We start from the raw sequence: 57451 nt of genomic DNA, 5'->3' as shown, positions 1-57451 counted from the left end.
CGCCACGCGGCGTGCCGGTCTTTTCGTTGACGAGAGCTAGTCGTTCTGCAGATAACTGAGCAGACGCAGGATCTCGATGTACAGCCACACCAGCGTCACGGTCAGGCCCAGGGCGATGCCCCATGCCGCCTTCTCGGGCGCGCCGGCGCGGACCATCTGGTCGGCGGCATCGAAGTCGATCAGGAAGCTGAACGCCGCGATCGCGATGCACACCAGCGAGAAGATGATGGCCACCGTGCCGCCGCTGCGCAAGCCCAGGCCGGTGCCGCCGTTGACGTGGAACATCGCCAGCACGAAGTTGCCGAGCATCAAGGCCAGCACGCCGAACATCGCGGCGACCAACATGCGGGTGAACTTGGGCGTCACCCGGATGGCCCCGGTCTTGTAGACGACGAGCATGCCGAAGAACACCCCGAAGGTGCCCAGCACCGCCTCACCGATCAGCGCCCCGGCGTTGGCGTTGGACACCGAGAAGTTGGCGAAGACGAACGAGATGGCGCCCAGCACCAGGCCCTCGAGCACGGCGTAGCTCAGCACGATGCCCGGGTTGTCCTGCTTGCGGCCGAAGGTGGCCACCAGGACGAGGACCAGGCCGCCCAACCCGCCGATCAGGGCCAGCGGCATGGCCAGCGCCACGTCGCGGGCGACCAGGAAGTAGGAGACCACGGCGGAGATCGCCAGCACCGCCAGCGTGATGCCGGTCTTGGTGACGACGTCGTCGATGGTCAGCGGACGCGAAGCTTTGGCCTCCTGATACGGGGCCGCGTAGGGAGCCGCGTAGGGGTCGGCCCCGTAGCCCTGCATTGGGGGCGCGGCCGTGCCGAATTGTGCGTATCCGCCCCTCTGCTTAGGCAGCGAACGAAATACCGGGTTGCTTGTCTCCCGCACCGTCGGATCCTCTCTAATTGGCTTCGAGCTGTGCGAACACAATCTCAACGATCGGCGTCGAGCCCTGGTTCCCAGCGGACCTGGGCGTTTTCGGGGTGTATATCGTCTCCGCCGTTGTCGTCGCGTTAAACATAACCCTTACCCGCGGGTACCGTGCCGGTCGCGACGATCTAGATTTCTTCCTCGAGGCTGGACCGGCCAGGACCGGCCCGAGGGAGGCGAGGGCGTTGACCGACGGATCCGATGAGGTGCTGACCGAAGTCGAGGGAAGCGTCGGCTTGATCACGCTCAACCGGCCCAAGGCGATCAACTCGCTGAACCAGCAGATGGTGGACGCGCTGACCGCCACCCTCCGCGGCTGGTCCGACGACGACGCGGTGCGCGCGGTGGTGCTATCGGGCGCCGGTGAACGCGGGCTGTGCGCCGGCGGCGACGTGGTGTCCATCTACCACAGCGCGCGCAAGGACGGGGTCGAGGCGCGACGCTTCTGGCGCGACGAGTATCTGCTCAACGCCCAGATCGCCGAGTTCGCCAAGCCCTACGTCGCGTTGATGGACGGCATCGTGATGGGTGGCGGCGTGGGCGTCAGCGCGCACGCGAACACCCGCGTGGTCACCGATACCTCCAAGATCGCCATGCCCGAGGTCGGCATCGGGTTCATCCCCGACGTCGGCGGCGTCTACCTGCTATCCCGCGCGCCCGGCGGGCTGGGCCTGCACGCCGCGCTGACCGGGGCGCCGTTCTCCGGAGCCGACGCCATCGCCATGGGCTTCGCCGACCACTACGTCCCCCATGGTGACGTCGAGGCGTTCCGCCGTGCGGTGGTTACCGACGGCGTCGAGCGGGCGCTCGACAAATACACCGTCGAGCCACCGCCCAGCGAGCTTGCGGCGCAACGCGCTTGGATCGACGAATGCTTCTCCGGCGACACCGTCGCGGACATCGTCGCCGCGCTTCGCGGACACGGGGCGGGCCCGGGCGCTGGACCTGCTCAAGACGCCGCCAAGCTGATCGCCACCCGCTCCCCGATTGCGCTGTCGGTGACGCTGGAGGCGGTGCGGCGCGCGGCCAACCTCGAAACACTCAAAGACGTTCTGGTGCAGGACTATCGGGTGTCGTCGGCGTCGCTGCGCTCGCACGATCTGGTGGAGGGCATCCGCGCACAGCTGATCGACAAAGATCGCAATCCGAAGTGGTCGCCGGCGGAGCTGCCCGACGTCACCGCGGCCGACGTCGAGGCGTATTTCGCGCCGGTCGACGACGACTTGAGTTTCTAGAAAGGCGGTTTGGATGACAGAGCCAACCTACGAGACCATCCTCGTCGAGCGCGAGGACCGCGTCGGCATCATCACCCTGAACCGGCCGAAGGCCCTCAACGCGCTCAACACCCAGGTGATGAACGAAGTCACCAGCGCGGCAGCCGATTTCGACGCCGATCCCGGCATCGGGGCGATCATCATCACCGGGTCGGCCAAGGCGTTCGCCGCCGGCGCCGACATCAAGGAGATGTCCGAACTGTCGTTCGCCGACGCCTTCGGCGCCGACTTCTTCGCCCCGTGGAGCAAGCTCGCCGCCGTCCGCACCCCCACGATCGCCGCGGTCGCCGGCCACGCGCTGGGCGGTGGCTGCGAGCTCGCCATGATGTGCGACGTGCTGATCGCCGCCGACACAGCGAAATTCGGCCAGCCCGAGATCAAACTCGGTGTGCTGCCCGGCATGGGCGGCTCGCAGCGGCTGACCCGCGCCATCGGCAAGGCCAAGGCGATGGACCTGATTTTGACCGGCCGCACCATCGGCGCCGAGGAAGCCGAACGCAGCGGCCTGGTTTCGCGGGTGGTGCCGGCCGACGACCTGCTGACCGAGGCCAAGGCCGTCGCGACCACCATCTCGCAGATGTCGCGGTCGGCGTCCAGGATGGCCAAAGAGGCCGTCAACCGCGCATTCGAGTCGACCCTGGCCGAGGGACTTCTCTACGAACGCAGGCTGTTTCACTCGACTTTCGCGACGCAGGACCAGTCCGAAGGGATGGCGGCCTTCGTCGAGAAGCGCCCGCCGAACTTCACCCACCGCTAGGACGCTTACATGAGCGAACGGGTTTCCGCGACCAACACCGAGGCAGGTCGCCTCCCGGCCGGCGACGTCGAGGAGTCCGCGGGAGCCGAGCCGGTCGCCGCACCGGCACCGGTACCCGCACCGCGACCCGGCCGCGCCACGCCCACCCTGCCGTGGACGGAAAAGCCTTGGTGGGTACGGCATTACACGTTCACCGGCACCACCGTGGGCCTGCTCTTCATCTGGCTTTCGCTCACGCCGTCGCTGCTGCCGCGCGGCCCCCTGTTCCAGGGGCTGGTCAGCGGGCTCTCCGGCGCCATCGGCTATGGCCTGGGCGTCTTCTCGGTCTGGCTGGTGCGGTTCATGCGCGAGAAGGACCACAGCCCGCCGCCGCCGCGCTGGGCGTGGAAGGTGCTGATCCCGATCGGCGTGGTCGGTCAGGTCCTCATGGCGATCTGGTTCCACGTCTGGCAGGACGACGTGCGCGACCTGATGGGCGTGACGCACTTGCAGTGGTACGACTACCCGCTGGCCGGGGTGCTTTCGCTGGTGGTGTTGTTCGCGGTGGTCGAGCTGGGTCAATTCACCCGTTGGCTGGTCAGAGTCCTGGTGGGCCAGGTGGACCGGTTCGCGCCGTTTCGGCTGTCGGCGACCATCGTGGTCGTCACCCTGGTGGTCCTGACCATCACGCTGCTCAACGGCGTGGTGCTCAAGTTCGCCATGCGCACCATGAACCACACCTTCGCCTCGGCCAACGAGGAGCTCAATCCCGACACCGCTCCCCCGAAAACCCCGCTGCGATCCGGTGGCCCGCAGTCCCTGGTGTCGTGGGAGTCGCTGGGCCGTGAGGGCCGCATCTTCGTCGAGGGCGGCCCGTCCGTCGAGCAGCTCGCCTCCTTCAACGGAGCCCCGGCGACCGAGCCCATCCGCGCCTACGCCGGTTTGGACTCATCGAAGGGCATCACGGCGGCCGCCGAGCTCGCGGCACGGGAGCTGCAGCGCACCGGCGGATTGCGGCGCGCGGTCGTCGCGGTGGGCACCACCACCGGCACCGGCTGGATCAACGAGGCGGAGGCCTCGGCGCTGGAATACATGTACAACGGCAACACGGCGATCGTGAGCATGCAGTATTCGTTCCTGCCGAGCTGGCTGTCGTTCCTGGTGGACAAGGAGAACGCCCGGCACGCCGGACAGGCGCTCTTCGAGGCCATCGACAAGCTGATCCGCCAACTGCCCGAGGGCCAGCGGCCCAAGCTGGTGGTGTTCGGCGAGAGCCTGGGATCGTTCGGCGGCGAGGCGCCGTTCCTGAGCCTGAACAATGTGCTGGCGCGCACCGACGGCGCGCTGTTCAGCGGGCCGACGTTCAAGAACACCATCTGGACCGATCTGACGTCGACGCGCGATGGCGGGTCGCCGGAGTGGTTGCCGATCTACCAGGACGGCAGGTACGTCCGATTCGCCGCTCGCGCAAAGGATTTGACGCGTCCGAACGCGCCGTGGGATCACCCGCGGGTGGTGTACTTGCAGCACGCCTCGGATCCCATCGCGTGGTGGACGCCCGACCTGTTGTTCAGCAAGCCCGACTGGCTGCGCGAACCGCGCGGCTATGACGTGCTGCCGCAGACGCGCTGGATTCCGGTCGTCACCTTCCTGCAGGTGTCGGCCGACATGGCCGTGGCGGTGGACGTCCCCGACGGCCACGGCCACCGCTACGTCGCCGACGTCGCCGACGGCTGGGCCGCCGTGCTGTCACCGCCCGGCTGGACCCCCGACAAGACCGCCAAACTGCGCCCGCTGCTGCACTCCGACGAGACGACCTAGATCCAGCGGCGGGCGGCCGACCCGGTGTCCGCGAACACCGGATCGACCCGGCCCCCCGCCAGTTCGCTCAGCACGCCGGCGCCGGCCAGCGCGTGGTAGCCGCCGATGACGTCGGTGGCCCGGTGCAGGCCGATGTCCAGCAGCGCGGCCGCCGCCAGGCTCGACGTGTAGCCCTCCGAACACAGGATCACCCATTCGACGTCGTCGCCGACGGCCTCGGGCAGCCTGGCCTCGCTGGTGGGATCGCAGCGCCACTCCAGCACGTTGCGTTCGATCACCAGCGCCCCCGGCACCTCGCCCTCGCGGAAGCGCTGGGCCTGCGGCCGGATGTCGACCAGCACCGCGCCGCGGCGCACCGCGTCGGGCACTTCGGTGGCGGGCAGCCGCCGAAACCGGCGCCGGGCGGATCTGAGGACGACGTCGATGCGGCTCATGGCGTGCCTTCCGGCTGGTCGGTCAGTTCGGTACGGTCGCGGCGCAACGTCTTGCGGTCGGTGATCTCGTAGTACGACATCGCGGTCAGGGGCGGCGAGTAGGCGTGCACGCTCAACGTCGGCTGCACCGTCGCGGCACCACCGCCCGGCACCCCCGCGCCCGGCAGCGTGATGGGCGCCGGCACGGGCCGGGGCGCCCAGACCACGTCGTGCACCCAGCCCAACGGGAATCCGGCCTGATCGCCTGCGTCGAGCCGACGACGCCGCAAAGCCCTTCCGTCCCAACGGTATTCGTTCAACGATCCGGAAAGCACCGTCAGGGCCCCCAGCGACCCGCCGTGGTCGTGCAGTTCGGTCGGCTCCCCGGGCACCCAGCTGATCAGCCAGACGTCGAGTTCCTCGTCGCCGTGGACGCGGGTGAACCAGCGCCTCGACTGGGGGATGCCCCCCTCGGGTAGCAGGTGGTCGCAGCGCCCGCTGAGCACGTCATCGGCGGCCCGGTCGGTGGCGTAGAGCAGATCGGGCACGCGCAGCCGGGTCGGGCCGGCGGACGGGGCGGACAGGGTTCGCGGGCGCAGGGCAGCCTCGGTGGCTACGGGCACAGACATCAGGGGACTCCAGGGCGAAAACGGAAAAGGACAAGCGGCGGCGTGTTACGGCCGACAACACTCGCAAAATCCGAAGCGCTCCATCACGGCAGCAAGTGTTGCATAGATTGAGACCGTGCGCTCGTGCGGTGATCGGTCCCGGCGGCGGCGCGCGGTTGTTGCCGCGGCCGCCGCGCTGGCGGTGACGGCGTGCTCGCACGGCGCCCACACCGGGGCCCCCGGATCCTCGTCGGCGCGGCAATCCGGCATCCCCAACGGCCCCGGGTCGCCGCCGCCGGGCTCCGTCGGCCTGTCCCCCGCCGGCGTGACGACCAGGGTCGACGTACCCGCGGACTCGACCGAAGAGCAGTACTACCAGGCCTGTCACGCCGCGAAAGAGTGGATGGACGCCCAGCCCAAGACGGGCGCGTCGCTGTTCGAGCCCTATTTGTCGATGGTTCAGGCGTCCCCCGCGGGCACCGCGGGCAGCTGGAACGCCCCGTGGTCGAAGTTGACCCCGGCCCGCCAGGCCGCCGTGATCGTGGCCGCGCGGGCGGCCGCCAACGACGAATGCGGGTAGCTCCGCCCCACGGGGATTTTCACCCCGGCGCGTAATTGGGATCACGGGTGAAAAAAGTGCCCGCGCCCCCCTGGACGACCCCCGACCGCCCGCCGCCGCGCAAAATGTAGGGGTGCCTGACGAAGTCTCGCGTCGCCCAGAGCCGACCCGGGTGGCACTCGCCCTGGGCAGCGGTGGCGCCCGCGGCTACGCCCACATCGGCGTGATCGAGGCCCTGGCGGCGCGCGGCTACGAGGTGGTCGGCGTGTCCGGCTCGTCGATGGGTGCGCTGGTCGGCGGCCTGCAGGCGGCCGGGCGGCTCGACGAGTTCGCCGACTGGGCGAAGTCGCTGACCCAGCGCACCATCCTGCGGCTGCTGGACCCGTCGATCAGCGCGGCCGGCGTGATGCGGGCCGGCAAGATCTTGGACGCGGTGCGCGACATCCTGGGCCCGGTCGCCATCGAGGACCTGGCCATCCCGTACACCGCGGTGGCGACGGACCTCTTGGCGGGCAAGACCGTGTGGTTTCAGCGCGGCCCCCTCGACGAGGCGATCCGCGCGTCCATCGCCATCCCCGGCGTGATCGCCCCCCACGCGGTCGACGGGCGGCTGCTCGCCGACGGCGGCATCCTGGATCCGCTGCCGATGGCGCCGCTCGCCGCGGTGAACGCCGATCTGACCATCGCGGTGAGCCTGTCCGGCAGCGAGACGATCGGCAACCGCGAGCCCGAGCCGGGCGCCACCGTCGAGTGGTTGACCCGCATGGTGCGCAGCACCTCCGCACTGCTGGACACGGCCGCCGCGCGTTCGCTGCTCGATCGGCCGACGGCGCGGGCGGTGCTGAGCCGACTCGACGGGCCGAGCGGCGAGCCCGACGGCTGGTCGGACACCCCCGACGACGAGCGGCCCGCCACCGACGACGACGCGGAGGAACTATCCGGCGGGGGATTCGACGTGCCGAAGCTGGGCAGCTTCGAGGTGATGAACCGCACCATCGACATCGCCCAGGCCGCGCTGGCGCGTCACACCCTGGCGGTCTACCCGCCCGACCTGCTCATCGAGGTTCCGCGCTCGACCTGCCGGGCCCTGGAATTTCACCGCGCCGTGGAGGTGATCGCCACCGGGCGGGCGCTGGCGAACGAGGCGCTCGACGCGCTGGACGTCGACGACGACCGGGACGTCCCACCCGCGATCGAGCGCTGAGCGGATCTGAATTCCCTTGTGCGCCAGGCCCGCTCACACGTTCAGGAAGCGGGCGAGGGCCGCGGCTTCGCGGCGGCCCTGCTCGCGGCCGGCCACCGCCGACGGGATGCGGCAGTCCGGGTCCAAGGCGTTGGGGCCGAAGGCGGCCAGCGACGGGGCGTCGGCGAACACGGCGAAGGCCGCGCCGGGGAACGCCGAGATTTCGGCGGCCGGCCCCGCGCCGAACGGCGCCGGCGCGTCGACGCCGGAGGGCACCAACACCACCGCCGTGTCGCAGTCGGCGGCGACCACCAGGTTGACCGAGCTGGCGACGCCGCCGTCCATGAAGCGGCGGTCGCCGATCGTCACCGGCGGCCACGCCCCGGGCACCGCGCAGCTGGCCGCCACCGCATCGACCAGATCGACACCGGAGGCGCGGTCGAACACGGTCAACTCTCCGGTGGCCACGTCGATCGCGGTGAGCCGCACGTCGCGGTCCGGCCAGTCGTGCGACGGCAGGCGGTGTGCGATCACGTCCCGGCGTACCGGCGCGGGAACGGTTTTCGTCGCCAGCGCGACGGCCCCGATGCGCTGCATCTGCTGGCGCGTCTTGTCCAGCGACTCCTCATACGGCTCGCCCAGGACCGTCAGGAACAGTTCGGTGATGGCCTCGACGTCGACCCCGGAATCGATCTCGGCCGACGATTCGGCGACCTGCCGGTCGAACAGCTCGCCCAGGGTGTGGCCGCTGCCGAGCTGCGCGGCCACCGCGGAGCCCGCCGAGGTGCCCACCAGCACGTCCGACTCGATCAACAGCCGGGCCACCGCCGGCGACTCGTCGGCGATGCCCCGCAGAACCCCTGTCTCCCAAGCGATTCCCGCTATCCCCCCACCGGCCAGCACCAGGGCGCGTTTAGTTGTCACGGTGTTCAGCTTGCCAGCACGGATCAGGCCAACTGCCGGGTGTTCGGCAGCGCGTGCTGCGACTCCTCCACCGGCGAGCTCAGGTCCTCGCGACGCAGCAGATGCCTGGGCGGATCCGGCAGGATCATGCTGCGGTGGACCTGCAGGCCGGCATCGACATGGAAGAGTTCACCCGCCGGCAGCAGCCGCCAGCGCGGCTCGTCGTCCATCACCTCGGTGGCGAACACCACCGACGACCGCTCACACAGATGCTCCGATCGGGCGTGAATCCGCTTGGTGCACAAGTCGAATTCGGGGTCGCGCGAAGCCGCGTCGTCGGATCGATCCAAAATATAGAGCTGATGGGTTTCCGGATAGCGCAGCGCCCACATGTCGGTGGCCGTGCTCAGCAGCACGTTGACCGCGTAGATCGGGACGTGCTCGGCGAGCCAGCGCATGGCGTCGGTGAGGCCGGCGGTGATGTCGCCGTCGCGCGCCCGGATCGCGGCGGTGATCAACGCGAACACCCGCTCGGAGTCGGTGTCGCCCAGCACCAGGTCGTCGGTGCCGACCTCGCGCAACCGCCCGTCGAGGATGTCCAATCCCTCGAGGACCCCATTGTGCGCGAAGATCCGCCCGTCCTGCAGGAACGGGTGGGTGTTGTGGATGTCGAGCGAGCCGGTGGTCGCGTAGCGGACGTGGGCGATGACGGTCGTGCCGGTCATCCGGTGTGCCTCGGTCGCGAATGCGGCGTCCTGCCAGGCCGCTATCGGCTCCTTGTACAGGTGCGGCCGGCCGTGTTCATCGAAGACGCCCAGGCCGGTGCCGTCCGGATTTCTCCTGCTCTGTTGGGCCAGGCTGTCCGGGGCGTCCAGCAGCCAGAAGGTCGCGGTGCACGCGTGGGTCCCGGCATGCAGGCCAAAGAGTCGGCACATGGCTTCCCACGGTAGCGGTCGCGGCTCAGGCCGTCAGCAGAGCGGACAGGTCTTTCGGCCCGCCGCGTTCACCCGTGCGCTTCGACCACCTGGTATCCGTCTTCGGCGTAGCGCGACCGAATGGTCTTCTTGTCGTACTTGCCGACACTGGTGCGCGGAATCTCGTCGATGAAGGCCCACCGCTCGGGCAGCCACCATCGAACGACCTTGTCGGCGAGGAACTTTCGCAGCTGTTCGGCGCTCACCGAGGCGCCGTCCTTGGCCACGATCACGGCGAGCGGCCGCTCCTCCCAGCGCTCGTCGGGAACCCCGACCACCGCGGCCTCGACCACGTCCGGGTGGCCGATCAAGATGTTCTCCAACTCGACCGAGGAGATCCATTCGCCGCCGGATTTGATGACGTCCTTGGCGCGGTCGGTCAGGGTGACGAAACCCCGTTCGTCGATGCGGCCCACGTCGCCGGTGCGCAGCCAGCCGGAGTCGAACTTCGACTCGTCGCGGCCCAGGTAGTAGGAGCCGGCGATCCACGGTCCGCGCACCTCGACCTCGCCGACGGCGGTTCCGTCGTTCGGCAGCACCTGACCCTCGTCGTCGACGATGCGCATCTCCACCCCGCAGACCGGCTGGCCCTGCGTGCCGCGGAATGCCCAGTGCTGGTCCTCCGGGGTTCCCGGCGGCGGCCACGCCATGGTGGCCAGCGGCGACGTCTCCGTCATGCCCCACAACTGCCGGATCTGCACATCGTGCTTCTCCTCGAAGGTGCGCATCAGCGACACCGGGACGGCCGAGCCGCCGCAGACCACCAACCGCAGCGACGACATGTCGTGGTCGGGGTCGTCCTCGAGGTGATGCAGGACGCCGTTCCAGATGGTCGGCACCGCGCCGGTCACGGTGGGCCGCAGCTCCTCGACCATCCGGACCAGCGACCGGGGGTCGAGGTGGCGGTCGGGCAACACCAAGTCGGCGCCGGCCATCAGCGCGGCATACGGCAGGCCCCAGGCGTTGGCGTGGAACATCGGCACGATCGGCAGCACGCTGTCGGTGGCCCCGACGCCGATGCCGTTGGTGGTGCACGCGCCCATGGTGTGCAGGAAGCTCGAACGATGGCTGTAGACAACGCCTTTCGGGTTGCCGGTGGTGCCGCTGGTGTAGCACATCGCGGCCGCGGAGTTCTCGTCGATGTGCGGCCAGTCGAACTCGGGGGGCTCGCCGTCGAGGACGTCGGCGTAGCGCAACACGGTTTTGCCATGCCCCTGCAGCGGTTCGGTGTCGTCGCCGACCACGATCACCGTGTGCACGGTCTCGAGCTCGGGCAGCACGGGTGCGAGCAGTTTGACCAGCGACGCGTCGACCAGCACCACCTGGTCCTCGGCCTCGTTGGCGACGAAGGCGATCTGCTCCGGGAACAGGCGGATGTTGAGGGTGTGCAGGACCGCGCCCATCGAGGGCAACGCGAGGTACGCGGTGAGGTGCTCGGCGTTGTTCCACATGAACGTGCCCACCCGCTGGTCGCCGGTGACGCCGAGGCGGCGCAATCCATTCGCCAGTTGGGCGGCCTGCTGGCCCAGTTCGCGGTAGGTCGTTCGCCGGTAACCGTCCCCGGTGAAGGTGGTGACGGTGCGTGCGCCGTGCACGGTGCAGCCGTGCCGCATGATCGCGGTGATCGTCAACGGAAAGTCCTGCATGGTGCCGTCCACTGATCCACCGCCCTTACTCTCGGCGCAGCACCACCTGTGCCGTCGGCCGCCTCCCACCCTAAGCCCGAATTCGGCGAGAGTGTGTCAGCGCCTGACCGGACTGGTCATCGAATGGGTGGATCCCCTTCGGCGGGGGCAGCTTTGGGCCCCACCCGGCCCTAGGCCAGGACCGGCTCCCACTCCGCCAGCTCGGGCAGCCAGCCGGCGATCGACAAGTCGCGATCGGTCGCGTCGGTGAGCGGCCGCGGCGCGGGCGAGGCGATGCGCGCCGCGGTCACCACGCCGGAGTAGTCGGCGACGTAGAGATGGGCGCCGTCGGGGCTTTCCACCACGCAGGACGGGTGGTGGGACACCTTGACCTCACCGACGACCTCCTGCCGGTGGATGCTCAGCACCGTGATGCGTTCGTCGCTCACCAGGTAGGCGCGCGCGCCGTCGCGGCTCAGCGTCATCCGCGTGAGCGGGCCGGTGATCTCGGGCACCTTGTGGGTGGCGACGATCGTGGTGGCCCGGGTGTCGACCACGTCGAGCACCGCGCCCGCCACGGGATCGAAGCTCGCCACGTACGCCGTGGCGCCGTCGTCGCTGAGCGCGACGTCGCGCACGGGCAGGCCGACCTCGATCACGCCGACGATCCGCGACCGGCCGCCGACCCGGCGGTTGTCGGAGCGGGTCCGGGTCTCGATCATGGCGAGGCTCCCGCCGGTCGGCCCGTTCATGCCGACGTACAAGCGGCGCCGGTCGGCGCTGACCCGCACGCATTCGGTGGTGGTGCCGGTCTCGGTCGCCAGCTCGATCACCTCGAGCTCACCGGTGGTGGTGTCCAGCACCGTCACGTCGGCACCGCGCACCGCGTTTCTGCTGGCGTACAGGTAGCGACCGTCCGGGCTCACCGCGAGGCCGCTCACGCTGTGCGCGAGCCGGTGGGTGGCGATGCGCCAGTTGGTGACGACGTCGATGACTTCGATGGCGTCGTAGCCGGCGGTCGCCGTGCTGACGTAGGCATAGTTGGCGTCCGCGCTGTTCATCGCGACCGCGAAGGGCTCGGCCAGGCCGGTGACGGTGCTCGAGACACGGCAGGTCTTGGCGTCGATGACCGAGACCATGTCGCGGCCGTAGTTCGTGACCACCAGCCGGCGCCCGTCGGGGCTGATGTCGAGATCGCTGATCGGGCCGTTGTGCAGTGGGACGCGGACCACCGAGGTGGTGTCCAGCTCGAAGGCTCGCCCGTCTCGTTCGTCGTGCGCGGCCGTAGGGCCGTTCACATCGTTCACGCTGATACCGCCTTTGCTGTGGTTGTCGGCTCTAGTGGTCGAGTGTCGAAGCCGCCGAGATGTTCGCGACGATCCGGCCATCGGATCCACCGGCGCTCAGCACCGAAAGGCACTGACGAGACTGGTTTTCGATAGTCTACTGGCCGCATATCGCACCGAAGCAGTTCGAGAGGCTCGGCGTTAGCTACGTCACTGCGCGCACTTACGTTCTGCTCAGACTTCCAATCACGCTGTATCGCAGTGGCTTACCCGTAGCGAAAGTCAGACAAACCCGCTTCCGGCGGATTTCGCTCCCGCCGCTAACAGTCCAGGTGACCGCGCTATCTGGGCATATATAAGGAATTCTCAGGCTTGGGGCCGCGACGAGGGAAAGATCACACTCGCGGTAGACCTAGCTGAACTTCGTCTGCGGCCTTGCCAATCGGACTCCGTCGACGACGATATCGAGTTTTTCGTTGTAGAACGCGATAAGACCGGCGATCTGCCCCACCGCCGGCAGCGGATAGTGGTAGGTCCACGCCAGGTCCTCGTGCACGGTGTCGCCCAGCCGCACCGACCAATAGCCCGACGTTACTCCCTTGTACGGACACAATGTCTGCGTCGCGCTGGTTTCCAGGTGCTCGAAGGACACATCGGTCGGATCGATGTAATACCTTGTCGGCAAACCTGTTTCGAACAGCAGCACGGGAATAGCGGTGTCCGCCAAGGTGATTCCGTCGAGTTCGACCCGCACGTGCCGGTGCGAGCGCAAGGCGTCGACGCGCGCGTACGGATTGCGCGGGTGGCCGTAGATCGGCTCGTCTTCTTCGAACCAGCGCAACGGATTCCATTCGAAGCGCACGGTGCCGGCCACCGCGCTGTCACCGTCGGCGTCGAACACCCGCGCGGCGGACTCGTGCGTCTGGCCGCCACCCACCAGCGAGTACAACCGCGACGGGCCGAATTGCACCTTCTGGGCGTGGTTTTCGTCGCGCAGGAACTCGGTGCGGACGTCGGCGAGCGGGATGTAGTACTGCGGGTAGTAAGGGACTTCCCACACGTATCGGGCGGCGGTGGTGTCGAAGACGAGCGCGTCGCCGAGGTAGCCACGGACCCGCCGCGGGGCGGGTTCGATCCTGCCGCGGGCGGCGGCGGCCTGCGGATAGTCGGCAGAGGCGGTCATCGCTGACCTACTGGTCCTTGGAGGCCAGCCCGGCCGGTGCGTGGCCGATGGCTTTGTGGATGGCGTCGGCCAGCGCCAGGGCGCTCTCCTCGGTAAGTTCCAGCGCCACCCGCGCCGACGGGCCGAGCTGCGGGTTGAGCACGTCGATGTTGACCGTGTGGCCGTAGGGCGCGTGGACGGGATGGTCGACGTACACCGTCGCGCGGTTGGCCCCGAACCATCCCGTCGCACCCTTGCCGCTGCCGTCGATCTCGACGTGTTCGGTGAGATAGGTGCACATGGGAGACCCCTAGCCTTTCAGGTAGGTGGCGAAGAACTGGTCGATGCGCTGCCAGCCGTCCACCGCGGCCTCCGGCCGGTACGCCGGACGGTCGACGGAGAAGAACGAATGGCCCGCGCCCTCATAGGAGTGGAATTCGTGCGGCTTGTCGAGCTTGGTGAGTTCGGCGTCCAGGGTGGCCACCGCGGCGGGCGCCGGAAACCGGTCGTCGAGGCCGAACAGGCCGAGCAGCGGACAGCTGAGATTGCCGGCCAGGCCCAGGATCGGCTTCATGGTCTTGGGCATGCCCTCGGGCGGATCCTCGACGATGAACGCACCGTAGCAGTCCACCGCCGCATCGAACGGCAGCGAGCAGGCCGCCAGGTAGGCGTGCCGCCCGCCCGAGCAGTGCCCGATGACGCCGTACTTGCCGTTAGCCCCCGGCAAGGAGCGCAGGTGCTCCACCGCGCCCGCGACGTCGCCGACCAATCGGTCGTCGGGCACCCCGCCCGCGGCCCGCGCCGCGGCGGCGGCGTCGTCGGGCGCGGCGCCCGGGGCTTCCCGCGAGTAGAGGTTGGGCGCGACGGCGTTGTAGCCGCTGACGGCGAGCCGGCGGACGAACTCCTTGGTCTCGCGGTCATATCCGGGCATGTGGTGGATCCACACGACGCCGCCCCGCGAGCCCTGCGCGAGCGGCACCGCCTGGTAGGCCTCGATCTCGTCGCCGCCATGGCCGATGATGGTGACGGTCTCCGCGCGCATGGCGTCCGCGCTGGGTGCGTTCATCGCGACTCCCTTCCTCCGCCCCGGCGGGCACTCTCCGGTGTGGCCGTGCCGGACGCGGAGCGCGTGCGGCGGTCCTGGGCCGCTCCGCCGAGAACCAACGTAGCCGAACCGCGGTGGGGTTCAGCGCCGCTTGTCGCGCACCTTGTAGGTGGAGGGCCACGACTTTCGGGACTCGTCCCCGGTCAACGGGGTGCCCATCCCGCCGACCTTGACCGCGTAGGCCTCCTTGCCGGGGCCCACTTCGCGATTGGCGTGCTCCTGGGCCAGGAAGTAGAGCTCGTCGATGGTGGCTTCGTCGTAGGCGACGAACGAGGTTTCCCGTGCGACGTCGTCGATCCCGACCAGCATCCGGTCCGGCAGCAGCCGCGACGCCACCGCCGCCAGCCCCAGCAGCCCGAAGGGAATGATCCAGTAGCACAGGAAGGACAGTGGGGTCTTGGTGTCCAGCATGAGGGCGGCGGTCGTCCCGGCGGGGCCCGCGGGACCTTCCAGGATCGACGGGATGGCCGACGACACCGTCATCGCGGCGAACGTCGCGGCCCAGAGCCAGCTGAGGATCTTGACGATCCGGCGGAACAGCTCGGTTTTGATGATGTCGGGCGCGTGTTCGGCGGCCGCGAACTCGGCCACGAAGGGCTTGCCGACCAGCACCCCGATCAGCGTCACCAGGAAGAGGCCGGCGTTGCTCAGCGGCAGTATCCACCGCTCGAGGAACGACTCACCGAGGGTGAAGGCCAGCACGCCGAGGATCAAAAGCACTGCGACGGAGGCGAAGTCGAAGAACTGCCACTTCCTGCCGAGCACGCCGCCGGCGCCCAGGCTGACGGCGGCGATAGCCAGCGCAACCAGCACGGCCGCGGCGAACGGGACGTTACCGACGAGTACCCAATACACGATCCACGGCGCGAGGCCGAACAGCATGCCCATGCTGGGTCAGTGTATGAGTGGCGGTTTGCTGCGCGGTCGGCGGGCCCAAAATCTTGGTCCGCGCGTCACGGCCACTGCGCCGGCGCCGCTCGATCCCATCAAACATTAACTCCCACAACGGTTTCCTCGTTACCCGGTGGACGTCGGGGTCAGCGCCATCGCCAGGAAGTCCAGCCGCCACAGCGACCGGAACAGCGTGCGCGCGAATTCCCGCACGCGCTCCCCGTCTTCGGGCCCGACGTCGTCGCGCTGTGCCACGCGATCCACGATTTCTCCGATGGTGCGACGACCGTCGACGTGCTGGACGAAGGGCAGCTGAGCCGGGTTGAGTTTCAGCGTCGCGCCGGGCAGGTGGATCGTCTCGCCGGACAGTGCGCAGGCCGGGCGCAGCAGCGGGACGTAGTCGAAGCATGCCGCAGCCGAGAAGTCGATCGCATAGTCCGGTTTCGGGCGTTCGGGGCAGCAGGCGAGGAAGAAGTGGGTGGCGTTCGACGGTTGCAAGCGCTCCATCACCGACCACAGCTTGGCGTCGGGGAGCTGGTTCACCAGCGACTGGAACCCGCTCGCCGGCGCGATGAAGTCGTGCGGGTAATAGGGCGAATTGCGCAGCCAGCCCTGAAACGTCAGGCCCGCCGCGGCCACCAGGTCCAGACATTCGTCGACGGTGTAGCTCCGTTGGCGGGCATGCAAAAACGTGTCGACCAGGGCGCCCTCCGTCATCAGGTCGGTCGCGCTTCGCAGGTAGGGGCGCACCGGGTGGTCCGGCGGCAGCACCGCAAGAGCCTGCACGACCAGCTGGACCGACGTCTCGTCCTGGGACAGTCCGAGGTCGCGGAACGCCGATTCGAGCATGTCGACGCCGATCCGGCCATATTTCGCGTAGAGCATGACGCCCAGCGCGCCGTCGGTCCGCAGGCACTCGCCGAGCGCGGTCAGCCCGGCCAACGGGTCGGCCGTGTGGTGCAAGACGCCGCTGGAGACGATCAGGTCGAAGTCGCTCGACAACGCCGAGACCTCTTCGACGGGAAGCAGATGCAGGTCCAGATTGTCCAGGCCGTGCTTGTCTTTCAGCCGCCGATGGTGATCCAGCGCTGACCGGCTGACGTCGATCGCCACGACGTGGGCTGCGCGGTTCATGTAGGCCAGCACGGCCGCCTGGAACGTGCCGCATCCCGCGACGAGAATGTCGAGATCCGGCTTGTAGTCGCGGTTCGGCCACATCATTCGATGGGCCCAGTAGGGGTCGAACCAATCCCAGTGGTTCGTGGTCCACGCCGCGAGATCGGTTACCGGGGGCGGATATTCCCACCGATCGTATTGACGGGAGACGCCGTCGCCCCGCGGATCCTCGGTCACTTCGGCGCTGGCTCCTTCGCGGTGGCAGATCGCGCAACCGTACGACGAAACATACTGCGCTTGCCACATTCGGCGGTGGGGACGGCGGCGCGATTCGTTCCGACCTGCCGATGCGGGCGCGCACAATTAAGATTCGGTTCCTGCACCAGTGAGGGCGAGGAGTGAACGCATGAAGAACACCGCACGGTTGAGCGGCCCGATCGCCATCGGCCTGGCCGCGTTCGTCGTCCTCGCCACCGCACCGACCGCCACGGCCGACGCCGCCGACGACAACTTCCTGCGCGCCCTGACCCAACGGGGGCTCAGCTGGCCAGCCGGCAACGACCAGACGATGATCAACGTCGGGCATGCGGTGTGCGCGGACTGGGCGGGCGGGGACACCATGGCCCAAACCGTCGACGACGTGCAGAAGTCGCTGGGGCTGAGCACCAACGGGGCCGGCACCGTGATCGGGGCGGCGACGGCGTCGTACTGCCCCGAATTCCGCAGCAAAATGTAGGACACCGCGCGCTAGGCCCAGCGATCGACTACCGGTCGCGGCCTTCCTCCTGGGCGTATTGGATCATTCGCTCGCTCAGGCGCACCAACGGGATCTTCGTGTCCGCCGGGCATGCTGTAGGCCAGCTGACGCAACTCGATGGCGAATCCGTACAGATCGTGACTTAGGGACGCAACATTCATCAGAAGACTTCTCACATATGAGGACTGTGTACTAGACCGATAAACGCCCGAGCGTTCTTCCCGATCAGACCGCCCCGGAATGCGCTTGCGCGCTACGCCTACCCCGATTCCGCGTCCTCGCAAACCTTGACCCTGCGCCCGTGCGCCCCCGATTGGCCGGCCCGCGGCCGGGGTGGAGTTTTGGGCCGTCGCTGTCGGGGTAAACGACGGCACGATTCTGACCGCAGCGGCACGGAGTTTGCAGAGCGAATGAACACCCGAGTGTTGCTCGCCGACCGCTATGAGGTGGGCGGCAAACTCGGAAGTGGCGGCATGGCCGAGGTTCGCGAGGGCTGGGACACCCGACTGCGCCGACCGATCGCGATCAAGCTCCTACACCCCGCGGTGTGCGCCCAGAGCGGCATGCGGAATCGCTTTGACGCCGAAGCGTGTGCTGCAGCGGCGCTCAACCATCCGAATATCGTCGCGGTCTACGACAGTGGCGAGCAGGACGGCCAGCCGTTCATCGTGATGGAACGGCTGCCCGGGGAAACCTTGGCTCACGAGCTGGCCCGTGGTCCGCTGGCGCAACTGCGGGTGCGGGTCCTGCTCGACAATGTCCTCGCCGCGCTGAGCGCAGCCCACGGCGCCGCCATCCTGCACCGCGACATCAAGCCGGGAAACATCCTGATTGCCGCCGGCGGCGAGATCGTGAAGGTCGCGGACTTTGGGATTGCCAAGCTTCCGGAGGCGACGAACACGCTGACCGGTCAGATCCTCGGCACCATTGCTTATCTGAGCCCCGAGCGGATCGCCGGTGCGCCTGCGTGTGTAGCCGACGATCTCTATGCGCTCGGCGTCGTCGGTTACGAAGCGCTCGCCGGGCACCGCCCGTTTCCGCAGGAGAACATGGCCGCGCTCGCCGGCGCCATTCTGCACGGGCGGCCGCCGCCACTGGCCGGGCTGAGGCCCGACGTCGATCCCCGGCTGATCATGGTCATCGAACGCGCGATGGCGCACGACCCTGGGCGGCGGTTTGGCAGCGCCGACGAGATGCGCGCCGCGCTGCACGGCCGCCTTGACGTGGCGGCAGGCGTGCGGGCCGCCCCACGAAGGCACCCGGCTACCAAGCCGCTCGAGGTGCCGGTGCCCAACTCGCCGACGAACACTTTCGTCCCAGCGCTGGTTCCGCCGACGAGCCGCAGGCGAAAGTTGCTGGGCGTCCTGGCGGTCTTGGCGGTCCTGATTCTCATCCCACTGGGACTCGCGCTTGATGCGTCGTCCTCCCACGCACCTGTCGAGCCGGCGACCACCGCCACGCCCTCGCCGGTTCCGGTCAGCAATGCCCCACCGCCGACACCGTCCCCGCCGGCACCACAGCCTGTGGCCCCGCCCTGGCACGGTCCAGGTAAGGGACACGGCAAGGGCAATGGCGGTGGTCACGGAGACTGAGCCCAGGCTCAGCATCGACACGAGCAGCGCCGCCCCGCCCGCGTTCCTGGTGTGAGTCGCTGAACGCCCCTGCGCTCCAAGGTGTTTCATCATCACAACGTGCCCGACAAGCCCATGCGATGCGGCTACGTTCCAGTGCGGCGCACCGGGAGCCGGTCCGCCGCCAAACCCGGCCGACCCGGTGCCCCCAGTCGGACTCGAACCGACACTGGGCGGATTTTAAGTCCGCTGCCTCTGCCAATTGGGCTATGGGGGCCCGGCGGCGAATCTAGCGCGTCGCGGCCGCCCGCGCGGCATCGCATCGCCTGGCTAATTAGCCAGATGTACAACATGCGGACCGGATGGGCATCGGCTACGATCCGCGCGCCGCGCGGGAATTCCCTTATCGGCGCCTCGACCCGAGTGACATCACCATGTCCTGCGACAGGGCCTTGTTAAAACTGACGCCCGTATCGTTAAAAACCCGTAAACGGCTGTAACGCCTGCCCTTTGGGTGGGCAACGTGAGGGTGTGGGTTATTAGCCTTACGCACACGCACAGGGGTCTTTACGTGCACACACAGGTCGATCCACGCCGGGGGTCGACTCGTTCCGACATTAGGAGCATTGGATGTCTTTTCTGACAACGCAAACTGAAGAAATGTTAGCCGCGGAGCAGCTGCTCAGCGGAATCAACACCAATCTGGCGGCGCAGAACGCGGGCGCGGCGGCGGCGACCACCGTCATCGCCCCGGCGGCGGCCGACCCGGTATCGGCCCAGCAAGCGATCCTCTTCTCCACCTACGGCACCACCTACCAGTCGATCGCGGCCGAGGCGCAGACGTTGCTGGAGCAGTACGCAAGCACCCTGGGCATCAGCTCCAACAGCTACGGCGACACCGAAACCGTCAACGCGGCCCAGGCCCTGCTGTCGAATTCGGACCTGGTCTCCGCCGCCGCGAGCCCCGCCGCCACCGCCGGCCCGGGCACCAGCGGCCTGGACATCCTCCAGTACCTGCTGGGCGGCACCGGCAACTACACCAACCCGTCCATGCTCGGCGGAATGTTCGGCCTGTCCAGCAACGGCGCCAACATCTTGAACATCGGCGCCGGCAACTGGGCGTCGGCCGGATCCGACCTGCTCGGCATGGCCGGTGGCGGTCTGCTTCCCGCCGCCGCCTCGGACACCGGTGACGCCGCCGCCGCGGCCGGCGCCGCCGACCTGGCAGCGTCGACCGCACCGGCCACCCCCGCCATGGCCGGCATGGGTGCGATGCCGGCGGCGGCGATGGGCCAGGCGACCATGGTCAGCAAGCTCTCGGTGCCGCCGACCTGGGCCGGTTCGGTCACCCCCGTGGCAGGCACCGCCGCCGCGCCGCTGCAGACGGTCGGCTGGACCGCCGCCGCGCCGCAGGCCGGCGCCGGAACGATCGTGCCGGGCATGCCGGGCATGGGCGCGATGGCCCGCAACAGCGCGGGCTTCGGTGCGCCGCGCTACGGCGTCAAGCCCATCGTCATGCCGAAGGCGTCGAGCCTCTAAGGCGGCGGACAACGACGCGCGCATAAGCCAGCAACGCACCAGTTTTCACACCGAAGGGAACGGAATTAGAAATGGTTCTTGATTTTGCGGGTGTACCACCAGAGATCACTTCGTCGCTCATGTACGCGGGCGCCGGCTCCGGGCCGCTGATGGCCGCCGCCACCGCCTACGCCAACCTGTCGGCCGAGATCAGCACGACCGCCAGCCAGTGGGAGTCGATCATCTCGTTGCTCACCACCGAGCAGTGGACGGGCGGCGGCTCGGCGGCCGCGGCGGCCGCGGCCCAGCCCATCGTGTCCTACCTGACCACCACGGCGGCCGCGCTCGAGCAGGCCAGCGCCCAGGCCACCGCGTCGGCGGCCGCATACGAGGCCGCGTTCGCGGCGACGGTGCCCCCGCCGGTGATCGCGGCCAACAGGTCGTTGCTGGCCACCCTGGTCGCAACCAACTTCCTGGGCGTCAACTCCGCCGCGATCGCCGCGACCGAGGCCCAGTACGCCGAGATGTGGGTCCAGGACGCCACCATGATGGCCACCTACCAGGCGGCGTCGGCGGCGGCGGGCACCCTGCAGCCGGTGACACCGCTGACGTCGACCACCGACCCGGCGGCCGCCACGGCCATCGACAACAGCGCGCTGGCCAGTGACGCCACCAGCGGCACAGTCCAGGCATTGGATGCGCCCATCACCTCGGCCGCCGACCCGCTCGCATCGGTCAGCGCCTCGCTCCCCTTCCAGAGCACCGACCTGCTGCAGTCGATCGACGGCTTCCTGGGCACCCCGTCGGTCCTCAACGGCATCAACGGCGCGGTCAACACCGGGGCATGGTTCACCATGAACGCCATCCCGACCGGGGTATCGCTCGGGCATACCCTGTCCTCGGCCGCCCCGGCGGCAGCCGTCAGTGACGTGGCGCCGGCCGGCGCCGCGGGCATCACCGAAGGCGCGATGGTGAGCGCGGTGACGCCGGCGGGCGGTCTGGGCGCGGCGGCCTCGGCGAGCGTCGGCGAGGCATCCGCGGTCGGGGGCCTCTCGGTGCCGGCCAGCTGGTCGGCCGCCGCCCCGCTCGAGGGCTCGGGTTGGACCGTCGCCTCCGAGGCCGCCGAGCCGGTCACCGCGATGCCCGGCATGCCCGGAATGGCGGCCGCAGCAAAGGGCGCCGGCGCCTACGGGGCCGGACCCCGCTATGGCTTCAAGCCGATCGTCATGCCCAAACAGGTTGTCGTCTGAGAGGGGAACGCTGATATGGGAAAAAGGGGGTACATGTCACCCGTTTGAGGCGAGCAATTAACCGGCAGGCCGTAATCTGTTTACAACGCGGCCACCACTGCATTAAGTACAACTGTTAAGACTTCGGCGAACTGAAGCTTGAAGATAGGAGACAGCCGACATGGCAACTCGTTTTATGACCGACCCGCACGAGATGCGGGCGATGGCGGGCCGCTTCGAGGTGCACGCCCAGACCGTTGAGGACGAGGCCCGCAAGATGTGGGCGTCGTCGATGAACATCGCCGGCTCGGGCTGGAGCGGTCAGGCCCAGGCCACCTCGTACGACACCATGGGTCAGGTCAACCAGGCCTTCCGCAACATCGTCAACATGCTCCACGGCGTGCGTGACGGACTGATTCGCGACGCGAACAACTACGAGCAGCAAGAGCAGGCCTCGCAGCAGATCCTCAGCAGCTAGCGGTCGAAACCGCTGCTGTACAACACTTTTAAGGAGCAAAGCCAATGAGCATTAACTACCAGTTCGGCGATGTAGACGCCCACGGTGCCTTGATCCGCGCCCAGGCCGCGTCCTTGGAGGCCGAGCACCAGGCCATCGTTCGCGATGTGCTTGCTGCCGGCGACTTCTGGGGCGGTGCGGGTTCGGTGGCATGCCAGGAGTTCATCACCCAGTTGGGTCGCAACTTCCAGGTCATCTACGAGCAGGCCAACTCCCACGGACAGAAGGTTCAGTCCGCGGGCAGCAACATGGCCAGCACCGACAGCGCCGTCGGGTCCAGCTGGGCCTGACACCTTCGTTCGACGCCGGGGCCGCGCACCGATCTGGTGCGCGGCCCCGGTTTTCGTATGCCGATCACCGAATGCTGCTGTGCGGCACCGACACTGGATGCGCCGTGCCAGACCGCTCGCCGCCGGACGCGGAACGGCAAGGGCCGCAAGCGGATCTGGCGTATCGCCGCGCCGGGTTCGGTTCCCATCGGGTGCGCACGGGGCCCCGGCCGAGGTCATCGATGGTGTGCTCACATTTGAGAACTCTATGAACTCCGTGACAATCCGGTATGTGCCTTGCCAGAATGTAGGAACATGACCGTGATGCCGGGATACTCCAGCGCGCAGCGCCCTCGCCAAGCGATCCTGGGGCAGCTGCCCAGGATCTCCCGCGCCGACGGATCACCCATCAGGGTTTTGCTGGTCGACGACGAGCCGGCGCTGACCAATCTGGTGAAGATGGCGCTGCACTACGAGGGCTGGGTTGTCGACATCGCCCACAACGGGCGCGAGGCCATGGCCAAGTTCGAGCGCGTCAGCCCCGACGTCCTCGTCCTCGACATCATGCTTCCCGACGTGGACGGGTTGCGGATCCTGGAGCGCGTGCGCCAGTCCGACACCTACACCCCCACCCTGTTCCTCACCGCGCGTGACTCGGTGATGGACCGGGTCACCGGTCTGACCGCGGGCGCCGACGACTACATGACCAAACCGTTCAGCCTCGAGGAATTGGTCGCCCGGCTGCGCGGGTTGTTACGCCGGTCCGGCCAGCAACCCACGCCGAGCGCCGAAACCCTCAAAGTCGGCGACCTCAAGGTCGACAGCGCCAGCCGGGAGGTCACCCGTGCCGGCGACCAGATATCGCTGTCCTCCACCGAATTCGAGCTGCTGCGCTTCCTCATGCGCAATCCCCGCCGCGCACTGAGCCGCACCGAGATCCTGGACCGCGTCTGGAATTACGACTTCGCCGGACGGACCAGCATCGTGGATCTCTATATCTCGTACCTGCGAAAGAAGATCGACTCCGGGCGCGAACCGATGATCCACACCGTGCGCGGGGTGGGGTACATGCTTCGGCCGGCGGAATGACCCGAGACCGGGACACCGCCCCCCGGGGCTTTTCCCGGTGGTTTCCCCACTCGCTGCGCCGCCAGCTCTTGTTGGGGGTGCTGGCCGTGGTCAGCGTGGTGCTGGTGACGGTCGGAATCGTCTCGGTGCTGAGCCTGCGCAGCTACGTCAACATCATGAGCGACGCCGATGTCACCGAATCCCTGGACGCGTTGAGCCACCAGTACACGAAATACAAGAACGGCGAACACGTTTCGTCGCATCCCGGCACCCCGCCGATCTCCCAGGCGATGCTGGAGTTCACCGGCCAGACCCCCGGCAACCTCATCGCCGTACTACACAACGGCACCGTGATCGCATCGGCGGTGTTCTCCGAAGACGAACCGAAACCCGCCCCGGCCGACGTCGTCCGCGACCTGCAAGCGCAATCATGGAGCGACGGGCCGCCGCGCACCGAAACACTCGGCCGGCTGGGGCCGCATCGCGTCGACAGCACCGTCGTCGGGTCCGACGTCCTCGTGGTCGGGGTGTCGCAGAGCCACGCCGACCGGATCATCGCGCGCAAACAGCTCACCACCACCGTGCTCACCGCGGCCGCGTTGGTGATCACCGCCGGGCTCACCGTGTGGGTGGTCGGCTACACGCTTCGTCCGCTGCGCCGGCTGGCGGCGATCGCCGCCGATGTCGCCGCCCTGCAACTCACCGGCGACGACCACCGCATCAGCGTCCGGGTGCCGCCGCAGGACACCAACCCGCAAAACGAGGTCGGCATCGTCGGGCACACGCTGAATCGCTTGCTGGACAACGTCGATAGCGCGCTCGCCCATCGCGTCGAGTCCGACCTGCGGATGCGCCAGTTCATTACCGACGCCAGCCACGAATTGCGCACACCGCTGGCCGCCATCCAGGGCTATGCCGAACTGACCCGCCAGGACAGTTCGGCGCTGCCGCCCACCACGGAATACGCGTTGGCCCGCATCGAGTCGGAGGCCCGGCGGATGGCCTTGCTCGTCGACGAATTGCTCCTGCTGTCCCGGCTGGGCGAAGGCCAAGACCTGCAATCCGAGGACGTCGATTTGGCCGAGGTGGTCAGCAACGCCGTCAATGACGCGAGGGTGGCCGCGTTAACCCACCACTGGGTCAAAGAACTGCCCGACGAGCCGGTGTGGGTGCGCGGCGATCACGCCCGGTTACATCAGGCGGTCAGCAATCTACTCGGCAACGCCCGCGTGCACACCCCGCCCGGGGTCACGGTGACGACCGGAATCGCTTGCCGCCGTGACGGTCCCGGAGCACCCTACGCGGAGTTGACCGTCACCGACGACGGCCCCGGCATCGACGAGGACCTGCTACCGAGGTTGTTCGAGCGGTTCGTTCGGGCCGACAAATCGAGATCCAACGGCTCGGGCAACGGGCTGGGTCTGGCCATCGTCAGTTCGATTGTCAAGGCCCATCACGGGTCGGTCACGGCCGAATCCACCGAGGGCAGCACGATTTTCCGGGTACGGCTGCCGTTGATCGACGATCCGGCCCACCCCGCGCCGAGCCGGTAATTCCCCCGGCCCCTACTCGCACTTTGTCTGCGCATTTACCGGCTCGGCGGGCCGTTAAGGAACCGTAAAGAGCCGCTGCCGCGCTGTTAGGAAACCGTCAACCGGACGCCCCGGCGGACGACACCGGCGCTAATTTCGAGCTGACCTTGGCAGGTGGGTGCTCGTCGAGGTCCTTTCGTATGCATGCACGGGACGGAGAACAGATGGGCGCGGTGGTGTATGTGGTGCTGACTGTGGCGGTGTTCGCCGCACTCGGCGTGGCCCAGAAGTTGGTCGAGCGGCTGTGAACTACCAAAACGCCGTCGGTCTGGTGCTTTCCATCCTCATTGCGCTCTACCTCGGGGGTGCGCTGCTGTTCCCGGAGAGGTTCTAGTGAACACGACAACGGCCGGCGTCCTTTTCTTCGTCGTTCTCGTCGCCGCGCTCGTGGTCGTGCACGTGCCGTTCGGCGACTACATGTTTCGCGTGTACACCTCGGAAAAAGATCTCCACGTCGAGCGGGTGATCTACCGGATGATCGGTGTCGACGCGCGCGCGGAGCAGACCTGGGGGGCATACGCGCGAAGCGTGCTGGCGTTCTCGTCGGTCAGCATCCTGTTCCTGTTCGGATTTCAACTCGTGCAGGACAAGTTGCCGTTGCATCTACACGATCCGGCGACGAAGATGACCCCCTCGCTGGCGTGGAACACCGCGGTCAGCTTCGTCAGCAACACCAACTGGCAGGCCTACTCCGGTGAATCCACCCAGGGCCATCTGGTGCAGATGGCCGGCCTGGCGGTGCAGAACTTCGTGTCGGCCGCCGTCGGGATGGCGGTGGCCGTCGCGCTGGTCCGCGGCTTTGCCCGCCGACGCACCGGCGAGCTGGGCAACTTCTGGGTGGACCTGGTGCGCGGAACGCTGCGCATCCTGCTGCCCATCGCCGTCCTCAGCGCGATCCTGCTGGTGGCCGACGGGGCGAGCCAGAACTTCCACCTACACGACCAGGTGGTCACCACCCTCAACGGGACGCAGCAGACCATCACCGGCGGCCCGGTGGCCAGCCAGGAAGTGATCAAGGAGCTCGGCACCAACGGCGGCGGCTTCTACAACGCGAACTCCGCGCATCCGTTCGAGAACCCGACGGTATGGACCAACTGGCTGGAGATCTTCCTGATCCTCGTGATCGGCTTCTCGCTGCCACGCACCTTCGGGCGCATGGTCGGTAACACCAAGCAGGGCTTCGCGATTGCGGCCGTGATGGCGACGCTCTACACCACCAGCACGGCGTTCATGCTGTGGTTCCAGGCGCAGCACCACGGCACGGTGCCGACCTCGATCGGCGCGTCGATGGAGGGGATCGAGCAGCGCTTCGGCGTCACCGATTCCGGGGTGTTCGCCGCAGCGACCACGCTGACCTCCACCGGCGCCGTCGACTCCACCCACGACTCCCTCACCAGCCTCGGCGGCATGATCGCGATGTTCAACATGCAGCTGGGCGAGGTCGCCCCCGGCGGCACCGGGTCCGGCCTGTACGGCATCCTGATGCTGGCGGTGATCACCGTCTTCGTCGCCGGGCTGATGGTCGGGCGCACGCCGGAGTACCTCGGCAAGAAGATCAACCCTCGCGAGATCAAGCTTGCCGCAAGCTATTTCCTGGTCACCCCGCTGATCGTGCTGACCGGCACCGCGATCGCGATGGCGCTGCCGGGCGAACGGGCCGGCATGCTCAACGGCGGACCGCACGGGCTCTCCGAGGTCCTCTACGCGTTCACCTCGGCGGCCAACAACAACGGGTCGGCCTTCGCGGGCCTGAGCGTCAACACCGACTGGTACAACACGGCTCTCGGCCTGGCCATGGCGTTCGGCCGGTTTCTGCCCATCGTGCTCGTCCTGGCGTTGGCGGGCTCGCTGGCCCGGCAGGGCAGCACACCGGACTCCGCGGGCACCCTGCCCACCCACCGGCCGCAGTTCGTGGGCATGGTCGCCGGCGTCACGTTGATTGTCGTAGCCCTCACGTTCTTGCCCATGCTCGCGCTCGGGCCGCTCGCCGAAGGAATCCACTGATGACCGCGACCGCGATCGACCCGACCGAGCGTCAGGCCAACCCTGCCGCGCCGACCGGCAGAAAACGGGTGCAGGGCGGCCTGCTCGACCCGAAGATGCTGTGGAAGTCCACCCCGGACGCGCTGCGCAAGCTCGACCCGCGCACCCTGTGGCGCAACCCGGTGATGCTCATCGTGGAAATCGGCGCCGCGTGGAGCACGGCGTTGGCGATCATCGAGCCGACGTGGTTCGCCTGGCTGACCGTGACCTGGCTATGGCTGACGGTGCTGTTCGCCAACCTGGCCGAAGCGGTGGCCGAAGGCCGCGGCAAGGCCCAGGCCGAGACGCTGCGCCGCGCCAAGACCCAGACCTTGGCCCGCCGCCTGAAGGACTGGGCGCCCGGCGCCGCCGCGGTGGAGGAAGCGGTCGCCGCGCCGCAATTGCAGCAGGGTGACGTCGTCGTGGTCGAGGCGGGCCAGGTGATCCCGGGCGACGGTGACGTGGTGGAAGGCATTGCGTCGGTGGATGAATCGGCCATCACGGGCGAGTCGGCCCCGGTGATCCGCGAGTCCGGCGGTGACCGGTCGGCGGTCACCGGCGGCACCACCGTGCTCAGCGACCGCATCGTCGTGCGGATCACCCAGAAGCCCGGGGAGAGCTTCATCGACCGGATGATCGCGCTCGTCGAGGGCGCCAACCGGCAGAAGACACCCAACGAGATCGCGCTGAACATCCTGCTGGCCGCGCTGACCATCATCTTCGTCTTCGCCGTCGCGACCCTGCAGCCATTGGCGATCTACTCCAAGGCGAACAACCCCGGTGTCCCGGATGGCCAGGCCCTCAACGCAAGTGGCGTCACCGGCATCGTGATGGTGTCGTTGCTGGTGTGCCTGATCCCGACGACGATCGGCGCGCTGCTGTCGGCCATCGGCATCGCAGGCATGGACCGGCTGGTGCAGCGCAACGTGCTCGCCATGTCCGGGCGGGCGGTGGAAGCCGCGGGCGACGTCAACACCCTGCTCCTGGACAAGACGGGCACCATCACGCTGGGTAACCGGCAGGCCGCCGCCTTCATTCCGCTGGACGGCGTCTCCGCCGAGCAGCTGGCCGATGCCGCGCAGCTGTCCAGTCTTGCCGACGAAACACCCGAGGGCCGTTCGGTTGTCGTGTTCGCCAAGCAGCACTTCGGGCTGCGTGCGCGCACACCGGGCGAGCTGTCCCAGGCCCAGTGGGTGACGTTCTCGGCCACCACCCGGATGTCGGGTGTCGACCTCGACGGCCACCTGCTGCGCAAGGGCGCGGCGAGCTCGGTCGCGGAATGGGTACGCGCGCAGGGCGGCAAGGTACCCCCGCAGCTCGGTCAGGTCGTGGACGGCATCTCCGCCGGGGGCGGCACACCGCTGGTCGTCGGGGAAAGCCGCGACGGCGGTGCGGCGGTACTCGGGGTCATCCACCTCAAGGACGTCGTCAAGCAGGGCATGCGCGAGCGGTTCGACGAGATGCGGCGGATGGGCATCCGCACGGTGATGATCACCGGCGATAACCCGTTGACCGCCAAGGCAATCGCCGACGAGGCGGGCGTGGACGACTTCTTGGCCGAGGCCACGCCCGAGGACAAGCTCGACCTGATCAAGCGCGAGCAGGAGGGCGGCAAGCTGGTCGCGATGACGGGCGACGGCACCAACGACGCCCCCGCGCTGGCCCAAGCCGACGTCGGTGTGGCGATGAACACCGGCACGTCGGCCGCCAAAGAGGCCGGCAACATGGTCGATCTGGATTCCGACCCCACCAAACTCATCGAGATCGTCGAGATCGGCAAGCAGCTGCTGATCACCCGGGGCGCGCTGACCACCTTCTCGATCGCCAACGACATCGCGAAGTACTTCGCGATCATCCCGGCGATGTTCGTCGCGCTGTTTCCCGGCCTGGATCTGCTCAACGTGATGCGGCTGCACAGTCCGCAATCGGCGATCCTGTCCGCGGTCATCTTCAACGCGATCATCATTGTGCTGCTGATCCCGCTGTCGCTGCGTGGCGTGCGGTACACGCCGAGCAGCGCGTCAAAGCTGTTGAGCCGCAACCTGTATGTCTATGGCCTCGGTGGCATCGTCGCCCCGTTCGTCGGAATCAAGGCGATCGACCTGATCGTCCAATTCATCCCAGGGATGTCCTGACATGACGTTCTCGAATTTCGTCCGCCTGCACTGGGCGGCATTGCGCACGCTGCTGGTGCTCACAGTGATCACCGGCGCGGCCTATCCCCTGCTCATCTGGGTGATCGCGCAGTTCCCGGGGTTGCGCGACCAGGCCGAAGGGTCGATTCTCACCGCCGACGGAAAGCCGGTGGGCAGCAGACTGATCGGCCAATCGTTCGCCGACCCCGGCGGCAACGCGCTGCCGCAGTACTTCCAGAGCCGCCCGTCGGCGGCCGGCAACGGGTATGACCCCATGTCGTCGGGCGGCAGCAACCTGGGGCCGGAAAGCATCGTCGACACTCCCGCCGACCCGGCGCAACTCGCGGCCGGAAAGTCCGCTTCGGACGCGGGCTTCAAACCGAGTCTATTGACGACGGTGTGCTCGCGCAGCGCCTCGGTCGGGAAGCTGGAGGGCGTCGACGGGTCGCGTCCGTTCTGCACGGGCGGCGGCGTGGGCGCGGTGCTCTCGGTGATCGGGCCGCGGGACCCGCGGGGCAACGTCATCCACGCGACCCGGGTGGTCAGCGTCAACGAGCCCTGCGGGACGACGGCCGCCCCGTTCCTCACCATCTACCAGGGTGTGCGCGTCGAATGCGCCAAGTACGGCGAGGACTATTCGATCGGGCAGATCATGCCGGTGCGTGGGGCCGCACCGGCCGTCCCGGCGGTACCGGCCGACGCGGTGACCGCCAGCGCCAGCGGCCTGGATCCGAACATCTCACCCGCCTACGCAGAGCTCCAGGTGGCGCGGGTGGCCAAAGTTCGCCATGTCAGCCCAGATCAGATCCGTGAAGTGGTCGCGCAGAACCGGAACGGGCGCGGGCTCGGGTTCTTCGGTGAACCGCGCGTCAATGTGCTGCAACTAAATCTGCAACTCGACCACCGGTATCCGGTCACGAGCTAGCGCCGAAGGGGGATGATGGTTGACGTGAGCGACGTTGGCCTCCGCGACCACCATCCCAAGCGCGGGGAGCTACGCATCTACCTCGGCGCGGCTCCGGGCGTGGGCAAGACGTACTCGATGCTGGGCGAAGCGCATCGGCGGCTGGAACGCGGCACCGATGTGGTGGCGGGCGTGGTGGAGACCCACGGACGGACGAAAACCGCTGAGCTGCTTGAGGGCATCGAGGTGATTCCGCCGCGCCAGGTCGAATATCGCGGCGGTAGCTTCCCCGAACTCGACGTGCCGGCCGTTTTGGCCCGGCACCCCCAGGTCGTGCTGGTCGACGAGCTCGCCCACACCAATACGCCGGGCAGCAAGAACCCCAAGCGATGGCAGGACGTCGAGGAACTGCTGGACGCCGGGATCACCGTGATCTCCACGGTCAACGTCCAGCACCTGGAAAGCCTCAACGACGTCGTCGCGCAGATCACCGGCATCGAGCAAAAGGAGACCATACCGGACTTCATCGTGCGCCAGGCCTCGCAGGTCGAGCTCATCGACATCACGCCGGAAGCGTTGCGGCGCAGGTTATCCCACGGCAATGTCTACGCCCCCGACCGCATCGATGCCGCGCTGTCCAACTACTTCCGCCGTGGAAACCTCACCGCGCTAAGGGAATTGGCGCTGCTGTGGCTCGCCGACCAGGTCGACACCGCGCTGGCCAAATACCGGGCCGAGAACAAGATCACCGACATGTGGGAGGCCCGCGAACGGGTCGTCGTCGCGGTCACCGGTGGTCCCGAGTCCGAAACTCTGGTACGACGCGCTTCCCGGATCGCCTCGAAGTCGACCGCCGAGTTGATGGTGGTGCACGTCATCCGCGGTGACGGCCTGGCCGGTCTGTCGGAGTCGCGGATGGCCAAGATCAGGGAACTGGCCAGCAGCCTGGACGCGTCGATGCACACCGTGGTCGGCGACGAGGTCCCCACGGCCCTGCTCGAATTCGCCCGCGAGATGAACGCCACGCAGCTGGTGATCGGCACCTCGCGACGGTCGCGCTGGGCGCGGCTGTTCGAGGAGGGGATCGGCCCGCGGATCGTCGAACTATCGGGAAAGATCGACGTGCACCTGGTCACCCACGAGGAATCCAAACGCGGCTTCCGCGCGTCCTCGCTGGCACCCCGCGAGCGGCGGGTCGCCTCATGGCTGGCGGCGCTGATCGTGCCGTCGGTCATCTGCGCCGTCATCGTGACGGTGCTTGACCCGTACTTGGGCACCAGTGGAGACAGCGCGCTGTTCTTCGTGGGGGTGCTGCTGGTCGGTCTGCTGGGAGGCGTTGCCCCGGCGGCGGTCTCGGCGGTGACGTCCAGCCTGTTGCTGAACTACTTCTTGACAGCGCCCCGGCATACATTCACCATCGCCGAACCCGACGCCGCGGTTACCGAACTGGTGCTGCTGCTGATCGCGGTCGCGGTCGCGGTGCTGGTCGATGGCGCGACCCAACGCACCCGGGAGGCCCGGCGCGCTTCGCAGGAGGCCGAGCTGCTGACCCTGTTCGCCGGTTCGGTACTGCGCGGGGCGGACCTGGAAACGCTGCTCGAGCGGGTGCGCGAGACCTACGCCCAGCGGACGGTCAGCATGCTGCGCGAGACCGACGACACATTGCGCGCCGGCGGCAAGAAGACCGAGGTGGTCGCGTGCGTGGGCCGCGAGCCTTGTGTGACAATCGATTCCGCCGACACCGCCATCGAGGTCGGCGATGACGAGTTCTGGATGCTGCTGGCGGGCAGGAAGCTGTCCGCGCGCGACCGGCGGGTGCTCAGCGCGGTGGCCAGGCAGGCCGCGGGTTTGATCAGGCAGCGTGAGCTCGCCGAGGAAGCCAGCCGTGCCGAGGCGATCGTGCGGGCCGACGAACTGCGGCGCTCCCTGTTGTCGGCGGTCAGCCACGACCTGCGGACGCCGCTGGCGGCGGCCAAGGTCGCCGTCTCCAGCCTGCGCGCCGAGGACGTCGCCTTCTCCCCCACCGACACGGCCGAATTGCTGGCCACCATCGAGGAGTCGATCGACCAGCTGACCGCCCTGGTCGGAAACCTGCTTGACTCATCGCGTTTGGCCGCCGGGGTGATCCACCCGGACCTGCGCCGGGTGTATCTGGAGGAGACGGTGCAGCGGGCCCTGGTCAGTATCGGCAAGGGCGCCACGGGTTTCTTCCGGTCCGCCATCGACCGGGTCAAGGTCGACGTCGCCGATGCCATGGTGATGGCCGACGCCGGGCTGCTGGAACGGGTGCTGGCCAACCTGATTGACAACGCGCTGCGCTACGCGCCCAACTGTGTGGTGCGGGTCAACGCCGGGCAGGTGGGCGATCGCGTGCTGATCAACGTCATCGACGAGGGCCCCGGAATTCCGCACGGGGCCGAAGAACAGATCTTCGAAGCGTTTCAGCGGCTCGGCGATAACGACAACACCATCGGCGTCGGCCTGGGGATGTCGGTGGCGCGGGGCTTCGTCGAGGCGATGGGCGGGACCATTACGGCCACCGATACCCCGGGAGGCGGGCTGACCGTGATCGTGGATATGGCCGCGCCGCAACCGATAGGCGCGCTGTGACTCGCGTTTTGGTGATCGATGACGAACCGCAGATCCTGCGCGCGCTGCGCATCAACCTGTCCGTGCGGGGTTATGAGGTGATCACCGCATCCAGCGGCACCGGCGCGTTGCGGGCAGCCGCCGAACACAAGCCCGACGTGGTGATCCTCGACCTCGGCCTGCCCGACATCTCCGGGATCGACGTGCTGGCCGGCCTGCGCGGCTGGCTCACCGCGCCGGTGATCGTGCTGTCGGCGCGCACCGATTCGTCGGACAAGGTCGAGGCGCTGGACGCCGGCGCCGACGACTACGTGACGAAACCCTTTGGCATGGACGAGTTCCTGGCGCGGCTGCGTGCGGCGGTGCGGCGCAACACCGCGGCCTCCGAACTGGAACAACCCGTCATCGAGACCGAGTCGTTCACCGTCGACCTGGCCGCCAAGAAAGTCACCAAGAACGGCAGCGAGGTTCACCTCACCCCCACCGAGTGGGGCATGCTGGAGGTGCTCGTCCGCAACCGAGGCAAGTTGGTCGGCCGCGAGGAGCTCCTGAAGGAGGTGTGGGGTCCGGCGTATGCCACCGAAACACATTATCTCCGAGTGTATCTCGCGCAGCTGCGCCGCAAACTCGAGGACGACCCGTCACATCCCAAGCACCTGCTGACCGAGTCGGGCATGGGGTATCGGTTCGAGGCCTGACGTTCGGCAGCTTGGTCACATGCGCACCATCCGCCTCCGCGGGGAGGCACTCGACCTTATGCCCGCCTCACAGCGACAACTTTGCCGTCGCCCGCAACGCCAGCACGCGTTGGTGTATTCGGTGCTCGGTACTGCGCGGGATGTACCCCGGACCGTACACAGCTCGACCCAGCCGACGGGCCCTGTCGCGGCCGACCTCCCAGCGCAAAGCATCCGAGATCACTTTTGATGCCCTGCCCGGGATGCAAAAGCCCTGCCTCTTAAGCGACTCCATCATCTCGGCGATAGTGGCCCGTCCATGGTGAGCAAGGTGCATCGTGAGCACGTAGCGAAGCTCGGTCCCTTGAAGGTTCATTCCCGCAGGGTGGCACACCCGTCTGACACCGGCGAAGTTGTCGCTGCGAGGCGGGCACAAGCGGTGCCCACTTTTCCAGAGACTGGTGTGACCTATGTGGCTTATTCGGCGATGGACAACACGATGCCGTCCAGGATGTCGTGCTCGCTGACGGTCAGCTCGTCGATGGCCGCACGGGCGCGCAGCTCGCGCGCCAACTCCTCGACCACGATGGCGCCCCCGCCGATCACGTCGGCGCGGCCCTCATGCATCGGGCCCAGCGCAGCGCGCTGCGCCCGCGTCATGCCGATCAGTCGTTCGCACACCGCCACCAGGTCGGCGCCGGCAACTCGCGAAAGATGAATGGCCGCAGAGTCATATGTTGTCATGTTGTGGGCCAGCGCCGACAGCGTGGTCATCGTCCCGGCCAGCCCGACCCAGGTCTTCGCCCCCTCGACGGGCACCTCACCCAGCGCGACCTCGAGCCGCTCGCGTACCACCTGGCGCGCCGCCGCGACTTCCTCGGGCGTCGGGGGGTCCGAATGCAGGCAGCGTTCGGTCAGCCGGACGCAGCCGATGTCGGCCGAATAGCTGGCCGTCACTCCGTCTTCGGCGCCACCGCCGGTGACGATTTCGGTGGAGCCGCCGCCCAGATCGACGACGACGAAAGGACCCGCCGCGCTGTCCAACTCGCCGACGGCGCCGCGGAACGACAGCGACGCCTCCTCGGCGCCGGTGATGACCTCCGCCACCGCTCCGGGCAGCACCGCGCCCAGCACGTCGGCCGTCATCGCGAAGAAGGCGTCGCGGTTGGCGACGTCGCGGGCGGCCGAGGTGGCTACCATCCGCACCCGTTGCGCCCCATGCCGTTTCAGTAAGGCCGCGTAGTCGGTGAGCGCCGCACGGGTGCGCGCTATCGCGTCCACCGCGAACTCACCGGTGGCGTCGACACCCTGACCCAGCCGCACGATCCGCGTCTCGCGGTGCACATCGCGCAGCCTGCCATCGTCCAGGTCGGCGATCAGCAAGCGAATTGAGTTGGTACCGCAGTCGATTCCCGCGAGTCTGCCGTTCACCATCGATCCGCCTCCAGAACCCCGGCCATCGCCGGCTCGCCGGCCAGGATCGCCAGCGCCTCGTCGCCGAACGGGTTCACGCCGGGCCCCTTGGCCAGCGAATGGGCGATCAGCACGTGCAGGCACTTGACCCGGTCGGGCATCCCGCCGCCGGAGAACGTGGTGCCCAGCGATTCGATCGCGTCCCGTTCGGCCAGATACGACTCGTGGGCGCGCCGGTAGGCGGCCGCCAAGTCAGGGTCCCTGCCCAGCCGCTCGGTCATTTCGCGCATCAGCCCCGTCGTCTCCAGCCTGCTGGCCGCGGCCGTCAGCGCCGGATGGGTCAGGTAGTACAACGTCGGAAAGGGCGTGCCGTCGGGCAGTTTCGGTGCCGTTTTCACCACGCCGGGTTCGCCATTGGGACAACGGTAGGCGATCTCGAGCACCCCGCGCGGCTCGCGGCCGAGTTGGCGCGCCACCGCTTCCAGGTCGCCACGATCAACCACCGGGACCCGCGGGATTCGGTGCGGGCACCGGACCGGGCGCTCCCGGTTCGACCGGCGGCGGGGCTTGGGGCGCAGGCGGATTGGCCGGCGGCAGGTGCGGGGCGTCGGCGATGGTATGCCACAGCGACGTGTACCAGGGGTCGGTGTTGGCCGGTTTCGCCGAGGGGGATCCCGGCTGCACCGGCTCGGCCGCCGACGGCGGAAGCTGCACCTGGAACGGGATGTCGCCGGGCTTGACGAAGCCGAGCCGCTCGCGGGCCTGCGCCGCGATGTAGGCCGGGTCGCCGAGCTTGGCCTTGCGCTGCTCGAGATCCGCGACCTGACGCCGCAGCGCCGCCTCGGTGGCGGCCAGCTGGTTCATCTCGGTGCGCTGGGCGAAGTAGGTGCGCACCGGTCCGGCGATGGTCAACGTCAGCACGCAGATCACCGCGGCCAGCACCGCCGCCCGGCGCGCGGTGAACCCCAGCCGTTGCTCGGAGCGCTGCTCGACCGATTCGGCCGCCTGGCGCGTGATGGGCTCGACGACATGCTCTTGCTGCGTGCGCGCGGTGGCGCGGCCTGCCGGATTCGCCGTGGGCGACGTCCGCGACGACGGCTTGGAGGACGGCTTGGCCGAGCGACGGCGCCGAACCGAGTCACCGGCCTTCCCCGGGCGCGATGCCGGGGAGCGCCGTTTGGAGTCGGGCCGTTTCGCGTCAGCCATGTCAACCGTTGCGCGTCAAGCTATTTCGCCTCCACGGCATACCGCGGGAAGGCCAGGTCGCCGGCGTAGCGGGCGGCGTCACCGAGCGCCTCCTCGATCCGCAGCAGCTGGTTGTACTTGGCGACACGCTCGCTGCGGGCCGGCGCACCGGTCTTGATCTGCCCGCTGCCCACGGCCACCGCCAGGTCGGCGATGGTGGTGTCCTCGGTCTCGCCGCTGCGATGGCTCATCATCGTGCGATAGCCGCTGTGGTGGGCGAGCGCGACGGCGTCCAGTGTCTCGGTCAGCGTCCCGATCTGATTCACCTTGACCAGCAAGGCATTTGCCACGCCCTTGTCGATGCCCTCTTCCAGGCGTTCGGGATTGGTGACGAAGATGTCGTCGCCGACCAGCTGCACCCGGTCACCGATCGACGCGGTCAAGGTCGCCCAGCCGTCCCAATCATCTTCCGACAGAGGGTCTTCGATGGATACCAACGGATACGAGCCCAACAGACCGGCGTAGAAGTCCGCCATCTGCGCCGCGGTGCGCGTGCTGCCCTCGAACTTGTAGCCGGTCCCCTCGGTGAAGAATTCGGTGGCGGCCGCGTCGAGGGCCAGCGCCACGTCGGAACCGAGCTTGAAACCGACCGTCTCGATGGCCCGGCTGATCAGGTCCAGGGCCGCGGTGGTGCCCGCCACGTCGGGGGCGAAACCGCCCTCGTCGCCCAGGCCCGTGCTCAAGCCCTCCTTCTTCAGCACCGCCTTGAGCGCGTGGTACACCTCGGCGCCCCAGCGCAGCGCCTCGGCGAAGCTGGGCGCACCGATCGGCGCGACCATGAACTCCTGGATGTCGACGGCGGTGTCGGCGTGCGCGCCGCCATTGAGGATGTTCATCATCGGCACCGGCAGGATGTGGGCGTTCGGGCCGCCCAGGTAGCGGAACAGCGGCAGCTCGGCGGAATCGGCGGCGGCCTTGGCCACGGCCAGCGATACACCCAGGATCGCGTTGCCGCCCAGCCTCGACTTGTCGGGGGTGCCGTCCAGATCCAGCAGCGCCTGGTCCACCAACCGCTGATCGTCGGCGTTCAGGCCGATCACCGCCGGGCCGATCTCGTCCAGCACGGCCTGCACCGCCTTCTGCACGCCCTTGCCGCCGTAACGCTCGCCGCCGTCGCGCAGCTCGACGGCCTCGTGTTCGCCCGTCGACGCCCCGGAGGGCACCGCCGCGCGGGCGAACGTTCCGTCGATCAGGGCAATCTCGACCTCGACTGTCGGGTTACCGCGGGAATCGAGGATCTCGCGGGCCCCGACCTGCTCGATAATCGGCACTGAGTTCTCCTTGCGTCCTAGCCGGTGCGTGCTTTCGCCGGTCAGCGATACATCCTGCTACAGCGGGTGACCTTTCGCGTAGGCGGTGGCCCAATCGCGGACCGCCCGGGCATACACCCCGGAGTTGTTGTAGGCGCGCAGCGCGGTGATCCAGCCGCGGGGCGTTGCGAGATCCTTTCCGCGCCAACACAGGTAACCGGCCGCCGCGAGCGCGGCGTCGTCAATGTTGTCGGGGCTGACGCGGCCGTCGTTGTGAGCGTCGACACCATAGAGCCGCCACGTCTCCGGGATGAACTGCATCGGTCCCATGGCGCGCGTCACTCCGTCGTCGTCGGTGACGGCTTCCTCGGTGTCGACGATGCGCAGCGTGCCGCCGCTGCCGTCGAGGCGGACACCCCGAATCGGGGGGCTCACATCGCCGTTGGGGGCCAGCCGCGCGCCGCGGTAGGTGCCGTGATGGCTCTCGACCTGGCCGATGCCGGCCAGGGTGGTCCACGCGATGTGGCATTTCGGGTTCTCGACTTCGGCCACCCGCGCCGCGTAGGCGTAGGCCTCGAGCGCGATCACCGGGATCTCGAGTGCCGCCGACCGCTGTTGTGCCCAGTCCCGCAACTGATCCGCGGGCCGGCCGCTGGCGTGGGTGTCCACCGCGGGCACCGGATCCCCGGCCGGTGGTGGCACGCCGTCGGGGATGAACAGGCTGAGCTGCCAGGTGCAGCTGGAGGCCAGAACGATCGCGGTCGCGCCGATCACGGCGGCCGCGCGCATCCAACGCCTCGGCGACACCATGCTTTCCTGAGCTCCCCTAAACTCGCCTGCACCAACTCCCGCCACACCATCGTCCCATGCGTTCGGGACCTACCCGGTTGCGTCGGGCCCCGGCGGACCGACTCGCCGTCGGCGTCAGCTAATCCTCCGATCGCTGTTGGTCGCCTCGGCTAGCGCGGTCGGCCGCCCGCCAACCACGGGGATTCGCAACCTCATCGGCGATATTACCGAGCGCGCGCGGACAAATCGGGCAAACATTCCGGCGGTCGCTCTGCGTCCTGTTCGAAATGCGAATCAACGCGCGACCGCGCGGAGGTAACGGCGGGCGCGCGTCAGGCGTCATCGGCCGCGGCGTCGGCGGTGGACTCCTCGGCCGCCGGGCCGGCCTCGCCGTCGGTCTCCAGCGCCGACTGTTGCGGCGCATCGTCGATCGGCGCCGCGGTCGGCCAGTGCTCGCGCCACTCCCGCTCGGAGATCTCGCCGAGCGGGACCACGTCGAGCTCCTCGGGAACACCGGTGCCGCGGCGCGCCGCCGCGATCGACCGCTCGACTCCGCGGACCGTCTCCACGAAGTCCAGAACGGCGGTGCGCAACGCACTTTCGGCATCGACATCGGCCGACACCGAGACCGAGGTGATCTCGTCGGGGATCAGGTCGGCGGGAAGGCCCGCTTTGCCGGCCCGGGCGACGACCTTCTGGGCCAGTGCCAACGCGGGCTGCCCGGTGTGCACATCGTCCATCACCGATTTCCGCGGCTTCTCGGCGGCCTTGCGCTCTTCCCACTGGGCCAACTGCTCTTCGAGCGAAATCGATTGTCCGGCAAGAACTCCCGGCACCCGGTTGCCGAGTTTGCGCATCAGGGCGCCGGCGACATCGTCGATGGTGAAGGCGGACTGCGGCGCATCCTCGGCGATGCGGGCGTGGAACAGCACCTGCAGCAGCACGTCGCCGAGCTCGTCGCGCAACTGCTCGGCGTTGCCGCTGCCGACGGCGTCGAGCAGCTCGTAGGTCTCCTCCAGCAAAAACCTGCGCAGCGAATCGTGGGTCTGCTCGCTTTCCCACGGCCCGGCGGTGCGCAGCTTGTCCATCATCGCCACGGCATCGACCAGCCGCTCACCGCGGGGCGTCTCCGGCGCCGAGATCAGCCGCGCGCCGGCGGCCAGCCGGGCGGTGACGGCGGGGTGCTCGGGGTCCGACGACAGCAGCACGGGGGCCGGAGCGTCGGGGTCACCGGAGTGCACCGGGCGCGCCGCGGGCAGCGACCAGGGCACCGCGACGGGCATCTCCTCGGTGTATTGCACCTCGCCGGTCAGGTGCTCGATGGCCTCGACGGGCACCAGCGAGGGACGGCGGGGGTCGAACAAGACGACGATCATCGCGCCTGTCGTTCCTCCCTTGCCATCGACGCAGGTAGTTCACTCGTTATACCAATGTCTGCCTGCGGTTTGCCCTGCAGTGCCGTCACCAGGTTGGCCACCATCTGCACCAGCTCGACATCGCGCAGCCGCGGCGCGCCCACCCCGCCGGACCGCGGGATCGGCACCGACACCGTGGACGTCGTGGCGCGGTAGTTCGCGGCCGGATACATCCGCTTGAGCCGCACCTGCGCCGAATCCGGCAGCGTCATCGGCGAGACCCGCACGGTGGACGCCGACGGCGCGGACACCTCGGTGATGCCGGCGGCGCGGCACAACAGCCGCAGCCGGGCCACCGCGACCAGCCGCAGGGCCGGTTCGGGCAGCGCCCCGTACCGGTCGATGAGTTCCTCCACGACCGCGTCGATCTCGCCATCGGAACCCGCGGCGGCCAGCCGCCGATACCCCTCCAGGCGCAGCCTGTCGCTGGCGATGTAGTCCGGCGGCAGGTGCGCGTCGACCGGCAGGTCGATCCGCACGTCCTTGGGTTCCTCGGCGGTGGTGACGGTGTGGCCGTCGGCGGCGGCCCGATAGGCCTCCACCGCCTCGCCCACCAACCGGACGTACAGGTCGAAGCCCACCCCCGCGACGTGCCCGGACTGCTCGACGCCCAGCACGTTGCCGGCCCCGCGGATTTCCAGGTCCTTCATCGCGACGGCCATGCCCGCGCCCAGCTCGTTGTTCTGCGCGATGGTGGCCAGCCGGTCGTAGGCCGTCTCGGTCAGCGGCGAGTGCGGCGGATACAGGAAGTAGGCGTAGCCGCGCTCCCGGCTGCGGCCAACCCGGCCGCGCAGCTGGTGGAGTTGGGAGAGGCCGAAGGTGTCGGCGCGCTCGACGATCAGCGTGTTGGCGTTGGAGATGTCCAGGCCGGTCTCCACGATCGTGGTGCACACCAGGATGTCGTATTCGCGGTTCCAGAACCCCTGCACCGTGCGTTCCAGCCGTTCCTCGGGCATCTGCCCGTGCGCGACGACCACCCTCGCCTCGGGCACCAGCTCGCGGATCCGGGCCGCCGTCCGGTCGATGGAGCTGACCCGGTTGTGCACGTAGAAGACCTGACCGTCGCGCAGCAGCTCGCGTCGCAGGGCCGCCGCGACCTGCTTGTCGTCGTGTGGGCCCACATAGGTCAGCACCGGATACCGCTCCTCGGGCGGCGTCAGGATCGTCGACATCTCCCGGATGCCGGCCAGGCTCATCTCCAGCGTCCGAGGAATCGGAGTGGCGCTCATGGTCAGCACGTCGACGTGGGTGCGCAGCGACTTGATGTGCTCCTTGTGCTCGACGCCGAACCGCTGCTCCTCGTCGACCACCACCAGCCCCAAGTCCTTCCAGCGCACCCCGGTCTGCAACAGCCGATGCGTGCCGATCACCACGTCCACCGAGCCGTCGGCCAGCCCCTCGACGACGGCCTTGGACTCCGCCGCGTCGGTGAACCGGGACAGGCCCTTGACGGTGACGGGGAATCCGGTCATCCGGTCGGTGAAGGTCTGCAGGTGCTGGTCGGCCAGCAACGTGGTGGGCACCAGCACGGCGACCTGCTTGCCGTCCTGGACCGCCTTGAACGCCGCCCGCACCGCGATCTCGGTCTTGCCGTAGCCGACGTCGCCGCAGATCACCCGGTCCATCGGGATCGGCTTTTCCATGTCGGATTTGACCTCGGTGATCGCGGTGAGCTGGTCGACCGTCTCGGTGTAGCCGAACGCGTCTTCCATCTCGGCCTGCCACGGGGTGTCCGGCCCGAACGCGTGACCCGGGCTGGCCTGCCGCTTGGCGTACAGCGACACCAGCTCGCCGGCGATCTCGCGCACCGCGCGGCGCGCCTTGGTCTTGGTGTTGGTCCAGTCGCTGCCGCCGAGCTTGGACAGCGCCGGCGCCTGCCCACCGACGTACCGGGACAGCTGGTCCAGCGAATCCATCGGCACATACAACTTGTCTGAGCCGCCGCCACGCTTGCTCGAGGCGTATTCGAGCACCAGGTACTCGCGCCGCGCGCCGCCGACGGTGCGCTCGACCATCTCGACGAACCGGCCGATGCCGTGTTGGTCGTGCACCACCAGATCACCGGCCGTGAGCGCCAGCGGGTCAACGGTGTTGCGCCGCTTGGCCGCCAGGCGTTTGCCTTCGACGGCGGTCACCCGGCTGCCGGTGAGGTCGGTCTCGGTGATCACCACCAGCGTGGCGCCGGGGATGATGACGCCGTCGTGCAGCGGGCCCTTGAGCACACCGACCACGCCGGCCTTGGGGGCGGCGCCCGAGTCGAGCATGGCCGCGGGGGTGTCACATTCGGCCAGCCGTTCCACCACGCGGTGCGCGGTCCCGGTGCCGGGCGCGACGACGACGGCGTAGCCGCCGGTGCTGACGTGCGCGCGCAGCATCGCGAAGATGCCGTCGATGTCGTGCTGATGTCCGAGCGCCGAGGGCGCCGCCCGGATGTCCAGCTCCACGGCCGACTCGTCGGACAGCTGGCTCAACGTCCACCACGGATGCCCGGCGCGGGTCGCCGCAGCCCGCACGTCGTCGAGCTCGGCGAATCCCGACCCGCCGAACTGCGCCACGTCGACCGGGGCGTCGGTACCCAGCGCGGCCACCGACCACGACGCCTCGAGGAACTCGCTGCCGGTCTTGATCAGGTCGGCGGCCCGGGTGCGGACCTTCTCCGGGTCGCACAGCAACACCGGTGTGTGCTGCGCCAATTGATCGGTGAGCAACACGTGCTCGCCGGGCCGAAGCACCGGCAGCAGCGCCTCCATGCCGTCGACCGAGATGCCCTCGCCGATCTTGGCCAACATGTCGGTGACGCTGCCGGTGATGGTGGGCTCGGTGGTGCGGTGCCGGGCGGCCAGTTCGGCGGCGCGCCGCCGCACGTCATCGGTCAGCAACAGTTCCCGGCAGGCCACCGCGATCAGGGTGTCGACCTCGATCTCGGGGATCGAGCGCTGATCGGCGACCGAGAACATCCGCATCTCGCTGACCTCGTCGCCCCAAAACTCGATGCGCACGGGGTGCTCGGCGGTCGGCGGGAAGACGTCGAGAATCCCGCCGCGCACGGCGAATTCGCCGCGCCGGCCCACCATGTCGACCCGGGTGTAGGCCAGCTCGGCGAGCCGGGCGATCACGCCCTCGAATTCGACCTCGGCGCCCACGGTCAACGTCACCGGCTCCACCAGGCCCAGCTGCGGCGTCATCGGTTGCAGCAGCGAGCGCACCGCGGTCACCACCACCTGCAGCGGCGGGCCCAGTCGCGCGTCTTCGGGATGCGCCAGCCGGCGCAGCACCGTCAGCCGGGCGCCGACGGTGTCGACGCCGGGCGAAAGCCGCTCGTGCGGCAGCGTTTCCCACGACGGGAACACCGCGACGGCGTCGCCGAAGACGCCGCGCAGTTCGGCGGTCAAGTCGTCGGCTTCGCGCCCGGTCGCGGTGACTACCAGCAGAGGACCCAACCGCGCCAGCGCGCTGGCGACGAACAGCCGTGCGCTGGCTGGACCCACCAGGTGTAATTCGGCAGGCGACGCGGCCGCGCTGTCGATCAGCTGCTGGAAGGTCGGCGCGGTGAGCGCCAATTCAACGAGCCCCGCGATCGGGGTTTCTGGGCGAGCAGCCCCCGGTGCGGTCATGATGAATTCCATTCTAGGGGCCCTCAGTGACAGGGCCGGACGCACCGAACCGCGTCAATATTGAGCTCGGCGACGTCAAGGGATCGTAAGAAAACCGCCACCGGACTGCCCCCGGGGCGCACGTTGAATTCATGACATTGCTGGACATCCTGCCGTCCCTCGGTCACGCGGCTCCCCCGCGTTTCGATCCCGCGATCTGGCCCATCACCGCCCACCCCGACGAACACGGCAGGCTGTGCGTCGGCGCGGTCCCTCTGGCCGACATCGCCGACGAGTTTCACACACCGGCCTACGTCATCGACGAAACCGACTTCCGGCATCGCGCCCGCCGCTACCGGCGGGCGCTGCGTGGCGCCGAGGTGGTCTACGCCGGAAAGTCGCTCCTGAGCACCGCCGTGGCCCGCTGGGCCCGCGACGAGGGTCTGGGCATCGACGTCTGCTCGGTCGGCGAGCTGGCCGTCGCGCTCGCCGGAGGCTTCGACCCGGCCCGCATCGTCATGCACGGCAATGCGAAATCACCCGAGGAGTTGCGCGAGGCGGTGCGCGTCGGCGTGGGGCGCATCGTGCTGGATTCCTGCATGGAGATCACGTACCTCGCCGGTCTGGCGCGGCGGCGCCAGCCGGTGCTCATCCGGGTGACCCCCGACATCGACATCCACGGACACCACGCCGTCACCACCGGCGTCAGCGACCAGAAATTCGGCTTCACCCTGACCGGCCACCACGCCGCCGAGGCCGTGCAGCGCGTGCTGGCGCACCCCATCCTCGACCTCGTCGGCCTGCACTGCCATATCGGGTCACAGGTCACCGACCCGGCGCTGTACGGCGAGGCGATCCGCCGGATGATCCCGGCGATGGCCGACATCCGGGCCCGGCACGGCGTCATCCTCACCGAGCTGAACATCGGCGGCGGGCACGCCGTCCCTTACGTCAGCGGCGATCGCGAGCTCGACCTCGAACAGCTGGCCGACGTCATCGAGGACGCCCTCGACGAGGCCTGCGCCGCCGAGCATTTCCCCCGCCCGCAGATCGTGGTGGAGCCGGGCCGGGCCATCAGCGGGCGGGCCGGCGTCACGCTGTATCGGGTGTGTTCGATCAAGACACAAGCCAACGGCCGCACCTTCGTCGCCGTCGACGGCGGCATGAGCGACAACCCGCGGGTGTCGTTGTACGGCGCGCGTTACGACATCGCGCTGGCGAACCGGCACCCGTTGGGCCTCAAGCAGCGCGTCACCGTGGCCGGCCGGCACTGTGAATCGGGCGACGAGATCGCCCGTGACGTCGAGCTTCCCGCCGACCTGCACCCCGGCGATCTGCTGGCCGTGGCCTGCACCGGCGCGTATCACCACAGCATGGCGTCGAACTACAACATGGTCGGGCGCCCCGCGCTGGTGGCGGTCAAGGACGGGCGGGCGCGCGAACTGGTCCGCAGGGAGACGGTTGCCGACCTGTTGGCCCGCGACTGCGGCTAGCTCGTCGCGGGAGGGTCGCCGGCCCTGCCGCTCGCCGAGCGTAAGCGCACTGCGGAAAATCCCGCCGAAAATCGCAGTGGGATTACGCTCGCGAACCTGGCCGGCTACTCGTCCTGTAAGCGGGGATCGGCTTCCAGGTGGGTCAGCCCGTTCCACATCAGGTTGACCAGGTGCGCGGCCACCACTTCTTTCTTGGGCTCGCGGGTGTCGAGCCACCACTGCGCGGTCATCGACACCGAGCCGACCAGCGCCTGCGCGTACAGCGGCGCCAGGCCGGGGTCCAGGCCGCGGCGGGAGAAGTCGCCGGCCAGGATGGAGCTGACCTGGTTGACGGCGTCGTTGAGCAGGCTGGAGTAGGTGCCCGAGCTGATCGCGGCCGGCGAGTCGCGGATCATGATCCGGAAGCCGTCGGTGCGCTCTTCGACGTAGGTGAGCAGCGCCAGCGCGACCCGCTCGACCCGGACCCGGGACCTGTTGTTGGTCAGCGACGACGTGATGCCGTCCAGCAGCGCGGACATCTCCCGGTCGACGACGACGGCGTACAGGCCTTCCTTGCCGCCGAAGTGCTCGTAGACGACCGGCTTGGACACGTTGGCGCGGAGCGCGATCTCCTCGATCGAGGTGCCTTCGTATCCGCGTTCGGCGAACAGCGTGCGCGCGATGCCGATCAGCTGTTGGCGGCGCTCGGTGCCGGTCATCCGCGCGCGCGGTGCCCGCACCTCTTTGTCCGGGTCCTTCTGCGTTTGGGGGTCCAGCACGGCCACGTCAATCAGCGTATCGGTCAGCGGCCCGCAAGCGGCCCGCATCGTCGTCGGACAGAGTCGAGATTTGTCCGATTCCTCATCGGCCCGCAAGCGGCCCGCATCGTCGTCGGACTAAAGTCTTCTTGGCGCGAGCGGTCCCAACCCGCCGCTCGGCGTGGGTTAGCGATCCGTCGTGGTGTAATCGGCAGCACCTCTGATTTTGGTTCAGATAGTTCAGGTTCGAGTCCTGGCGACGGAGCCCAGTTGCTCATTGCGATATCCCATCGTTTTTGCCTTCACCGCAGCTGAGGTGACACGCTTGACGGCGTGTCGGCGCTTCCGCGCGCAGCCCGCGCGGACAAACCCAACGAGGAGGGTTGATGTCGTCTCCAGGTGACACCGCGGTCCTGGTGCTAGCGGCCGGGCCCGGCACCCGGATGCGGTCGGACACCCCGAAAGTCCTGCACACCATCGGTGGGCGCAGCATGCTGGCCCACCTGCTGCACGCGATCACCAAGGTGGCTCCCCAGCACCTGGCCGTCGTGCTGGGCCATGACCACGAACGCATCGCGCCGCTGGTCGCCGACTGGGCCGACGCCCTGGGCCGTCCCATCGACGTGGCGCTGCAGGACCGGCCCCGCGGCACCGGCGACGCGGTCCTGTGCGGGCTGTCCGCGCTGCCCGCCGACTACGCCGGGGTCCTCGTCGTCACCTCGGGCGACACGCCGCTGCTGGACGCCGACACCCTGGCGGACCTGATCGCCTCCCACAGCGCGGCGCCGGCCGCGGTGACCGTGCTGACCACGACGGTGAGCGACCCGTCCGGCTACGGGCGCATCCTGCGCACGCAGGACAACGAGGTGATGGCGATCGTGGAACACGCCGACGCCACGCCCTCGCAGCGCGAGATCCGTGAGGTCAACGCCGGCGTCTACGCCTTCGACACCGCGGCGCTGCGCTCGGCGCTGGACCGGTTGAGCTCCAACAACGCCCAGCAGGAGCTCTACCTCACCGACGTCATCGCCATCCTGCGCGGCGACGGCCTGGCCGTCCACGCCCGCCACGTCGAAGACAGCGCGCTGGTGGCCGGCGTCAACAACCGGGTTCAACTCGCGCAGCTGGGCGCCGAACTCAACCGCCGCATCATCGCGGGCCACCAGATGGCCGGCGTCACCGTCGTCGACCCGGCCACCACCTGGGTCGACGTCGACGTCACCATCGGTCGCGACACCGTCATCCACCCCGGCACGCAGCTGCTGGGCCGCACCCAGGTCGGCGAACATTGCGTCGTCGGCCCCGACACCACCCTGATCGACGTCAGCGTCGGCGACGGCGCCTCGGTGGTGCGCACCCACGGCACGTCGTCGTCCATTGGGGCCGGCGCCACCGTGGGCCCCTTCACCTACCTGCGGCCGGGCACCGTGCTGGGCGACGACGGCAAACTCGGCGCGTTCGTCGAGACCAAGAACGCCACCATCGGCACCGGCTCGAAGGTGCCGCACCTGACCTACGTCGGGGACGCCGACATCGGCGAACACAGCAACATCGGCGCGTCCAGCGTGTTCGTCAACTACGACGGCGAATCGAAGCGGCGGACCACCATCGGCTCGCACGTGCGCACCGGCTCCGACACCATGTTCGTGGCGCCGGTGACGGTCGGCGACGGCGCCTACACCGGCGCCGGCACCGTGGTGCGCGAGGACGTCCCCCCCGGGACGCTGGCGGTTTCCGCGGGCCCGCAGCGCAACATCGAAGGTTGGGTGCACCGCAAGCGCCCCGGCAGTGCGGCCGCGCAGGCGGCCGAGGCCGCCGAGAAAGCCGCCGGTCAGGCCGCCCCGCAGGTCTCCCAGTCCGGCCCCCCGCCAGAAGCCGACTAGACACCGTGAATTTGGTAGCTGGCAACCCGGCCGCATTTCCGTACGATTCGCTTCGTACGATGGGGCCTTCCATCCCCCACCCCGATATGGCGAGGGCAGTGCGTTGAGCCACGACTGGACCGATAACCGCAAAAATTTGATGCTTTTCTCCGGCCGTGCGCATCCGGAGCTGGCCGAGCAGGTGGCCAAAGAGCTCGACGTCCACGTCACCGCTCAGACCGCGCGCGAGTTCGCCAACGGCGAGATCTTCGTGCGGTTCCACGAATCCGTTCGCGGCTGCGACGCGTTCGTCCTGCAATCGGCCCCGGATCCGGTCAACAACTGGCTGATGGAACAGCTGATCATGATCGACGCCCTCAAGCGGGGCAGCGCCAAGCGGATCACCGCGGTCATGCCGTTCTACCCGTACGCCCGGCAGGACAAGAAGCACCGCGGCCGCGAACCGATCTCGGCGCGGCTGGTCGCCGACCTGCTCAAGACCGCGGGGGCCGACCGGATCGTCACCGTGGACCTGCACACCGACCAGATCCAGGGCTTCTTCGACGGGCCCGTCGACCACATGCGCGGGCAGAACCTGCTGACCGGCTACATCCGCGACAACTATCCCGACGGCAACATGGTGGTCGTCTCGCCCGACTCCGGCCGGGTGCGCATCGCCGAGAAATGGGCCGACGCGCTGGGCGGCGTCCCGCTGGCCTTCATTCACAAGACCCGCGACCCGCGGGTGCCCAACCAGGTGGTGTCCAACCGAGTCGTCGGCGAGGTGGCCGGACGCACCTGCGTGCTGATCGACGACATGATCGACACCGGGGGCACCATCGCCGGCGCCGTCAAGTTGCTGCGCGACGAAGGTGCCGGTGACGTGATCATCGCGGCCACCCACGGTGTGCTCTCCGATCCTGCCGCCGAGCGGCTGGCCGCCTGCGGCGCCCGGGAAGTGATCGTGACGAACACCCTGCCCATCGGCGAGGAGAAGCGGTTCCCGCAGCTGACCGTGCTGTCCATCGCGCCGCTGCTGGCCAGCACCATCCGTGCGGTCTTCGAAAACGGCTCGGTCACAGGCCTTTTCGATGGGGACGCCTAGATGGCCGATTCCGTCATCTATCACAACCCCAAATGCAGCACCTCCCGCAAGACGCTGGATTTGTTGCGCGACAACGGCATTGAGCCCACCGTCGTCCAATACCTGAAGACCCCGCCGTCGCGCTCCGAGCTGGTGAAGATGATCCGCGACGCAGGCATCGACGTACGCACAGCCGTGCGCAAGCGCGAATCCCTGTATGACGAGCTCAATCTCGCCGAGGCCACCGATGACCAGCTGCTCGACGCCATGGTCGAACACCCCATCCTCATCGAACGACCCTTCGTCGTCACACCGAAGGGCACCCGGTTGGCCCGCCCGATCGACGCGGTCCGCGAGATTCTGTGATTCGGCTCGGCCCCCCGGTGGCCGCCGCCGCGATCGTTGCGGCGGCTTTCACGTCCGGAGGCTGTGCACCCAAACCGCCTGACTACGATTCGATCCTGTCGAAGACGTCGACGGCCACGACGACCAAGCCCGCCGAGAAACCGGTTCCGCTGTCGCAGTATCTGCAAAGCATCGGGGTGACCGGGGAACCGGTGGCGCCGGGATCGCTCACCGATCTGACGGTGTCGATACCGACGCCGCCGGGCTGGGCGCCCTTCACCAGTCCGAACATCAGCCCGCAAACCTTGATCATCTCCCAGGGTGGCAAATTCCCGACGGCGCGGCTGGTGGTGTTCAAGCTCAACGGTGAGTTCGATCCGGCCCAGGTGATCAAGCACGGCAACGACGACGCGCAACTGTTCCAGAACTTCAAGCAGCTGGACGCCTCGGGGGCGCCCTACAACGGCTTCCCCTCGTCGATGATCCAGGGCAGCTACGACCTCGAGGGTGGCATGCGGCTGCACAGCTGGAACCGCATCGTCATCGCGACGGGGTCACCCCCCGCCCACCAGCGTTACCTGGTGCAGCTGACCATCACCGGCTTCGCCAATCAGGCCGCCGCGCAGTCGCAGGACATCAACGCGATCATTCACGGATTCGTCGTCGCGGCGAAGTAGCGGCCCTGCGCCTGGGCGCCCTCGGCCATTAGTGTTGTCACCCATGACAGGCTGGACCGCCGCAGATCTGCCCTCGTTCGCCGAACGCACCGTCATCATCACCGGCGCCAACAGCGGGCTGGGCGCCGTGACCGCCCGCGAGCTGGCGCGCCGCGGGGCCACGATCATCATGGCCGTACGCGATATCCGCAAGGGCGAGACCGCCGCCCGCCGGATGGCCGGTCGGGTCGAGGTCCGCGAGCTCGATCTGCAGGACCTGTCGTCGGTGCACCGGTTCGCCGACGGGGTGAGCAACGCCGACGTGCTGATCAACAACGCCGGCATCATGGCCGCCCCCTTCGGGCTGACGGTCGACGGCTTCGAGACGCAGATCGGCACCAATCACCTCGGTCACTTCGCGCTGACCAACTTGTTGCTGCCCAAGCTGACCGATCGGGTGGTGACGGTGTCGTCGATGGCGCACTGGCCCGGCAGCATCAACCTCGACGATCTGAACTGGCAGAACCGCCGGTACTCGCCGTGGCTGGCCTACAGCCAGTCCAAGCTCGCCAACCTGCTGTTCACCAGCGAGCTGCAGCGCCGCCTCACCGCCGCCGGTTCCCCGCTGCGCGCGCTCGCCGCCCACCCCGGCTACTCGCACACCAATTTGCAGGGCGCTTCCGGGCGCAAGCTGGGTGACACGCTGATGTCGGCCGTCACGCGGGTGGTCGCCACCAACGCGGATTTCGGCGCCCGCCAAACGCTGTACGCGGCGTCCCAGGATCTGCCCGGGGACACCTTCGTCGGCCCCCGCTTCGGCCAGTGGGGCCGCACCCAACCGGTCGGGCGCAGCCGGCGCGCCCGGGACACCGCCACCGCCGCGGCGCTGTGGTCGCTGTCCGAGCAGCTCACCAAGACCAAGTTCCCTCTCTGAGTCCCGTCGGTCCCAGCGGCCCCACCCGCCCCTGGCCGGAGACATGAGCGTTGTGCCCGCCTTCGAGCGACAACCGGGGGTGGTTGCCGCCGCTGCCCCCGAGTTGTCGCTCGGAGGCGGGCACTTGCACCCATCCCCCGGCCGAGTGACAGAAGTGACACCCGCGCACCGCGGGGCGGCCGGTCGCCCACCGAATTTCCCCTCTGAGGTGCGGATGCGCTAACCTGACCGGGCGTCACGGCGAGGGTGGCTGGCTGGCCAGCACCGTTATCGACGGAGACCGACGAATCGTCGCGACCCGGCCGTGCCCCGAAACACAGGCGAGCACACAGGAGCGACAAGATGGCCAAGCAAGCCCTCAACCAGTTGAAGGTCGCGGTTCGCGGCGAGACCGGCAAGGGCGCGTCCCGGCGAGCCCGCCGCGACGGCAAGATCCCGGCCGTCCTCTACGGCCACGGCGCCGACCCGCAGCACCTGGAGCTGCCCGGCCATGACTTCGCCGCGGTGCTGCGTCACGCCGGCACCAACGCCGTGCTGACCCTCGACATCGAGGGCAAGGAGCAGCTGGCCCTGACCAAGTCGCTCGACATCCACCCCATCCGCCGCACCATTCAGCACGCGGACCTGCTGGTCGTGCGTCGCGGCGAGAAGGTCGTCGTCGAGGTCCGCGTCGTCATCGAGGGCGAGCCCGTGTCCGGCACGCTGGTGACCCAGGACGCCAGCACCATCGAGATCGAGGCCGACGCCCTGTCGATTCCCGAGCAGCTGGCGGTGTCGGTCGAGGGCGCCGAGCCGGGCACCCAGTTCACCGCCGGACAGATCACCCTGCCCAGCGGGGTCAACCTGATCTCCGACCCCGAGACCCTGGTGGTCAACGTGGTCACCGCGCCGACTGCCGAGGACCTCGCCGAAGAGGGCGCGGGCGAGGTCAGCGAGGAAGCCGCGGCCTCCGAGGCCGAAGAAGGGGCCGAGGCCGGCGACGAAGAGGCCGCCGAAGCCGAGTCCGAGTAGGCGGATCACAACGTGGCCGAGCCGTTGCTGGTGGTCGGCCTGGGCAACCCCGGAGACAACTACGCGCGGACCCGGCACAACGTCGGGTTCATGGTCGCCGATCTGCTCGCGGCCCGGATGGGTTCGAAATTCAAGGCGCACAAGCGGTCCGGCGCGGAGATCGTCAGCGGCCGGCTCGCCGGGCGCTCGGTGGTGGTGGCCAAGCCCCGCTGCTACATGAACGAATCCGGCCGTCAGGTCGGCCCGTTGGCGAAGTTCTACTCGGTGCCCCCGGGCGACCTCATCGTCATCCACGACGACCTCGACTTGGACTTCGGGCGCATCCGGCTCAAGATCGGTGGCGGCGAAGGCGGCCACAACGGCCTGCGTTCGGTCGCTAACGCCTTGGGCAGCAAGGACTTTCAGCGAGTCCGCATCGGCATAGGCCGCCCGCCGGGACGCAAAGACCCGGCGGCGTTCGTGTTGGAGGCCTTCAGCGCCACCGAGCGCGCCGAAGTTCCCACCATCTGCGAGCAGGCCGCCGACGCGACCGAGTTGCTGATCGAAGTGGGACTGGAGCCCGCGCAGAACCAGGTCCACGCCTGGTAGCCGGGCCGACCCGGATTACGTCACCAGGCTGACGGAGGTGGATCGGCGCAGCTTGCCCGACGGCGTCTTCGGGATGGTCCCCGGTCCGAGCACCACCACGTTGCGCGGCCGCACGTCGACCTCGGCCACGACCTCCCGGGCGACCTGGTGCTCGATGCGGCGCACCTCGGCCTGATCCTGGAAGGCGTTGGACTCCACGGCCACGGCGAACGTCTCGCGGGAGTGCCCGGCGTCCAGGCGCACCGCCACGGCGCAGCCGGGCCGCACGCCCTCGACGCGGCAGGCGGCGCGCTCGATGTCGGTGGGATAGATGTTGCGGCCCGCCATGATGATGACGTCCTTGACGCGGCCGCAGACCACGACGTGGCCCTCCTCGGTCAGGTAGCCCAGGTCACCGGTGTCGTACCAGCCGTTCTCGTCCTGGGCCGAGATGAAACCGCCCATGGTCAGGTAGCCGGGCGTCAGCGACTCGCCGCGCAGCTCGATGACGCCGACGCCGCGCGCGGGCATCACGTCGCCGTTCTCGTCGATGATGCGCGCCTCGAGGTCCTGCAGCAGCGGCCCGAGGGTGGCCAGCCGGCGGGTGTTGCCCTTGGTGGCCGGGACGGCGCGGCGCAGGGCAGCCAGCAGGTCGGCGTCGACCTCGTCGACCACCAGGCCGGCGTCGCACTCCGAAAACGACACGGCCAGCGTGGTTTCGGCCATGCCGTAGGCGGGCAGGATCGCCGAGGGCCGCAGGCCGAACGGCTTGCCGGCGTCGAGCAGGTCCTCGACGTCGGCGGGTTCGACGGGCTCGGCGCCGGACAACGCGAACCGCAGGGTGGACAGGTCGAAGTCGCCGGGCTTGGCGTTGCGGCGCAGCCTCTTGGCCAGCAGCGCGTAGGCGAAGTTGGGCGCCGCGGTCATGGTGCCCTTGTACTTGTCGATGAGCTTGGCCCACAGCAGCGTGTCGCGCAGGAAGTCCATCGGGGTGACCTTGACCAGCTCGGCGCCGAAGTACATCGGAATGGTCAGGAAGCCGACCATGCCCATGTCGTGGAAGCAGGGCAGCCAGCTGACCATGACGTCCTTGGTGACGTCGTACTGGGCGCCGATGAACATCGCCTCGGCGTTGGAGTAGATGTTGCGGTGGGTGATCTGCACGGCTTTGGGCGAGCCGGTGGATCCCGACGTCAGCTGCATCAACGCGAGCGCGTCCTCGCCGACCTCGACAGGGTCGATCGGCTCCGCGGCGAGCAGGTCGGCGACCGTGACGACCTGGATGCCCTTCTCCTCCAGGACCGGGATGGCCACCAGGAAGGGCTCCGAGACGACGACGGCCTTCGCCTCGATCATGCCGATGACGTTCATGGTGTCCTCGGCCCACACGGCCAGGTCGGTGCGCGGCGTGGGCTGGTGCAGCATGGTCAGGCTGGCGCCGCGCATCCACAGGCCCTGCGCCGTCGGCGCGATCTCCACCGGATAACCGGCGAGCACGCCGACCGCGTCGCCGGGCCCGATGCCCGCGGCGGCCAGGCCACCCGCGATGCGGCGCGCGCGCTCGTGGACCTCGCCCCAGGTGTGGCGGACCGGTTCGTGGGGTTCACCGGTGACCATGCCCGTCGTCACGGACTGGGCATTGCGGTACATCTTCTCGGTAAACCTGCTCACAGAGTCCTCCTCGGTTCCAGCCCACGTCCCCACGCCCGGAATCTCATATTCCGCCCGCCGGGTAACACTTCGCCGCAAGTACGCAAACACGGTTGGGCGGCGGTTAGGTCTCGGATCGGTGATGCGTCCACACCCGCCGTATTCAGGCGGCGCTCGCTGGTCCGATGAGCGCGAACCGGGCCCGGAAAAGCTCCTTGGGGCCCATGAATCGATCGTCCGCCGGAGCGCCCGGCGGACGATGGAATTAAGTGATCTTGCTCAACACTTCCCGTCACCGCGGATTATCTTAAACTCCTCTTAGGGACGCGCCAAACCAATGCGCAAAATGGGGAAAGATTCACACCTCGGTGGGTGCGGGGACGACCCGCGCGCCGGCCACCGGGCCGCTGGCGACCCGCACCGTGCGGCACACCCCCGCCCCCGACACCTCGGTGCCGACGTCAACCGCCGCGGCCGCCGACGGACACAGGAAGGCACACGTCGGGCCCGACCCGGACACGATGCCCGCCAGCGCCCCGGCCTCCACCCCCGCGCGCAACGTCCGCCGCAGGCCCGGATTCAGACTCACCGCCGCGGCCTGCATCTCATTGCCCAACAGCGGGGCCAACTGCTCGGCGTCGCCGGCGGCGAGGGCGGCCAGCACCGGCCCGGGGGCGGGCAGCCGAGGCGGATCCCCCGCCTCGCGCAGCCGGTCCAGTTCGGTGAACACCGCCGGCGTCAGCAGCTCGCTGTCGGCGAACGCCAACACCCAGTGAAAGGTGTTGCGGGACAACACCGTCGCCAACTCCTCACCGCGGCCGGTGCCCAACGCGGTACCGCCGTGCAGCGCGAACGGCACGTCGCTGCCCAACCGCGCGGCCAGCGCGCGCAGGTCGCGGCGCGGCACGTTGAGTTCCCACAGCGAGTTCATCGCGACCAGCACCGCCGCGGCGTCGGCGCTGCCACCGGCCATGCCGCCGGCCACCGGGATGGACTTGTCGATCACGATCGACACGTCCGGCGCCCGGCCGACGTGTTCGGCCATCAGCTCGGCGGCCTGCCAAGCCAGGTTGCGTTCGTCGGTGGGCAGCTTCTCGGCGCCTTCCCCGACGATGTCGAGCGACAGCACATCGGCATTGCGGACCGTCACCTCGTCGAGCAGCGAAACGGCCTGGAAGATGGTGTTCAGCTCGTGGTAGCCGTCCTCGCGGCGGTCACCGACCGCCAGGTAGAGGTTGACTTTTCCGGGCACCCGAACGGTGACCGACCCGGTGGGCACCCACTGCGCGGCGGTATTGCCGTCAGACGCGGACACCGCAGCAGACTATCGCTGCCGGGGGCCAACCACACGCAGCGGCGCCCGGGCGGCCCGCCGTCAGCCGGCGGAGGCGCCCTGTTCGGCGGTCCGGCCGGCGGCCTCGGGCGTCGTGTGGGGGCGTTCGGCGGAGCGCTGCCACAACCGCACGAAGTCGTCGATCGACAGCGTCTCCCCGCGGCGCGCCGGGTCGATACTGGCGGCCAGCAACCGATCCGCGGACTCGTTGCCGGAGCCGGCCCAGTCGACGAACGCGTTGCGGCACGTCTTGCGCCGCTGCCCGAACGCGATGTCGACCAGTTCGAAGACGTGGCGCCGGAAGGCCTCGTCGGTGGGCCACGGCGAGGTGTCGTACCGGTCGATGCGCACCAGCCCGGAGTAGACGCGCGGGATCGGCCAGAAGACCGTCGGCGACACCGTGCCGCAGCGACGGACCCGGCCGAAGAAGCGCACCTTGACGCTGGGCACGCCGTACTCCTTGCCCCCGGGCTCGGCGGCCAGGCGCTCGGCGACCTCGGCCTGCACCATGACCGTCACCGTGTGAATGGACGGGAACTCGGCGAGCAGATGCAACAGCGCCGGGACGGCGACGTTGTACGGCAGGTTGGCGACTACCGCTGTCGGTCCCGTGGCCACCTCGTCGCGGCGAAGGGTCAGGACGTCGCGGTGGACCACCGTCAGGCGCTGGCTCTCGCTGGTGGAATGCTCGGCGACCGTCTGGGGCAGCCGCTCGGCCAGCACCGGGTCGATTTCGACGGCGGTGACGGCGGCGCCGCGGTCGAGCAAGGCCAGGGTCAGCGACCCCAGACCCGGACCGACTTCCAGGACATGGTCAGACCGGCTCACCCCGGAGGTCGAGACTATCCGGCGCACCGTGTTGGCGTCGTGGACGAAATTCTGGCCGAGCGATTTCCGTGGCCGAAATTCGAGTTCTTTGGCCAGCCGCCTGATCTCGGTGCGCCCGAGTAGCCGGATGGTCAGCGTGCACCAGCTCTTCCGCTGCACACTGGCCACGCACCCCAACCCTGGCGCTCTCGGGTCACCTCGGCGACGGTGATCTGCTCCTCGCGGGTGGCGAGGTCGGCGCGGGCGGCGAACCGCAACCCGCCGTTTCGCTCCCACGTGCCCTGGTCGAACTGCACACCGCCGTAATACCCGTTGCCGGTGTTGATAGCCCAGTTTCCGCCGGCTTCACAACCCGCGATCGCGTCCCAGATGGAGCCGTCGCTGACCGGAGGAACCTCGGTGCCGGGCTTGGTGCCGATGCGGACCACGGAGTCGCGGGCGGGCGTGATCACCGTGTTGGCGATCGGCAGCCGGCCGGTCTCGACGCCGTTGACCGTGGCCACCGAGAAGGTGACGTCCTGCGTGCCGGGGCTGCCCGGATCCTCGACGACCTGGCGGCTCATGTTCAGGCCCGGATCTTCGATGCGACGGGCGTTGGGCGGCAGCGGGATTCGCTCGGTGACCTGCTGGATCCGGTTGCGCGTCACCTGCACTTCCATGCCGTCGACGATCGGCGCCGACGCCGCGGGCACCACCTGGTCGCTGTCGAGCAGCGGCGCGCCGGCGGCGCTGAGCAGGCCGGCGACGTTCGGGGCCGCCAGATGCACCGTGCGGATCGCACCGGCGTCGTTGATGCGGACGGTCTTGGCGCTGACCACGGGCAGCGCCATGCCGGCCAGCGGAACGCGGCTGCCGCGGTTGGCCGCGGCCGGGGCGGTGTCGGTCATCGCCAGCTGGGCCAGCGCCTCGTCGACGGTGGATGCGGTGGTCCACACCTGCTTGGTGTCGTGGCCGTCCAGCGAGATCTGCAGCGGGCGGCTGCGCCGCAGCACGATCTTGCCGGCGTCGTGAACCGCGACATCGCCCGCGGGATACAGGTCGTCACGCTCGTCGATGGCAAAGCCGTTCTCTTCGACGACGTCGATGACACGGAACTTCATGGTGGTGACCTTCATGGCGACCCCGTCGACGGTCAACGTCACCGTCTTGCACACCGAAACCGCGTATCCGCCCGCGAATGCCAGGACTACCAGCAGCCCTCCGACTACGAGCCGCAACATCGGCGAAGGATTCTGATGAAGTTTTGTCAATACATTCAACGCGCGCTACCCAACCCTCAACAACCCACTCATTCAGCAGCAAGTCACAAATTAGGGGCCCGTGGGCCCCACCGTTCGATCACAAGACGGTAACGAACCGGTCAATGTTGGGCAACTCCGACGCGGCGATGTTAAAGGAATCGCCTGGTCGTTTACGTCACACTGTGACCAATCCGTACACCCGTTGAGCATTGGCCGTTGTTATCTCGGCCAGCTCTTCCGGGCGACGATCCACCAGTTCGGCGATCGCCCGAACAGTATAAGGAAGGCAATACGGCTCATTCGCCGTCCCCCGATAGGGATGCGGCGTCAAGAATGGCGCATCGGTTTCCACCAGGAGCTGCTCGGGCGGTATCAGCGGGACGGCTTCGCGCAGGGCGTGCGCGTTGCGAAAGCTCGCGGTGCCCGACAGGCTCAGCAGCCACCCGGCGTCCACGCAGCGGCGGGCCATGGCCGCGTCGGAGGAAAAGCAGTGGAAGATCACGGCGTCGGGGGCGCCCTCGGCCGCGAGCACGTCGAGCACTTCGGAGTCGGCGTCCCGGTTGTGGATCAT

At 68.6% G+C, this 57451-nt stretch carries 54 protein-coding genes, 2 tRNA genes and 1 pseudogene (1 of these 57 running past the window's edge); 30 read left to right on the top strand and 27 right to left on the bottom strand.

Going from position 1 to position 57451, the window contains the following annotated elements; translation table 11 throughout:
• Positions 1 to 36: 36 nt before the first annotated feature.
• Positions 37 to 888, bottom strand: a complete 852-nt coding sequence (locus tag DQP57_RS05185; protein WP_112631970.1) for a Bax inhibitor-1/YccA family protein — start codon at positions 886 to 888, stop codon at positions 37 to 39.
• A 227-nt stretch (positions 889 to 1115) separates the two neighbouring features.
• Here DQP57_RS05185 and DQP57_RS05180 point away from each other — a divergent pair, with 227 nt between their 5' ends.
• The 3 genes from DQP57_RS05180 to DQP57_RS05170 are packed head-to-tail and all read left to right on the top strand — an operon-like array spanning position 1116 to position 4761.
• Complete coding sequence (locus tag DQP57_RS05180) at positions 1116 to 2165, top strand: enoyl-CoA hydratase/isomerase family protein (RefSeq protein ID WP_112631969.1); 1050 nt, start codon at positions 1116 to 1118, stop codon at positions 2163 to 2165.
• A 13-nt stretch (positions 2166 to 2178) separates the two neighbouring features.
• A complete protein-coding gene (locus tag DQP57_RS05175) occupies positions 2179 to 2961 on the top strand; it encodes an enoyl-CoA hydratase (RefSeq protein WP_112631968.1) in 783 nt (260 codons plus the stop codon).
• Between the two features lie 9 nt (positions 2962 to 2970).
• On the top strand, positions 2971 to 4761 hold the full coding sequence (locus DQP57_RS05170) for an alpha/beta hydrolase (protein WP_112631967.1): 1791 nt from the start codon (positions 2971 to 2973) through the stop codon (positions 4759 to 4761).
• Here DQP57_RS05170 and DQP57_RS05165 read toward each other — a convergent pair.
• Together DQP57_RS05165 and DQP57_RS05160 are read right to left on the bottom strand one after the other, a co-directional pair.
• Positions 4758 to 5195 carry a rhodanese-like domain-containing protein gene (locus DQP57_RS05165; RefSeq protein ID WP_112631966.1) on the bottom strand — a complete coding sequence of 146 codons (438 nt, stop codon included), beginning with the start codon at positions 5193 to 5195 and terminating at the stop codon, positions 4758 to 4760. The genes DQP57_RS05170 and DQP57_RS05165 overlap by 4 nt on opposite strands.
• Positions 5192 to 5803: a cysteine dioxygenase gene (locus tag DQP57_RS05160; protein ID WP_112631965.1), complete on the bottom strand. Its 612-nt coding sequence runs from the start codon at positions 5801 to 5803 to the stop codon at positions 5192 to 5194. Before DQP57_RS05160 ends, DQP57_RS05165 begins: the two co-directional genes overlap by 4 nt.
• Before the next feature lie 115 nt (positions 5804 to 5918).
• On the opposite strand from DQP57_RS05160, the gene lpqV reads away from it, so the two are divergent.
• Together lpqV and DQP57_RS05150 are read left to right on the top strand one after the other, a co-directional pair.
• Positions 5919 to 6362 (top strand): lipoprotein LpqV, encoded by a 444-nt coding sequence (gene lpqV / locus DQP57_RS05155; protein WP_165821750.1) that lies wholly within the window; start codon positions 5919 to 5921, stop codon positions 6360 to 6362.
• Positions 6363 to 6474: 112 nt separating this feature from the next.
• Positions 6475 to 7545, top strand: a complete 1071-nt coding sequence (locus DQP57_RS05150) for a patatin-like phospholipase family protein (RefSeq protein ID WP_205869043.1) — start codon at positions 6475 to 6477, stop codon at positions 7543 to 7545.
• A gap of 33 nt (positions 7546 to 7578) precedes the next feature.
• On the opposite strand, the gene DQP57_RS05145 is transcribed toward DQP57_RS05150, so the two are convergent.
• The 9 genes from DQP57_RS05145 to DQP57_RS05105 form a co-directional block, all read right to left on the bottom strand.
• Positions 7579 to 8448, bottom strand: coding sequence for a patatin-like phospholipase family protein (locus tag DQP57_RS05145; protein ID WP_112631963.1), 870 nt, complete (start codon positions 8446 to 8448; stop codon positions 7579 to 7581).
• A gap of 23 nt (positions 8449 to 8471) precedes the next feature.
• Entirely contained in the window at positions 8472 to 9362 is an 891-nt protein-coding gene (locus tag DQP57_RS05140; RefSeq protein ID WP_112631962.1) for a class II glutamine amidotransferase, read from the bottom strand.
• Positions 9363 to 9430: 68 nt separating this feature from the next.
• Complete coding sequence (locus DQP57_RS05135) at positions 9431 to 11047, bottom strand: long-chain fatty acid--CoA ligase (protein WP_430918060.1); 1617 nt, start codon at positions 11045 to 11047, stop codon at positions 9431 to 9433.
• 170 nt (positions 11048 to 11217) lie between these two features.
• Positions 11218 to 12333, bottom strand: a complete 1116-nt coding sequence (locus DQP57_RS05130; protein ID WP_240631679.1) for a WD40 repeat domain-containing protein — start codon at positions 12331 to 12333, stop codon at positions 11218 to 11220.
• Positions 12334 to 12724: 391 nt separating this feature from the next.
• On the bottom strand, positions 12725 to 13495 hold the full coding sequence (locus tag DQP57_RS05125) for a DUF427 domain-containing protein (protein ID WP_112631959.1): 771 nt from the start codon (positions 13493 to 13495) through the stop codon (positions 12725 to 12727).
• Between the two features lie 7 nt (positions 13496 to 13502).
• Positions 13503 to 13775 carry a DUF6295 family protein gene (locus tag DQP57_RS05120; RefSeq protein WP_112631958.1) on the bottom strand — a complete coding sequence of 91 codons (273 nt, stop codon included), beginning with the start codon at positions 13773 to 13775 and terminating at the stop codon, positions 13503 to 13505.
• Positions 13776 to 13784: 9 nt separating this feature from the next.
• Positions 13785 to 14540 carry a dienelactone hydrolase family protein gene (locus tag DQP57_RS05115; RefSeq protein WP_112631957.1) on the bottom strand — a complete coding sequence of 252 codons (756 nt, stop codon included), beginning with the start codon at positions 14538 to 14540 and terminating at the stop codon, positions 13785 to 13787.
• Between the two features lie 120 nt (positions 14541 to 14660).
• A complete protein-coding gene (locus DQP57_RS05110) occupies positions 14661 to 15467 on the bottom strand; it encodes a hypothetical protein (protein WP_112631956.1) in 807 nt (268 codons plus the stop codon).
• 129 nt (positions 15468 to 15596) lie between these two features.
• Positions 15597 to 16823: a methyltransferase gene (locus DQP57_RS05105; protein WP_112632004.1), complete on the bottom strand. Its 1227-nt coding sequence runs from the start codon at positions 16821 to 16823 to the stop codon at positions 15597 to 15599.
• 169 nt (positions 16824 to 16992) lie between these two features.
• Here DQP57_RS05105 and DQP57_RS05100 point away from each other — a divergent pair, with 169 nt between their 5' ends.
• Complete coding sequence (locus DQP57_RS05100) at positions 16993 to 17322, top strand: DUF732 domain-containing protein (protein ID WP_112631955.1); 330 nt, start codon at positions 16993 to 16995, stop codon at positions 17320 to 17322.
• Between the two features lie 431 nt (positions 17323 to 17753).
• A complete protein-coding gene (locus tag DQP57_RS05095; protein WP_112631954.1) occupies positions 17754 to 18935 on the top strand; it encodes a serine/threonine-protein kinase in 1182 nt (393 codons plus the stop codon).
• Between the two features lie 182 nt (positions 18936 to 19117).
• Here DQP57_RS05095 and DQP57_RS05090 read toward each other — a convergent pair.
• A tRNA-Leu gene (locus DQP57_RS05090) sits at positions 19118 to 19191 on the bottom strand.
• A gap of 85 nt (positions 19192 to 19276) precedes the next feature.
• Between DQP57_RS05090 and DQP57_RS26795 the strand changes: the two genes are divergently transcribed.
• The 14 genes from DQP57_RS26795 to DQP57_RS05025 all read left to right on the top strand — a co-directional run bounded on the left by DQP57_RS26795 (position 19277) and on the right by DQP57_RS05025 (position 33455).
• Positions 19277 to 19414 (top strand): hypothetical protein, encoded by a 138-nt coding sequence (locus tag DQP57_RS26795; RefSeq protein WP_165821749.1) that lies wholly within the window; start codon positions 19277 to 19279, stop codon positions 19412 to 19414.
• Positions 19415 to 19544: 130 nt separating this feature from the next.
• Positions 19545 to 20453, top strand: coding sequence for a PPE family protein, SVP subgroup (locus DQP57_RS05085; protein ID WP_112631953.1), 909 nt, complete (start codon positions 19545 to 19547; stop codon positions 20451 to 20453).
• Between the two features lie 71 nt (positions 20454 to 20524).
• Complete coding sequence (locus DQP57_RS05080; RefSeq protein WP_112631952.1) at positions 20525 to 21682, top strand: PPE family protein; 1158 nt, start codon at positions 20525 to 20527, stop codon at positions 21680 to 21682.
• Between the two features lie 160 nt (positions 21683 to 21842).
• Complete coding sequence (locus DQP57_RS05075; RefSeq protein WP_007168951.1) at positions 21843 to 22139, top strand: WXG100 family type VII secretion target; 297 nt, start codon at positions 21843 to 21845, stop codon at positions 22137 to 22139.
• Positions 22140 to 22183: 44 nt separating this feature from the next.
• The gene (locus DQP57_RS05070; RefSeq protein ID WP_007771417.1) at positions 22184 to 22468 is read left to right on the top strand and encodes a WXG100 family type VII secretion target; all 285 of its coding nucleotides are present in this window, start codon (positions 22184 to 22186) and stop codon (positions 22466 to 22468) included.
• 294 nt (positions 22469 to 22762) lie between these two features.
• Positions 22763 to 23536 (top strand): response regulator transcription factor, encoded by a 774-nt coding sequence (locus DQP57_RS05065; RefSeq protein ID WP_112631951.1) that lies wholly within the window; start codon positions 22763 to 22765, stop codon positions 23534 to 23536.
• Positions 23533 to 25068, top strand: a complete 1536-nt coding sequence (locus DQP57_RS05060; protein ID WP_112631950.1) for a sensor histidine kinase — start codon at positions 23533 to 23535, stop codon at positions 25066 to 25068. The genes DQP57_RS05065 and DQP57_RS05060 overlap by 4 nt, the downstream gene beginning before the upstream one ends.
• A 203-nt stretch (positions 25069 to 25271) precedes the next feature.
• Complete coding sequence (locus tag DQP57_RS05055; protein ID WP_112631949.1) at positions 25272 to 25355, top strand: potassium ABC transporter ATPase; 84 nt, start codon at positions 25272 to 25274, stop codon at positions 25353 to 25355.
• A complete protein-coding gene (locus DQP57_RS05050; protein WP_066871739.1) occupies positions 25352 to 25441 on the top strand; it encodes a potassium-transporting ATPase subunit F in 90 nt (29 codons plus the stop codon). Before DQP57_RS05055 ends, DQP57_RS05050 begins: the two co-directional genes overlap by 4 nt.
• On the top strand, positions 25441 to 27111 hold the full coding sequence (gene kdpA / locus DQP57_RS05045) for a potassium-transporting ATPase subunit KdpA (protein WP_112631948.1): 1671 nt from the start codon (positions 25441 to 25443) through the stop codon (positions 27109 to 27111). Before DQP57_RS05050 ends, kdpA begins: the two co-directional genes overlap by 1 nt.
• Positions 27111 to 29264 (top strand): potassium-transporting ATPase subunit KdpB, encoded by a 2154-nt coding sequence (gene kdpB, locus DQP57_RS05040; RefSeq protein ID WP_112631947.1) that lies wholly within the window; start codon positions 27111 to 27113, stop codon positions 29262 to 29264. The genes kdpA and kdpB overlap by 1 nt, the downstream gene beginning before the upstream one ends.
• A gap of 1 nt (position 29265) precedes the next feature.
• On the top strand, positions 29266 to 30189 hold the full coding sequence (locus tag DQP57_RS05035) for a potassium-transporting ATPase subunit C (protein WP_112631946.1): 924 nt from the start codon (positions 29266 to 29268) through the stop codon (positions 30187 to 30189).
• A gap of 12 nt (positions 30190 to 30201) precedes the next feature.
• Positions 30202 to 32778, top strand: a complete 2577-nt coding sequence (locus DQP57_RS05030; RefSeq protein WP_112631945.1) for a sensor histidine kinase — start codon at positions 30202 to 30204, stop codon at positions 32776 to 32778.
• Positions 32775 to 33455 carry a response regulator gene (locus DQP57_RS05025; protein ID WP_112631944.1) on the top strand — a complete coding sequence of 227 codons (681 nt, stop codon included), beginning with the start codon at positions 32775 to 32777 and terminating at the stop codon, positions 33453 to 33455. The genes DQP57_RS05030 and DQP57_RS05025 overlap by 4 nt, the downstream gene beginning before the upstream one ends.
• Positions 33456 to 33470: 15 nt before the next feature.
• Here the strand turns inward: DQP57_RS05025 and DQP57_RS27105 are convergent.
• The 8 genes and pseudogenes from DQP57_RS27105 to mfd all read right to left on the bottom strand — a co-directional run bounded on the left by DQP57_RS27105 (position 33471) and on the right by mfd (position 43160).
• Positions 33471 to 33810 (bottom strand): annotated as a pseudogene (locus tag DQP57_RS27105) (hypothetical protein).
• Between the two features lie 101 nt (positions 33811 to 33911).
• Positions 33912 to 34868, bottom strand: a complete 957-nt coding sequence (locus DQP57_RS05015; RefSeq protein WP_112631942.1) for a Ppx/GppA phosphatase family protein — start codon at positions 34866 to 34868, stop codon at positions 33912 to 33914.
• The gene (locus tag DQP57_RS05010; RefSeq protein ID WP_112631941.1) at positions 34862 to 35350 is read right to left on the bottom strand and encodes a DUF501 domain-containing protein; all 489 of its coding nucleotides are present in this window, start codon (positions 35348 to 35350) and stop codon (positions 34862 to 34864) included. Before DQP57_RS05010 ends, DQP57_RS05015 begins: the two co-directional genes overlap by 7 nt.
• Positions 35343 to 36053 (bottom strand): FtsB family cell division protein, encoded by a 711-nt coding sequence (locus DQP57_RS05005; protein WP_112631940.1) that lies wholly within the window; start codon positions 36051 to 36053, stop codon positions 35343 to 35345. Before DQP57_RS05005 ends, DQP57_RS05010 begins: the two co-directional genes overlap by 8 nt.
• A 20-nt stretch (positions 36054 to 36073) precedes the next feature.
• On the bottom strand, positions 36074 to 37363 hold the full coding sequence (gene eno / locus DQP57_RS05000; RefSeq protein WP_112631939.1) for a phosphopyruvate hydratase: 1290 nt from the start codon (positions 37361 to 37363) through the stop codon (positions 36074 to 36076).
• A 57-nt stretch (positions 37364 to 37420) separates the two neighbouring features.
• Positions 37421 to 38149: a lytic transglycosylase domain-containing protein gene (locus tag DQP57_RS04995; protein WP_112632003.1), complete on the bottom strand. Its 729-nt coding sequence runs from the start codon at positions 38147 to 38149 to the stop codon at positions 37421 to 37423.
• Positions 38150 to 38463: 314 nt separating this feature from the next.
• On the bottom strand, positions 38464 to 39507 hold the full coding sequence (locus tag DQP57_RS04990; protein WP_112631938.1) for a nucleoside triphosphate pyrophosphohydrolase: 1044 nt from the start codon (positions 39505 to 39507) through the stop codon (positions 38464 to 38466).
• Positions 39504 to 43160 carry a transcription-repair coupling factor gene (gene mfd, locus DQP57_RS04985; RefSeq protein WP_165821748.1) on the bottom strand — a complete coding sequence of 1219 codons (3657 nt, stop codon included), beginning with the start codon at positions 43158 to 43160 and terminating at the stop codon, positions 39504 to 39506. Before mfd ends, DQP57_RS04990 begins: the two co-directional genes overlap by 4 nt.
• A 131-nt stretch (positions 43161 to 43291) precedes the next feature.
• On the opposite strand from mfd, the gene lysA reads away from it, so the two are divergent.
• The gene (gene lysA, locus DQP57_RS04980) at positions 43292 to 44632 is read left to right on the top strand and encodes a diaminopimelate decarboxylase (RefSeq protein WP_112631936.1); all 1341 of its coding nucleotides are present in this window, start codon (positions 43292 to 43294) and stop codon (positions 44630 to 44632) included.
• Positions 44633 to 44736: 104 nt separating this feature from the next.
• On the opposite strand, the gene DQP57_RS04975 is transcribed toward lysA, so the two are convergent.
• Positions 44737 to 45330 (bottom strand): TetR/AcrR family transcriptional regulator, encoded by a 594-nt coding sequence (locus DQP57_RS04975; RefSeq protein WP_133259221.1) that lies wholly within the window; start codon positions 45328 to 45330, stop codon positions 44737 to 44739.
• A 232-nt stretch (positions 45331 to 45562) separates the two neighbouring features.
• On the opposite strand from DQP57_RS04975, the gene DQP57_RS04970 reads away from it, so the two are divergent.
• The 8 genes from DQP57_RS04970 to pth all read left to right on the top strand — a co-directional run bounded on the left by DQP57_RS04970 (position 45563) and on the right by pth (position 51849).
• A tRNA-Gln gene (locus tag DQP57_RS04970) sits at positions 45563 to 45634 on the top strand.
• Positions 45635 to 45755: 121 nt separating this feature from the next.
• Positions 45756 to 47252, top strand: coding sequence for a bifunctional UDP-N-acetylglucosamine diphosphorylase/glucosamine-1-phosphate N-acetyltransferase GlmU (gene glmU, locus DQP57_RS04965; protein ID WP_112631935.1), 1497 nt, complete (start codon positions 45756 to 45758; stop codon positions 47250 to 47252).
• Positions 47253 to 47355: 103 nt separating this feature from the next.
• Complete coding sequence (locus DQP57_RS04960; protein WP_064878996.1) at positions 47356 to 48336, top strand: ribose-phosphate diphosphokinase; 981 nt, start codon at positions 47356 to 47358, stop codon at positions 48334 to 48336.
• Positions 48337 to 48681, top strand: a complete 345-nt coding sequence (gene arsC / locus DQP57_RS04955) for an arsenate reductase (glutaredoxin) (RefSeq protein WP_112631934.1) — start codon at positions 48337 to 48339, stop codon at positions 48679 to 48681.
• Positions 48678 to 49337, top strand: coding sequence for an LpqN/LpqT family lipoprotein (locus tag DQP57_RS04950; RefSeq protein ID WP_112631933.1), 660 nt, complete (start codon positions 48678 to 48680; stop codon positions 49335 to 49337). Before arsC ends, DQP57_RS04950 begins: the two co-directional genes overlap by 4 nt.
• Positions 49338 to 49380: 43 nt before the next feature.
• Positions 49381 to 50250: an oxidoreductase gene (locus DQP57_RS04945; protein WP_112631932.1), complete on the top strand. Its 870-nt coding sequence runs from the start codon at positions 49381 to 49383 to the stop codon at positions 50248 to 50250.
• Between the two features lie 342 nt (positions 50251 to 50592).
• On the top strand, positions 50593 to 51261 hold the full coding sequence (locus DQP57_RS04940) for a 50S ribosomal protein L25/general stress protein Ctc (RefSeq protein ID WP_112631931.1): 669 nt from the start codon (positions 50593 to 50595) through the stop codon (positions 51259 to 51261).
• 12 nt (positions 51262 to 51273) lie between these two features.
• Positions 51274 to 51849, top strand: coding sequence for an aminoacyl-tRNA hydrolase (gene pth, locus DQP57_RS04935; protein WP_112631930.1), 576 nt, complete (start codon positions 51274 to 51276; stop codon positions 51847 to 51849).
• Between the two features lie 15 nt (positions 51850 to 51864).
• Here pth and DQP57_RS04930 read toward each other — a convergent pair whose 3' ends face one another.
• The 5 genes from DQP57_RS04930 to DQP57_RS04905 all read right to left on the bottom strand — a co-directional run.
• Positions 51865 to 53499, bottom strand: a complete 1635-nt coding sequence (locus DQP57_RS04930) for a fatty acyl-AMP ligase (protein WP_112631929.1) — start codon at positions 53497 to 53499, stop codon at positions 51865 to 51867.
• Between the two features lie 337 nt (positions 53500 to 53836).
• The gene (locus DQP57_RS04920) at positions 53837 to 54793 is read right to left on the bottom strand and encodes a 4-(cytidine 5'-diphospho)-2-C-methyl-D-erythritol kinase (RefSeq protein WP_205869041.1); all 957 of its coding nucleotides are present in this window, start codon (positions 54791 to 54793) and stop codon (positions 53837 to 53839) included.
• A gap of 60 nt (positions 54794 to 54853) precedes the next feature.
• Positions 54854 to 55807 carry a 16S rRNA (adenine(1518)-N(6)/adenine(1519)-N(6))-dimethyltransferase RsmA gene (gene rsmA, locus DQP57_RS04915; protein ID WP_112631928.1) on the bottom strand — a complete coding sequence of 318 codons (954 nt, stop codon included), beginning with the start codon at positions 55805 to 55807 and terminating at the stop codon, positions 54854 to 54856.
• Positions 55771 to 56898, bottom strand: coding sequence for a resuscitation-promoting factor (locus DQP57_RS04910; RefSeq protein ID WP_205869040.1), 1128 nt, complete (start codon positions 56896 to 56898; stop codon positions 55771 to 55773). Before DQP57_RS04910 ends, rsmA begins: the two co-directional genes overlap by 37 nt.
• A 157-nt stretch (positions 56899 to 57055) precedes the next feature.
• Positions 57056 to 57451: the 3' end of a TatD family hydrolase gene (locus DQP57_RS04905; RefSeq protein WP_112631926.1), read on the bottom strand. It continues 456 nt past the right edge of the window; 396 of the gene's 852 nt are visible here — the last part of the coding sequence; the start codon falls outside the window, past its right edge; its stop codon occupies positions 57056 to 57058.

Origin of the sequence: Mycobacterium colombiense, from assembly GCF_003284935.1 — a bacterium.
Classification (GTDB): Bacteria; Actinomycetota; Actinomycetes; order Mycobacteriales; family Mycobacteriaceae; genus Mycobacterium; species Mycobacterium arosiense_A.
The sequence above is the reverse complement of the archived record's forward strand: the minus strand, read 5'-3'. Positions and strand labels throughout refer to the sequence as shown.

Bases quoted from the DNA above. Each gene is read 5' to 3' on its own strand.
- DQP57_RS05175 (WP_112631968.1), top strand. From the start codon at position 2,179: ATGACAGAGCCAACCTACGAGACCATCCTCGTCGAGCGCGAGGACCGC.
- DQP57_RS05170 (WP_112631967.1), top strand. From the start codon at position 2,971: ATGAGCGAACGGGTTTCCGCGACCAACACCGAGGCAGGTCGCCTCCCG.
- DQP57_RS05165 (WP_112631966.1), bottom strand. From the start codon at position 5,195: ATGAGCCGCATCGACGTCGTCCTCAGATCCGCCCGGCGCCGGTTTCGG.
- DQP57_RS05160 (WP_112631965.1), bottom strand. From the start codon at position 5,803: ATGTCTGTGCCCGTAGCCACCGAGGCTGCCCTGCGCCCGCGAACCCTG.
- DQP57_RS05140 (WP_112631962.1), bottom strand. From the start codon at position 9,362: ATGTGCCGACTCTTTGGCCTGCATGCCGGGACCCACGCGTGCACCGCG.
- DQP57_RS05135 (WP_430918060.1), bottom strand. From the start codon at position 11,047: ATGCAGGACTTTCCGTTGACGATCACCGCGATCATGCGGCACGGCTGC.
- DQP57_RS05125 (WP_112631959.1), bottom strand. From the start codon at position 13,495: ATGACCGCCTCTGCCGACTATCCGCAGGCCGCCGCCGCCCGCGGCAGG.
- DQP57_RS05120 (WP_112631958.1), bottom strand. From the start codon at position 13,775: ATGTGCACCTATCTCACCGAACACGTCGAGATCGACGGCAGCGGCAAG.
- DQP57_RS05115 (WP_112631957.1), bottom strand. From the start codon at position 14,540: ATGAACGCACCCAGCGCGGACGCCATGCGCGCGGAGACCGTCACCATC.
- DQP57_RS05110 (WP_112631956.1), bottom strand. From the start codon at position 15,467: ATGGGCATGCTGTTCGGCCTCGCGCCGTGGATCGTGTATTGGGTACTC.
- DQP57_RS05100 (WP_112631955.1), top strand. From the start codon at position 16,993: ATGAAGAACACCGCACGGTTGAGCGGCCCGATCGCCATCGGCCTGGCC.
- DQP57_RS05095 (WP_112631954.1), top strand. From the start codon at position 17,754: ATGAACACCCGAGTGTTGCTCGCCGACCGCTATGAGGTGGGCGGCAAA.
- DQP57_RS26795 (WP_165821749.1), top strand. From the start codon at position 19,277: ATGGGCATCGGCTACGATCCGCGCGCCGCGCGGGAATTCCCTTATCGG.
- DQP57_RS05085 (WP_112631953.1), top strand. From the start codon at position 19,545: ATGTCTTTTCTGACAACGCAAACTGAAGAAATGTTAGCCGCGGAGCAG.
- DQP57_RS05080 (WP_112631952.1), top strand. From the start codon at position 20,525: ATGGTTCTTGATTTTGCGGGTGTACCACCAGAGATCACTTCGTCGCTC.
- DQP57_RS05075 (WP_007168951.1), top strand. From the start codon at position 21,843: ATGGCAACTCGTTTTATGACCGACCCGCACGAGATGCGGGCGATGGCG.
- DQP57_RS05070 (WP_007771417.1), top strand. From the start codon at position 22,184: ATGAGCATTAACTACCAGTTCGGCGATGTAGACGCCCACGGTGCCTTG.
- DQP57_RS05065 (WP_112631951.1), top strand. From the start codon at position 22,763: ATGACCGTGATGCCGGGATACTCCAGCGCGCAGCGCCCTCGCCAAGCG.
- DQP57_RS05060 (WP_112631950.1), top strand. From the start codon at position 23,533: ATGACCCGAGACCGGGACACCGCCCCCCGGGGCTTTTCCCGGTGGTTT.
- DQP57_RS05055 (WP_112631949.1), top strand. From the start codon at position 25,272: ATGGGCGCGGTGGTGTATGTGGTGCTGACTGTGGCGGTGTTCGCCGCA.
- kdpB (WP_112631947.1), top strand. From the start codon at position 27,111: ATGACCGCGACCGCGATCGACCCGACCGAGCGTCAGGCCAACCCTGCC.
- DQP57_RS05035 (WP_112631946.1), top strand. From the start codon at position 29,266: ATGACGTTCTCGAATTTCGTCCGCCTGCACTGGGCGGCATTGCGCACG.
- DQP57_RS05030 (WP_112631945.1), top strand. From the start codon at position 30,202: ATGATGGTTGACGTGAGCGACGTTGGCCTCCGCGACCACCATCCCAAG.
- DQP57_RS05015 (WP_112631942.1), bottom strand. From the start codon at position 34,868: ATGGTGAACGGCAGACTCGCGGGAATCGACTGCGGTACCAACTCAATT.
- DQP57_RS05005 (WP_112631940.1), bottom strand. From the start codon at position 36,053: ATGGCTGACGCGAAACGGCCCGACTCCAAACGGCGCTCCCCGGCATCG.
- DQP57_RS04990 (WP_112631938.1), bottom strand. From the start codon at position 39,507: ATGATCGTCGTCTTGTTCGACCCCCGCCGTCCCTCGCTGGTGCCCGTC.
- mfd (WP_165821748.1), bottom strand. From the start codon at position 43,160: ATGACCGCACCGGGGGCTGCTCGCCCAGAAACCCCGATCGCGGGGCTC.
- lysA (WP_112631936.1), top strand. From the start codon at position 43,292: ATGACATTGCTGGACATCCTGCCGTCCCTCGGTCACGCGGCTCCCCCG.
- DQP57_RS04975 (WP_133259221.1), bottom strand. From the start codon at position 45,330: ATGACCGGCACCGAGCGCCGCCAACAGCTGATCGGCATCGCGCGCACG.
- glmU (WP_112631935.1), top strand. From the start codon at position 45,756: ATGTCGTCTCCAGGTGACACCGCGGTCCTGGTGCTAGCGGCCGGGCCC.
- arsC (WP_112631934.1), top strand. From the start codon at position 48,337: ATGGCCGATTCCGTCATCTATCACAACCCCAAATGCAGCACCTCCCGC.
- DQP57_RS04945 (WP_112631932.1), top strand. From the start codon at position 49,381: ATGACAGGCTGGACCGCCGCAGATCTGCCCTCGTTCGCCGAACGCACC.
- DQP57_RS04940 (WP_112631931.1), top strand. From the start codon at position 50,593: ATGGCCAAGCAAGCCCTCAACCAGTTGAAGGTCGCGGTTCGCGGCGAG.